Raw genomic sequence first — 56,718 nt, forward strand, 5'->3', positions numbered from 1 at the left:
GTGGCCAGCCGGTGCAGCGACTCCTCGTCCACCTCAGGCCAGAGGTAGCCGAGCTCGTTGAGCAGGGCGGACAGCGGTAAGGGCAGGGTCAGGCCCATGGCGTGGCCGCCCTGATCGCGGCGGCGGTGTCCGCTTCGGCGCTCCGGTACGAGGCCGCCATGGAGGCGAGCCCTTCGCCGTGCCCGCCCAGCGCCGTGACGGCGGAGGCGATCGAGCCGGCCGCGAGCTCGTGGATCGTCTCGTACGCGGCGGCGATCATGGCGCTGATGTCGTCGTTGCGGGGGATCGTCCCCTCGGCGGAGACGGCGGCGAGCAGGTCGTCGAGCGCGCCGCTCACGTCCCCTGCGACGCCGCCCAGGTCCGTGCCCGCGTTGTGCAGCACGGTCGCGCGAATTTCCGATCCGATCATCCGTCGATCCGCCTTTCGAGTTGCCTGAGCAGGTCGGTGATGGTGCCGGCGAACTGGCCGAACCGGTCGGCGGAGAAGTCCTGCAGCTCACGCAGCTCCGCCGAGAGCGCGTCCAGATCGGCGGCCGAGCCGGCCCGCGCCTCGCCGGTCGCGCCCTCGATCGCCTCGTTCACGGTGCGCAGGATCAGTGCGGACAGCTCGGCCGACTCCAGCCGCCTGGCCCGGGGGTTCAGGTCGAGCGAGCGTAGGTGGACGCCGTGCTCGGACACGACCGCGGTCGCGCGGACCAGGCCGTCGCGCTCCTTGGCCTCGTACGCGACCGTGACCGGGTCGGGCGGCACGGCCCTGGCCGCGTCCACGGCGTGCCTGGCCGCCTCGATGAGGCGGTCGAAGTCCTCCGCGCCGAGATCAGCGCTCATCGGCTCGTCTCCGCCAGCACCTGCCCCACCCGCTCGAACAGCGGTTTCGGCTCGCCCCGAGGCCCCGGCGCGGTCAGCAGCAGCCCGGCCGCGGCCAGCACGGCGCGGATGGCGCGCACGCGCTGGTCTTCGGGCAGGGACTCGATGTCGCTGACCGCGGAGAAGCCGATGACGCGCCTGGCCGCCTTGGCCGCGGCGAACGGCACCGCGTCCGCGTACACCTTGGCCAGGTAGGTGCCGAGGTCGATGATGCGCGGGTCGGCCCGGCCCGGCCACAGCCGGGCGAACTCCTCGGCGAAGCCCCGCCAGGTCTCCTCCGCCTGAGCCAGCACCCACGCGGCGTGCGCGTCGTCGCCCAGGACGACGGCGCGGGCGGCGGCCAGCACGTAGTTGCCCCACAGCGCCCCGATGTCGAAGCCGACCGGGCCGTAGAAGGCGAACTCGACGTCGAACGCCCGCGCGGAGCCGTCCCGGACGAGCACGGAGCCGGTGTGCAGGTCGCCGTGGATCAGCGCCTCGGCGTGGGTGAGGAACACGAGCTTGGCCGCGCCGATCGCGGCCCGCACGTCCGGGTCGTTCGCGTACGCCGCCACGTCCGCCTCGTTCGCGGGCAGGATCCGGTTGTGCGGATGGGTGAGGTACGGCTCGGTGAAGACCAGGTCCTCGGTGATCTCGCACAGCTCGGGGTTGGCGGCGCCGGCCAGCGCCGCCTTGTGCTCCTTCGCGCCCAGGCCGAACACCGAGGTGCCGAACGCGACCTGCGCCACGTAGCGCCCGAGGTCGGCGGCCACGCCGTCGTGACGCAGCCCCTCGTTGAGCGCGCCGCGCCAGACCCGGTGGTCCGACAGGTCCTCGATGGCGATGACGTGCCGGTCGGGGTCGTCGTCGTAGATCCGCGGCACCAGGCCGGGCGCGACCCGGTTGTGCACGCGCAGCGCCCGGCCCTCGATGCCGTTGCGTTCAGGGGTGATGGGCCAGGTGGGATCGACGCGGACGTACGGGAGCGCCTGCTTGAGCACCAGCCCGCCACGCTCGGCCACGGCCGCGAACACCCGGTTCATGTTGCCGTCGCCCACCTCGCGCACCCGCGACACCGCGCCGAAACGGGCCAGCGCCGGCCGCGCCGCGACGTAGCCGGCGACGGTGCCGGCCGTGAGGAGCTCGTAGCTCATCTGATCCTCCTGAGCGTGTAACTGGTCACCAGCGCGCCGGCCAGCAGCGCGCCCTGGACGAAGGTCTGGGCGTAGTAGGGGGCGTTCAGCATGGTCAGCCCGTTGATCACGACGCCGATGAACAGCGCGCCCACCACGGTCCCCAGCGCGTTGGGCCGGTTGGCGCCGAGCACCGCGAACCCGATCAGCGCCGCCGCCACGGACTGCAGCAGGTACGGGTCCCCCGCGCCCACGTCGCCGCGGCCGAGCCTGGCCGACAGCAGGATCCCGGCCACGGCCGCGCACACCCCCGACACGGCGTAGGCCAGCGCTCGGTAGCGGGCGACGCGGATCCCCGCCAGGCGCGCGGCCTCGGGGTTGCCACCGATCGCGTACAGGGCCCGGCCCCAGCGGGTGTGGTTGAGCAGCACGTACACGAGGGCCGCGAGCAGCGCGAACACCACGACCGGAACCGGCACCGAGGCGATCGTGCCGCCGCCCAGCCAGGCGAACCCCTCGGTGTAGCGGCCGGGGGCGGGCGCGCCGTCCACGGTCATGCCGGGGGCGACCGACTGTCCGCCCGTGACGATCAGCGCCAGGCCCTGGAAGAGGAAGAGCGTCCCGAGGGTGGCGACCAGGTCGGGCACCTTGGCGACGACGGCGAGCAGCACGTTGACGGCGGCCACGAGCAGGCCTGTGAGCAGGCCGGCCAGCACGGCCGTGGCGCCGGTGAGGTTGAACCTGACCATGGTCAGGGCGGTCACCATGACGACGGCGCCGACGCAGGCGCCGGCCGACAGGTCGAAGCCGCCGGTCGTCATGGAGACGGTGACGCCGAGCGCGACGATCCCGACCACGGCGACGGACTGCAGCACGATCAGGGCGTTGGGGTAGGTGGCGAAGGCGGGGCGGAGCAGGGCGAACACGACGAGCATGACGGCCAGCACGCCGAGCAGCCCGTACCGGTAGGCGACGGCGGCGGCCCTGGATGCGGCCCGCCGGGAGGCCGTGGCGGCGACGGGATTCGCGTCGGTGACGGTCATGCGCTGCCTCCTTGAGGTGAGCGGGACGGTTGCCCGGGCGCGGGGGCCGCGACCGGTTCCTCGCGGGCGCCGGACGCGGAGGGCGTGTCGGTGGACGTCGCGCCGGACATGGGTGGCGTGCCGGACACAGACGGTCGCCCGGGTGCGGGCGGCGTGCCCGACATGAGGGTGGCCAGGCGTTCCGGGGTGGCCTGTTCGATCGGCAGCTCGCCGACGACGGAGCCCTCGAACAGGACGAGGACCCGATCGGCCAGGCCGTACAGCTCCTGCGGGTCTGAGGTGGCGACGACGACGGCCGACTCCCCGGCACGCTCGCGCACGACGCGGCCGATGTCCGCCCTGGCGGCCACGTCCACGCCGCGGTAGGGCTCGTCGAGCAGCAGCAGCCGCGGCTCGCCCGCCAGCCAGCGGCCCACCACCACCTTCTGCTGGTTGCCGCCGGACAACGCCTCGATGGGCGCGTCAGGTCCGGGGCCGCGTACGCCGAACAGGTCGATGACGTGCCGGGCGGCGGCCGTCTCCGACCGCCGGACCAGCAACCAGGACCGGCTGTGCCGACGCAGCCAGGGCAGGGTGACGTGCGCCCGTACGGACCAGCCCGGCACGATGGCCTGCGCCGCCCGCTCCTCGGGCGCGAACGCCACCCCGCTGCCGATGGCCGCACGCGGGTCCTTCGGCCGGTACGGCTCCCCGTCGAGCAGCAACCGCCCCGACACCAGCGGCCGGGCGCCGCCGAGCTGTTCGAGCAGCTCGCTCTTCCCGGCTCCGACCAGCCCGGTCACTCCCAGCACCTCGCCGGCGCGCACCCGCAGCGTGAACGGCCGCCCCCGGGGAACGGCCCGCACCCCCTCGGCGACCAGCACCTCCCGCCCCACGGCCGGGCCCGCTGCGGCCGGGCCGGCTCCGGCGGCCGAGGTGGCTGCGGCGGGCGGGGTGGCTGCGGCGGGCGGGGTGGTCGTCGCCTGGGGCGAGCCGAGCATGGCGGTCACGATCGACTCGCGGGACACGGGTGCAGGGAACAGCGCGGCCAGTTCGCCGTTCCGCAGCACCGCCACCCGATCGCACAGCGCCTCGATCTCCGGCAGCCGGTGCGACACGTACAGCACCGACACCCCCCTCGCCGCCGTCTCCCTCACCCGGACGGCGAGCGCCGCGGCCTCCACCTCCGACAGCGTCGAGGTCGGCTCGTCCAGGATCAGCAGGCGCGCCCGGCGGGCCAGGGCGCGGGCGATGACGATCTGCTGCCTGGCGCTGGCGGGCAGGCTCTCCACCGGGGCGTCCAGCGGCAGCCCCAGACCGGGCGCCAGCGTGGACGCGGCGGCGCGTACTCGCGCGCGGGTCAGGAACCAGCCGCCGCCGGCCCGCGCGTCCAGGGTCAGGTTCTCCGCCACGCTCGCGCCCGGGATCACTCCGTCGTCGATGTTCTGGTGCACGGTCTGCACCCCGGCGGCCTGCGCGTCGAGCGGTCCTGCGAAGGTCAGGGGCCGTCCCTCGTAGGACAGCGTCCCCGACGTCGGGGGTGTGGCCCCGGAAAGGATCTTGATGAGGGTGGACTTCCCGGCACCGTTCGTACCGATGAGTCCGAGGATCTCCCCCGGCCGCAGCTCCAGCGTGATCGACGACAGCGCCTTCGTGGCGCCGTACACCTTGGAGACGGACGTGACCGCGAAGGTCACGACGCCGCCCAGGGCACACGTGCCACGTCGGGGGTCGTGAGCGCGGGGAAGGCCCGCGTGAGCTGCTCCACGCTGGTGATCCCGGCGTCCCGCAGGCCCTGCTGGGTGATGAGGGACGGCGGGACGGAGAGCGCGTGATCGACGTCCTCCCCCGCGACGAGCAGGACGGCGGCGCGGACCGCGACGCGGCCGACGTTGGCCGGGTCGGTGGCCGAGGTGGCCACCCACGGGCTGCCCGGCTCGGTCATGACGCCGATGTCGGCGGTGGAGACGTCCGCGCCGTAGATCTTGATCCGGTCCGCCAGGCCGAGCTCCTTGACGGCCAGCGCGGCGCCCTTGGCGAACTCGTCGTACGGCGCGAAGATCGCCTTGATCCCCGGGTTGGCCTGCAGCGCGGCCTTGGCCTGGTCGGCGACCGCCGAGGCGGTGGAGCTGTTGACCACGCCGATCCTGGCCACCTGCTTGATGCCGGGATTGTCCTTCTTGAACTGCTCCCAGGTCTCGTTGCGCCGGTCCAGCGGGGCGAAGCCGGCGACGTAGACGTAGAGGACCTCGCCGGAGCCGCCGGTGCCGGCCTTCAGCGCGCCCAGCGCCTGCTCGGCGATCTGGTGGTCGTCCTGCGTCAGGGCCACGGCCTGCGGGGATCCGGGGTCGACGTCGAACGCGACGAGCGGGATCTTCGCCGCCACCGCCTTCTTGACGGCGGGCTGCAGGGTCTGGGCGAATCCGTGGTCCACGATGATCGCGTCGGACTTCGCCGTGACCGCCTGCTCCAGGTTCAGCGCCTGCTTGTCGTTGTTGCCGTCGCCGCTGGAGACGTCGAGCCGCACGTTGAGCGCCTTGGCCTCCGCCTGCGCGCCGGCCAGCCACTGCTCGAAGTAGTCGCCCGACGAGAGCTGCCGTACCAGGGCGATCCTGACGTTCCCGCCGGCGAACTTCGCGGGCGGGGAGACGGAGGGAGCGGCAGCGGAGGTAGAGGCGGGCGCGGACACGGACGGGGCGGAGGCGGCGGGTGCGCCCTGCGAGCAGCCGGCCAGGACGAGCAGGGCGACGACGCCCAGGAGACGTGCGGGTTTCACACGCGGACTATATCCCACAATCCCCCCATGTATTGTAGGATTCATGGTCATGACGTACCTGACCGTGTACAGCGACACCGACCAGCCGGAAACCCTGCTGGAGACCGAGGACCCCGCGGAGATCGAGGCGACGCTCAAGGACATCGACGTCGTCTTGCGCCACTGGCAGGTCGTCGAGGATCTGCCGGGCGACGCGGGCCAGGAGGAGATCCTCGCGGCCTACCGGGCGGAGGTCGACCGTGTCATCGCCGAGGAGGGCTACACGTTCGTCGACGTCGCGCAGCTCCACCCCGACGGCGGCGCGGACTGGCCGGAACGGGCCGCGGCGGCCCGGCAGAAGTTCCTGGCCGAGCACACCCACGACGACGACGAGGTCCGCTACTTCGTCTCCGGCTCGGGCATCTTCTACCTGCACGTCAACGGCAGGGTGCACGCGGTCCTGTGCGAGGCGGGCGACCTGCTGAGCGTGCCGAAGAACACCACGCACTGGTTCGACATGGGCACCAGCCCGGCCTTCACCGCCATCCGCTTCTTCCACGACGACGACGGCTGGATCGGCGACTTCACCGGCAGCCCCATCGCCGAGCGCATCCCGGACTTCGACACCATCGCGGCCACCCGCGCGGCCAGAACGGCCTGAGCCCGCCCGGAGGCGCACGTTCGGGTGCGAAGCGGCCCCTATCCGGCGGTAGGCGCTAGGCTCCCCGGCGTTGATCCGGAGGTGATCCGTGCGTGCGACCCGAGGTGCCGTGCTCGTCCTGACCGTCGCCGTACTCGTCGGCTGCAGCAAATCGACACGTCCACCGGCGACAGCCGCCCCGTTCCGGGTCGAGGTCAAGGCGGTTGAGCGCCACTCCGCGCTCACCGCGATGAAGATGGTGATCACGACCACCGGCGACCAGCCGGCCTCCGGAGATTTCGGATATGACGGCCTGCGCGGGCAGAGCGTGAGCTTCGGCAGGTTCCGGCTGCTGGACCCGGTCGCGGGGAAGGTGTACCTCACGCTGCGGGAGAAGGACGCCAACGGGCTCGCGTTCGGCACCCGGCATCCCGTGACGCAGGGAATCCTGCCCGACGAGTTCCGGCCGGGGGTGCGCTACCCGGTCGAGGTGTACTCCCCGCCGCTGCCCGCCGACGTGGGGCGCGTGTCGCTGGTGCCCGACCTGCCGATGGCGCCGATGACGGGCCTTCCGGTCATCCCGGGCGCGAGCGGGCCCGTCGCCAAGGAGCGCGTCTCTGACAAGGCCACCGCGATCCTCGACGACCCGTACGCGAGACCCGCGAGAGGGCCGACCCCGCCAAGCCGCCGATCAGCGTCGTGGGGCACACCGACAGCAAGGGCGACGACGCCTACAACCAGAACGGCGGGTTCGCTCGGCTGGCAGCGCGGGGAGGACCGGCTGCGCGTGGACTTCCATCTCTTCTACCGCGACGGCGCCTACCGGGTCGCCTCCTTCGACGTCGTCTCGGACGGCGCCCAGCGGCTCATCCCCGTGCCCGCCCCCTTCAACGGCTGGGACAGCGCCTTCTCCTCGGGAGCCGATTTCGGCGCGTTCATGCTGGTCGACCCGGCGACGAAGACGCGTTGTCACCCGCTGAAGATGTACACCGAGTTCGTCGAGAACTGGGTGCCCGCGCTCGATCACGGCATGACCGGGCGAGGCTACGTCTATTACCCGGCGCCCGCCGACAACGTCTCCTCCGTCACGCTGGAGGCGGAGAACCTGGGCCAGGTCGGGAACATCCTGATCACCTGACCGTGCTCCGGCATCAACCGATCGGTTGATGCCGGAATCCACCATCCCGCTCTCCGCCCGGACGATCCGCCGCCCCCGTCCCCGGGCGATTCTCGAACCATGCCCGCTCTCCGTACCACCGGACTTCGAAAAGTCTTCGGCGACCACGTCGCCGCCGACGACATCGACCTCACCGTTCCGGCTGGATCCTGCTACGGCCTGGTCGGCCCCAACGGCGCCGGCAAGACCACGACCCTGGCCATGTCCGTCGGCCTGCTCCGCCCCGACGCCGGCCGCGCCGAGATCTTCGGCGTGGACGTCTGGCGCGACCCCGTCCAGGCCAAGGGCCTGATCGGCGTGCTGCCCGACGGCAACGCCATGCCGGAACGGCTCACCGGCCGCGAGGTGCTCACCTACCTCGGCCTGCTGCGCGGCCTGCCCGCCGCCGTCGTCGCCGAGCGCGTGGAAGAACTCCTGTACGTCCTCGAACTCGACTCCGCCGAGCGGACGCTGGTCATCGAGTACTCCACCGGCATGCGCAAGAAGATCGGCCTGGCCGTCGCCCTCCTGCACGCGCCCCGGCTGCTCGTCCTGGACGAGCCCTTCGAGGCAGTCGATCCCGTCTCCGGGGCCACGATCAGGACGATCCTGCGCAGGTTCGTCGCCGAGGGCGGCTCCGTGATCATCTCCAGCCACGTCATGCCGCTCGTCGAGCAGCTCTGCGACCACGTGGGCGTCATCTCCGGCGGGCGCGTGGTGGCCGCCGGGCCGCTGGCCGACGTACGCGGCGTCGCCACCCTGGAGGAGACCTTCGTCGACCTGGTCGGCGCCCGCCCGCGAGCGACGGAGGGGCTGGCATGGCTCACGTCCTGACCCCACCGCTGACCCCGGGCCCCGCCGTCCTGGCCCGGCACCTGATCCGCATGCGGCTCACGCTCATGCGCAACTCCCTGCGCGGCGACAACGCCTCCAACCTCTACATCGGCGGCGCGGTCGGGCTGACCCTGGCCCTGGGGACGATCGCCGTCGCCGTCCTGTGGCCCGCCTACCTGCCGCTCTGCCTGGCCGGATGGCTCTGCGGCTGGGTCTTCGGCCCCATCCTCATGGGAGGTGGCAGTGAGGCGCTGCGCCCCGAGTACTTCGCCATGCTCCCGATCGCGCCGAGCCGGATGGCGGCGGCGCTGCTCGCCGGCGCCTTCGCGGGCCCCGCTCCCGCGATCACCCTCATCGCCCTGCTGTCCCTGCCCGTCCACGGCTGGCGGTACGGCCTCGCCGGAGTGCTCATCGGCCTGGTGGCGGCCGTCACCACGTTCGTCACCATGGTGATGATCTCCCGGGTCATCGTGGCGGCCATCGGCCTGTTCGTCAGGTCCCGGGTCACCGCGGCGGCGGTCGGCGTCGTGACCGGCGCCGCCATCGCTCTGTGCGGCAACGGCTGGGCGCCTCTCGTGGCCCTGGGCGGCGCCGACAGCGCGGCCTGGTCCGAGGTCATCGTCCGTGTGCTGCCCTCCGGATGGGGGTTGGCCGCCATCGAAGCCCCCTGGCTCCTTGCCGTCGCCATCCTCGCCGCGGGCGCCGGGGTGATCGCCCTGCTCCTGGCCGCCTGGGCGTGTCTGCTGTCGCGGCGCGTCGTCTCGGCCGCCCGCGGCGGTGTGCCGCCGCGCCGGGGCACGCCCCGCCCCTTCCCCGCCGCCGGCGGCGCCCGCGCCGTCGCCGCCAGGGAACTGCGCACCTGGTGGCGCGACCTCGTCCGCATCCAGCTGCTCGTCACCGCCTTGACCTACGCCGTCGTCACCCCGCTCCTGCTCGTCACCATCGGCAGCTGGATCGTGGTGCCCTTCACGGGACTCATCGCGATCGTGGTGGCCGCCGCGGCCTCGGCCAACCTCTACGGCGCCGACGGGACCGCGCTCTGGCTCACCCTGATGACCCCTGGGGCGGAACGCGCGGACGTACGGGGCCGCCAGCTCGCCTGGTTGCTCGTCGTCGGCCCGCCCGCCGTCGTGCTCTCCCTGGCCGGGAGCCTGGTCAGCGGCGAGAGCTGGGCCTGGCCCTGGATGCTCGCCCTGCTCCCCGCGCTCCTCGGCGGTGGCGCCGGGGTCATCGTCCTGATCGCCGTCACCTCGCTCGTCCCCGGCACCGACCCGCACAAGCGCGGCGGCAACCCGCTGAGCACCGGCGCCGACGAGAGCGCCGAGACCGGTCTCGCCTGGCTCGTGCTCGTCACCGTCCCCGCCACCGCCCTGCCCGCGGCCGGCGCCGTGCTGCTCGACCCCTGGGCCGGCCTTGCCACCGGGCTGCTGACCGGCGCGCTGAGCGCCTGGGGGCTCGGCGAGATCGCCTGCCGCAGGCTGGAGAAGGACGGAATCGAGCTGCTCAACCTCATGAAGCACGGACCGGCGCCCAAGCCCGGCAAGCCGGTCATCGCCGATCTTCCCCTCCGCCACCGCGTCGGCGTCTCGATCTGCCACGCCATCGCCTGGCTCCCCCTGATCCCGCAGGGACTCGTGCCGATGGTCATGAAGATCTTCGGGTTCGAGAACCCCGTGTGGTTCCTCGCCCTTCACCTCCCGCCGATCTGGCAGTGGCCGATGATCATCTTCATGATCGCCCTTGGACTGCTCATGTACGGATACGCCTTCCTGATCCCCATGCGCCTAAGCTCGACCTCACCGGCCACCACCCGGTGAGACCCGTCCGCGCCCGAGAGGAGGGGGCCCTCGGATGAACGACCTCTTCCCGCCCTCCACCTGGGAACGACGCTTCGTCGTCGCCATCGAGATCGTCCCCTACGTCACCCTCGCTGCCTCGCTGGTCATCAGTCTGGCCACACCCGTCCAGCCCGCGGGCGGGATCCCGCGCACCCTCGCGCTCACCGGCCTGGCCCTCGCCTGGCTGATCGGCTCACGCACCCTGCTCCCCGCCGCGATGCGCGGGCGCAGGGCCGCCGTCGCCGTGCACTTCGCCGGCATGCTGGTCACCGCCGCCCTGCTGACCGCCCACGACCCCATCTTCATCATCTACTGCACGTCGGGCTTCTTCCTCGCCGCCAACTTCGCTCCGTCGAAGTGGACCTTCGCCGCCGTCGCCGCCACCTCCGTCGTGCTGTACCAGTCGACGATCGACTGGGCCCAGGCCACCGTTCAGCTCATCGCCTTCCACCTGGCGATCGTCGCCGTGCAGACCGTCGCCATCGGCGGCGGCCACATCGCCGGCGTCAAGATCGAGGAGCGGCAGCGCAAATACCGCAAGGTGGTCAGCGACCTCCAGGCCGCCCTGGAGGAGAACGCCGACCTGCACGCCCAGCTCCTCACCCAGGCCCACCAGGCCGGCATCCTCGACGAACGCCAGCGCATGGCCCGCGAGATCCACGACACCCTCGCCCAGGGCCTCACCGGCATCATCACCCAGTTACGCGCCGCCCAGCGCGTCGAGGACGCCGGCACCCACGTCGAGCTCGCGCTCGATCTCGCCCAGGACAGCCTCACCGAGGCCCGCCGCTCCGTCGCCGCCCTCCAGCCCCACCAGTTGGAGGACGCCCACCTGCCGGAAGCCATGACCGTGCTGGCCCGCAACTGGGCCCAGACCACCAGTGTCGATCTCCACGTCGAGGTGACCGGCGACCGCGTGCCGCTCAGCCCCGCCATCGAGGTCACCCTCTTCCGCGTCGCGCAGGAGGCCCTCGCCAACGTCGCCAAACACGCGGGCGCCACCCGGGCCGGCCTCACCCTGTCCTACACCGGCTCCGTCGTCCTGCTCGACATCCGCGACAACGGCACCGGCTTCCGCGACCCCGGCGGTAAAGGATTCGGGCTCAGCAGCATGAGACAACGCCTGCGCGGCGTCGGCGGCTCGCTGGAGATCGAGAGCACGCCCGGAGAGGGCACCGCCGTCAGCGCCACCGTCCCCGCGCTCCAAGGAGACCCGCAGTGATCCGTCTCCTCATCGTCGACGATCACCCCATCGTCCGTAACGGTCTGCGTGCCGCGTTCGAGGCCGAGCCTGACATCCACGTCGCCGGCGAGGCCGCCAACGGCCGCGAGGGCGTCGATCGCGCCGCCGCGCTGGAGGTCGACGTCGTCCTCATGGACCTGCGCATGCCCGAGATGGACGGCGTCAGCGCCATCACCGCGCTGCGCCGCTCCCATCCGCACATCAAGATCCTCGTCCTGACCACCTTCGACGGCGACTCCGACGTCCTGCCCGCGATCGAGGCCGGCGCCACCGGCTACCTGCTCAAGGACGCCCCCACCGACGAGCTCCTGCGCGCCGTCCGCGCCGCGGCCGCCGGTGAGCCGGTGCTGTCGCCGTCGGTCGCGGGCCGGCTGATGGGCCAGGTGCGCAAGCCGGTCAGGGCGCCCCTCACCGACCGCGAGCTGCAGGTCCTGGCTCTGGTCGCCGACGGCGCGTCCAACCGCCAGGCGGCCGCCAAGCTCTTCATCAGCGAGGCCAGCATCAAGACTCACCTGCTGCACATCTACGACAAACTCGGCGTCCGCGACCGCGCCGCCGCCGTCGGCGAGGCGTACCGGCGAGGTCTGCTCAGCTAGCCGACCGGCCGGCCACCGCGAAGACCTGCCGGATCGACGACCTGCCGCCATGGAGACCTGCCGTCGTGCGGACCAACGACCGTCCCGCTCGGGACCTTCGCCTCTGAACGCCGCCGCCCGCCCGAGGTGTGATGAGGGCAACCGGCAAGGAGGATGTCATGCGCAGGACCGTCGCGGACGTGATGACGGACAAGGTCGTCGCCGTATCCGCCGCAACCCCGTTCAAGGAGATCGCCGAGACGCTCATCAGCGGCGGCATCAGCGCCGTCCCGGTCACCGACGACGACAACCATGTGCTCGGCGTGGTGTCGGAGGCCGACCTGCTGCGCAAGGAGGAGTTCCGCGAGCAGTACTACCGTGAGGGCTACCGGCCCCCGTTACGCGCCCGGCTGCGCCACCCCAAGGGCCGGCGGAAGGCCGAGGGCGACACCGCCGCCGAGCTGATGACCACCCCGGCCGTCACCGTCTCGCCGCAGGCGTCCGCCGTGGAGGCCGCCCGCCTCATGGACGGCCACGGCGTCAAGCGGCTCGCGGTGGTCGACTACAACGGCCGCCTCGTCGGCATCGTCAGCCGCCGTGACCTGGTCAAACTCTTCCTGCGCGGCGACGAGGCGATCGCCGCCGAGGTGCGCGACGATGTTCTCGACCGCAGCCTGTGGGTCGACACCGGCGACGTCCGCGTGGACGTGCTGCAGGGCGTCGTGACGCTGTCCGGCCGGATGGAGCGCCGCACCGAGGCCGCGATCGCCGTCCGCATGACCGGGCGGGTCAACGGCGTGGTCGACGTCGTCGACCGGCTCACCTGGAAGACCGACGATTCGAAGTGGGAAGGCAGGTAGCCATGTCCGTGCAGAAGGTCGAGAACGTCATGACCACCGACGTCGCCGCCGTCAACGAGAACGCCTCCTTCCACACCGTCGCCGAACTGCTGATCAGCCGGGGCATCAGCGGCGTGCCGGTGCTGGACGACGACAACCGCGTCCTGGGCGTGGTCTCCGAGGCCGACCTGCTGGCCAAGGAGGAGTTCAAGGAGCGCTACTACGGCGACGACTACCGGCCGCCGCTGCGTGCCCGCATCCGCCACAGTGCGGGCAGCGAGGGCAGCGGTTACCGCAAGTCACTCGGCGAGACCGCCGGCGCGCTGATGACCAGTCCCGCGCGCATCACCACTCCCGACGCCGCCGTCGTGACGGCCGCGCGCCTGATGGACCGCTACGGCGTCAAGCGCCTGCCGGTCGTGGACGCCGACGGCCGCCTCGTCGGCATCGTCAGCCGCCGTGACCTCATCAAGGTCTTCCTGCGCCTGGACGAGGACATCGAACGGGACGTCCGCGAGGCTCTGCGCGGCCGGGCCGACGTCAGCGTGACCGACGCCGTCGTCACCCTGACCGGGACCTTCCCCGAGCGCAGCCAGGCCGTCACCGCCGTCCACCTGGCCGAGAACATCGACGGCGTCGTGGCGGTGCACGACGAGCTGAGCTGGAAGCACGACGACATCGCCGACCTGCCCGTCTGGGGTGGCGCGTGACCTCGGGACCTCATGGTCCTGGCGGGTACAGGCCCGCCTGGCGGTAGACGGCCTTCAGGTAGCGCAGCATCCCGGCGGCGTCCGGGGGGTCGGGTTGCAGGACGCGGTAGGTCACCGCGCCGGCCATCATGTCGATGACGACGTCCAGGTCGGCGTCGGCGGCCACCAGGCCGTCCTGCTGGGCGCGGCGGAGCAGGGCGGCGGCCAGCTCCCTGCGGGGCAGGACGTAGTGCTTCCAATAGATCTCCATCAGCTCCGGATGGCTGACGGCCGAGCCCAGGATGCGCGCGACCAGTGCGCGGAAGCCCGGGCTCGCGGCCGTCTCGGCCGCCGCGGGCAGGAGGCGTTCGACGATGTCGCGCGGCGCCAGGGCCTGGACGTCGGCGGCCGACGGGCTGACCTCGGCGCTCACCTCCTGCTCGATGGCCTGGGCGAGCAGCTCCTCCTTGCTGCTCCAGCGGCGATAGAGGGTCAGCTTGCCCACGCCCGCGCGTTTGGCGACCTGCTCCATGCTGGTGCCCTCGACGCCGCGTTCGACGAACAGCTCCAGCGCGGCGGCCAGGATCGCGGTGTCGGTGCCTGGGTCGCGCGGGCGCCCTCGTCCTCGGGTGACCGTCACCCGAGTGCCCCGTCCAGCCACTCGTCCAGCCAGCGGCCGAACTCGGCCGGCCCCCCCTTGCAGGCCAGGTGCCCGTCCGGGCGGACGAGCAGCGCCTGCCCCGCGGAGCCGGAGGCGTGCAGCCGAACGACGCGGTCGCCGAGCCGCCGCCGGGCCGCCTCGAAGGCGGCGTCCCCGCGGTCGCCGAGCACCGCCCAGGTGCCGCGCAGCTCTGCGTACAAGCGGGTGCGGGTGCCGTCGTCGCGTTCGCAGGCCAGGTCGGGCACGCGGTCGCCGGGACGGGGTCTGCCGCCCCGGCCCCCGAGCGGCCCGCCGCGGTAGCTCACCCACAGTTGCGAGGTCGTGTACGTGATCCACCGCTGGATCCAGGCCAGGCTGAAGACGCGCAGCAGGATCTGGTCGCGCAGGAACCGGCCGAGCGGCCCGTCGGCGATGTTGACCTTGGTGGCCGCGGTGCTGCCCCGCAGCACGGCGGTGGCGAGCGGGCGGCGTTCGGCCTGGTAGGTGTCGAGCAGCCGGTCCCCAGCCGATCCATTTACCACGAGGGCGAGCTTCCAGGCGAGGTTCTCGGCGTCGCCGAGGCCGGTCAGCATGCCTTGGCCGCCGAACGGGGCATGGACGTGCGCGGCGTCGCCGGCCAGCAGGACGCGCCCGGCGCGGTAGCCGTCGGCCAGGCGCCGGTGCACGCTGAACAGCGAGGCCCAGGTGACCTCGCCCAGCCGCAGGCCGGGCCGGCCGGTGCGGCCTGGCAGGATGCGCCGCATCCGGTCGGCGATCTGCTCCTCGCTGGGTTTGTCGTCGGTGAAGGCGGGGTCGTAGGCGAGCAGCCGCCAGTGCCCGCCGGGCATCGGCATGGCGCCCAGCATGCCATCCCGATGCACCCAGCCGCTGGTGCCCGATCGGTCCAGCGCGGGCTCGCCGTCGATGTGGCCGTCGACGAGCAGGAAACGTTCGCTGACCTTGACGCCGGGGAAGCCGATGCCGGCCAGCTTGCGGACCGTGCTGCCGGCGCCGTCGCAGCCTGCCAGCCAGCCGGCCCTCACGGTGCCGCCGTCGGCGAGCACCGCGGTGACGCCGGTCGCGTCCTGGGCGATCTCGACCACGCCGTTGCCCCATTCAGGCCGGACTCCGAGCTCGGCCAGCCGCTCACGCAGCACCGCCTCGACCCGCGCCTGCGAGATCACCATGGGCGCGGCGGCGGTGCGGAGCCCGGGGTCGCCGAACCGGATGCGCATCATCGGGCGGTCCCCCGCGTAGGTGGTGATCGTCATGGCCCGCACCGACTCCTGCGGCAGCTCGCCCAGGGCGTCGAGGCGGTCGAGCACCTCCGAGCCGCGGGCGTGCACGAAGTTCGCCCGCGAGGTGGTCGCCGGGCCGGCGGCCTTGTCGATCACCCGTACCGCGACGCCGTGCTCGCGCAGCCCGCAGGCCAGCGCGAGACCGACCGGTCCCGCGCCGACCACCAGTACTTCCGTGTCCATCGCCATCACCTCACTATTTTATTTACGAAACGGTCTCGTAAAATAAATAGTGCTCGCGATGAGCTGTCCTGTCCAGCCGTCAGCGTCGGGGACGGGCCGGATCAACGGGTGATTCTCACCACAGCCAGCGGGCACGGGGCGTGGTGCAGCAGGGCATGACTGACCGACCCCAGCACCATGCCGGCGAACGTGCCGTACCCATGCGAGCCCACCACCAGCAGCTCGGCGTCCCGCGCCGCCCGGCCGGCGGCCTCCAGCCCGGCCCGCGAGCCGTCCACTCCCACGACGATCATGATCTTTCCTCCGTCCTCGCTTCTGCGTCGGCGAAAGCCCGCCCTGCGGGGCAGGGCGGGCGGGTGGCCGAGGGACTCACTTGAGCCACGGGGTGCGGCGGACGACGGGCAGGTTGCCCAGTCCGAACGTGCGGCCGGCGCCGGCCAGGGCCAGACCGACGAGGACGATCGCGTAGACGATGTGGTCGTCCATGAACGGGTTGGTGGTCAGGGGCAGCTCGGCCGCCCACATCAGCAGCAGCATCGCGCCGCCCGCGCCGGCCGCGATCCGGGTGCCGATCCCGAGCACGAGCGCCAGGCCGACGCCGGCCAGACCGGCCATGAACAGCCAGTCCACCCACGCCTGTCCGGCCAGGGCCGAGAAGAAGCCGCCCAGGGCGTTCTCGCCGGTGCCCTTGAGGAAGCCGGTGGTCGGGCTGCCGCCGTTGATCCAGGCCTTGGCCGCCGGGGTGGCGAAGCCCCAGCCGAAGGTCTTGTCCAGGAACGCCCAGAGGAAGATCCAGCCGAGCGAGATCCGGGCGGCGGCCCAGGCGTAGTCGGCGGGGTTCTTGTGCTCCGCCTGGTCCACGCTGGGGTGTGTCACGGGCCGGTTGACGGTGGTGGCCATGGCGGGCCTTCCTTTCCTGATTTTTCACGCTTTCTTGCTCGCACCTCCATCACACCGTTCAGCGCGGCCGGTGCTCAGTGCCGTACGGCCCGAGGCTGGAGGACCTTGGTCCTCCGCCCTCGGCCGGGACCTTTGGCGGGCGGGCGGGGTCTTCGGACACTCACCGCACCCGGACCGGGTGCGGCAGCGTCGGCGGCAGGAGGTGTGTGATGTCCGTTTCACTCGCTACCGAACTCGGCGCCCGGCGGCTGCTCGTGGCGGCCGGGCAGGCGCCGTCGGTGTTCAACACCCAGCCGTGGCGCTTCCGGGTGGTGCGCGGGGAGTTCGTCGAGCTGTTCGCCGACCACGACCGGTGGCTCCGGATCAGTGATCCGCGCGGGCGTAACCAGTACGTGAGCTGCGGCGCGGCGCTGTTCAACCTGCGCCTGGCGGTGCGCACGGCCGGCCGGCGGCCGGTGGTGTGGCTGCTGCCCTCGCCCGAGGAGGAGCCCGAGCTGCTGGCGGCCGTGCGCATGGGCGGGAGCCTCCCCGTCCCCGACGAGTACCGCGTGTTGTACGACCTCATCCCCGTGCGCCGCACCAGCCGCCGCCCGTTCGCCGACCGCGTCCTGCCGCGCGCGGTGCGGGCCGGGCTCCGGCAGGCCGCCCGCCGGGAGGGTGCGGGGCTGGTCTTCCTCGACCGGCACGTGACGGACGACATGCTCGACTACGCCGCCATCGCCGAGGAGCAGCTGGCCCGCGACCACGACTACCGCGCCGAACTGGCCGCGTGGACGATGCCGGGCGCGCGTTACGACGGCCTGCCCGGCTACGTCCACGGGCCGCGCCCGCTGCGGGATCCGGCGCCGGTGCGTGACTTCGGGCGGCAGGAGGGCACGGCCCGGTTCGAGGAGCGGCCGCAGCTCGCGGTGCTGACCACGATCGGCGACCGCCCCGATGACTGGCTGCGAGCGGGTCAGGCACTGCAGCGGGTGCTGCTGGTGGCCGCCGGGCTCGGCGTGGCGGCGTCGTTCCTGAACCAGCCGCTCGACCTGCGCGACATGCGCGGGCGGCGCGACCCGCGCCACCGCAGAGGCCACCCGCAGATGATCATCAGGTTCGGTTACGGGCTTCCCGTGGCGCGCAGCCCGCGCCGGCCCGCCGGCGAGCTGGAAGCCACCTGAGCCGCTCCGTGCGGAAGGACCGGCCCTCGGGGGGCCGGTCCTTCCGCCTTCCGCGCTCAGTCGCCCAGTGACCAGTCACGCACCTCGGGCATGTCCTCCAGGTGCTCGACCACGTACGCCTGGTGCTCGGCGAGTTTCCGCTCGCACCAGGCCATCAGGTCGCTCGCGCCGCGCGGCAGCCGCCCGGCGTTGTTGATGGCGTCCATGACCAGGTGGTAGCGGGAGGCGCGGTTGCGCACGGTCATGTCGAAGGGCGTGGTGGTGGTGCCCTCCTCGATGAAGCCGCGCACCCGGAACCGGTCGGCGTCCGGGCGCCCGTGCACGAGTTGGTGGATCGCGCCGGGATAGCCGTGAAAGGCGAACACGACGTCCACGGTGTCGGTGAACAGCTCGGTGAACAGCGTGCCGCTCATGCCGTGCGGATGGTCCTTGGGCCGCGTCAGCGTCATCAGGTCGACGACGTTGACCACCCGCACTTTCAGGCCGGGCAGCCGCTCCTTGAGGATCTGGGCCGCCGCGACCGTCTCCATGGTCACCACGTCCCCGGCGCAGGCCAGCACGATGTCCGGGTCGCTGGTGCCGTCGTCGGTGCCGGCCCACTCCCAGATCCCGGCCCCGCGGGCGCAGTGCTCGATCGCCTGGTCGATGCTCAGCCACTGCGGCTGCGGCTGCTTGTCGATGACGATGAGGTTGATGTACGACCGCGAGCGCAGGCAGTGGTCGGCCACCGACAGCAGGCAGTTGGCGTCCGGCGGGACGTAGACGCGGGCCACATCGCCGCGCTGGGTCAGCACGACCTGGATCAGGCCGGGGCCCTGGTGGGAGAAGCCGTTGTGGTCGTTGCGCCAGGCGGTCGAGGTCAGCAGCACGTTGAGGCTGGGCACCTTGGCCCGCCAGGGCAGCCGGCCGGCCTCCTGGAGCCACTTGCCGTGCTGCACCGTCTGGGAGGCGCTGACCATCGCGAACGCCTCATACGTGGCGAACATGCCGTGCCGCCCGGTCAGCGTGTAGCCCTCCAGCCAGCCGTGGCAGTTGTGCTCCGACAGCACCTCCATGACCCGCCCGTTCCTGCTGATCGCCACGTCGTCGCCGGTGACGCGTTCGGCGAAGGCACGGTCCGACTCCTCGAACACGGCGCCGAGCCGGTTGCTGCTGGTCTCGTCCGGACAGAACAGCCGGAAGGTGTGCGGATTGTCGCGGTAGACGTCCCGCAGCAGCTCGCCGAGCCGGCGGGTCGACTCGGCCCGCGTCCGCGCCGGACGCGGCACCTCGACGGCGTAGTCGCGGAAGTCGGGCAGGGCGAGGTCGCGCGTCAGCAGCCCGCCGTTGGCGTGCGGGCTCGCGCTCATCCGCAGGTCGCCGTCGGGGGGCAGGCCGCGTACCAGCTCGGCGGGCGCGCCGGTGGCGTCGAACAGCTCCTCCGGCCGGTACGAGCGCAGCCAGCCCTCCAGGATCGCCAGGTGTTCCGGGTTGTCGCGCACCCCGGACAGCGGCACCTGGTGCGAGCGCCACGTGCCCGCCATCTGCACGCCGTCCACCTGCTCCGGGCCGGTCCACCCCTTGGGCGAGCGCAGGACGATCAGCGGCCACCGCGGCCGGCTCCCATCCCACCCGCCGGTGCGAGCCTGGTGCTGGATGGCGCGGATCCTGCTCCAGGCGTCGGCCAGTGCCGCTGCGAAGCGAAGATGCATGCCGGGCAGGTCGGATCCCTCCACCTCCAGCACGTCGTAACCGTGGCCCCCCAGCAGCCGGCGCACCTCGGCCGGGTCCTTGCGGGCCAGCACCGTCGGGCCGGCGATCTTCGCGCCGTTCAGGTGCAGGATCGGCAGGACGGCGCCGTCACGTTCCGGGTTGAGGAACGACACGCCCTTCCACGACCCCTCCAGCGGCCCGGTCTCGGCCTCGCCGTCGCCCACCACCGCCACGGCCAGCAGGTCGGGGTTGTCCATGACGGCGCCGAAGGCGTGCACCAGCACGTACCCCAGCTCGCCGCCCTCGTGGATCGAGCCGGGGGTGGTCACCGAGACGTGGCTGGGGATGCCGCCCGGGCTGGAGAACTGCCGGAACAGCCGCGCCATCCCGGCCTCGTCCTGACTGACGTGCGGGTAGATCTCGCTGTAGGTCCCCTCCAGGTAGCCGGCGGCCACCAGCGCCGGCCCGCCGTGCCCGGGCCCGGCGAGGTAGATCGCCTGCTGCCCGGTGTGCCGGATGAGCCGGGAGACGTGCGCGTAGATCAGCGACAGTCCCGGGCTGGTGCCCCAGTGGCCCAGCAGCCGCGGTTTGATGTGCCGCGGCGCCAGCGGCTCGCGGAGCAGCGGATTGCCTTTGAGGTAGATCTGCCCGATCGTGAGGTAGTTGGCGGCCCGCCACCAGGCGTCCAGCTGTTCGAGCTCCTCGGGTGCCGGGGCGGCCAGTCTCCGCAGCGTGTTCTCGTCGACGGCCTCGCGGACCTGCTCACCAGAAACCGCGGTCATGCGCACGTTCCCTTCTCGGCATGGTTGACGGGAGTGCCCGGCTCTCGGCTTTCCGTCGAGCGGCACGGCATCCCCGCTGTCGTCACCCCATCCGATCTCAGCCGGGGGTCCTGCGGACAGGGCCGGAAGTCCCGACCGCCGCAGGCATTTGGGCCGCCCGCCGGTACGGAGGCGCCGCCGGGTGTGGAGCAGGGCGTCTTCCCCGATGTGTGCTTCCGGCCTGGCGGGAAAGGACTAACGTCCCTGGTCGCCGCGGTCCTCGTTCGCGAACAGTAGGAAGCGACCGGCAACAAGCGGACAGGCATTCAGCGGACAACGGACGCCAGACGGCGGACGATCGGCGACGGACGGCCAACGATGGACGGCCGGCGGCGGACACAGCCGAGCGGCCGTCCGCCGGCCGGACTGCCGCGGCGAGCACGGAGGACATGACGGTGACGACGGTGACGCCTTTGACTGGGCTGACGTCGGCCGAGGCGGCCGCCCGGCTGGCACGCGACGGCGCGAACCTGCTCCCGCAGAAGCCTCCCGTCCCCCTGTGGCGCCGGATCGCCGCGCAGCTGCGGGACCCGCTCATCGCCGTCCTGCTCATCGCGGCGGTGCTGACCGTCACGACGGGCGACTGGGCCGACGCGACCGTGATCATGCTGGTGATCGTGGTCAACACCACCGTCGGGGTGGTCCAGGAGATCCGGGCCGACCGCGCGATCACGGCTCTGGCGCAGCTCGCCAGCCCGGAGGCGCGCGTGGTCCGCGACGGCCGGCAGCAGCAGATCCCGTCGAGCGACGTCGTGGTGGGAGATCTGCTGGTCCTGGCCGAGGGCGACATCGTCCCCGCCGACGCCGAGGTGCGCGAGGCGGCGGCCCTGCTCGTCGACGAGTCGGCGCTGACGGGCGAGTCGGTGCCGGTGGACAAGCCCGCGGGCGAGCCGCTCTCCTCCGGCACCGTCGTGGTACGCGGGCGCGGCCGCGCGGTGGTCACCGCCACCGGGGCGGCCAGCGCGAGCGGCCGCATCGCCTCCCTGATGGTCAAGAGCACCGGGCTCACGCCGTTGCAGCGCCGCCTGGTGGGGGTCGGCCGACTGCTGGCGGGCGTCGCCGTGCTCCTGTCGGCGGTGGTCCTGGCTCTGGGTCTGGTACGCGGCCAGCCGGTGCAGCTGATGGTGATCACCGCCATCAGCCTGGTGGTCGCCGCCGTACCCGAGTCCCTGCCCGCCGTCGTGACCCTGAGCCTGGCCCTGGGCGCCCGCCGAATGGCCGCCCGCAACGCCCTCGTCCGCAAACTGCCCGCGGTGGAGACCCTCGGCTCGGTAACCGCCCTGGCCACCGACAAAACCGGCACCCTGACCGAGGGCACCATGGTGGCCCGGCACCTATGGACCCCATCGGCCCAGGCCACGCTCACCGGCACCGGCTACGCCCCGGAAGGCCGAATCACCAGCGACGCCGCCCCAGACGCCTTCACCGCACTGCTGACGGCAGCCGTGCTCTGCAACGACGCCCGCCTCGCACCCCCGCAAACCCCATCCGGCGAACCGCCGACACCGGACCCCCGCAAATCACCGGCGCTGGGCTCCGGTGAATGGGGGGCGCTGGGCGATCCCACCGAGGCGGCGCTGCTTGCCGCCGCTGCCAAGCTCGGCCTCGACCGCCGGGACGTGCAAACCCGCTTCCCCCGCCTGGCCGAACTGCCCTTCGACAGCGGCCGCAAGCGTATGAGCACCCTGCACCGGCTGCCCGGCGGCGGTGTCCGGCTCATCTGCAAGGGCGCGCCGGAGGCTCTGCTGCACCACCCCGTCCTGATCGACGAACCGGACCTGCTCGCCCACGCCGCCGCCCAGGCCGACCGGTTCGCCCAGGACGGCTACCGGGTCCTGGCCGTGGCGAGCACCGATCTCGACGACGTACCGGCCACGCTTCAAGAGAGCGGCCTGTCGCTGCTCGGCCTGATCGCGATCCTGGACCCGCCACGTCCGGCCGCCGCCACCGCCGTCGCCGACTGCAAGCGGGCCGGCATCAGGCCCATCCTCATCACCGGGGACCACCCGGGCACCGCCCGGGCCATCGCCATCGAACTGGGCATCATCGCCGGCGGCGACCCGGTCGTCGACTGCCGCGAGCCCGGCGCCCTCGACCGGGACCGAGCCCAGGACCAGGACCGGGATGGGGACCAGTACCAGGATCGGGAGCAGGGCCGGGGCGGGGACCGGGACCGGGACCGGGAGCAGGGTCGGGCTGCCGACCAGTACCAGGGCCGGGACCGGGAACAGGGCCGGGTTCAGGCGGCCGTCTATGCGCGTGCCACCCCCGAGCAGAAGCTGGACATCATCCAGCGCCTCCAGGAGCAGGGCGGCATCCTGGCCATGACCGGTGACGGCGTCAACGACGGCCCCGCGCTCCGCCGCGCCGACATCGGCGTGGCCATGGGCAGGCGCGGCACCGAGGTGGCCCGGCAGGCCGCCGACCTGGTCCTCGCCGACGACAACCTCGACACCGTCGTCGCGGCCGTCGAAGAGGGCCGTCGCGTGTACGCCAACATCCGCCGTTTCCTCGTCTACGGCCTGTCCGGCGGCGCCGCCGAGATCGCCGTGATGCTGCTGGGCCCGTTCGTCGGCCTCCCGCTCCCCCTGCTTCCTGCCCAGATCCTCTGGATCAACCTGCTCACCCACGGCCTGCCCGGCGTGGCCCTCGGCGGCGAGCCCACCGTCCCCGGCGCCATGGCCGGCCCGCCCCGGCCGCCCGGCCAGAGCATCCTCGGCGCGGGCCTGTGGCAGCGTGTCCTCAGGATCGCCGTCGTGCTCACCGCCGTCACCCTCGGCGTCGCCGTCTGGGCCGCCGCGACCGGACGGCCGTGGCAGAGCATGGCCTTCTTCGCGCTCGGCGCCACTCAGCTCGGCGTCGCGCTCGGCTCCAGAACCCGGCCGGGATCCCTGGCCAACCCCATGCTGCTGTTCGCCGTCGCCGGCGCGTTCGTCCTGCAACTGGCCGCCCTGTACGTACCGCCGCTGCGCCAGCTCCTCGGCACCCAGCCGCTGGAGGCGGGCGACCTGCTGATCGTCACCGCGCTGTCCGTACTCGGCTACGCCGCCGCCCGCCTCGACCGCATCCTGCACCCCTCGCCCCGCCCTGCCCCGGCCGTACCGCCCGCACCCGGCCCCTGAGATCACGCGACAAGCACGAGACCGGCCCTTCTCCCAAGCCCTCGCTGGACGAGCACGAGACCACTCCTCCCGACCCTCGCTGAAGGCTCTCCAGCAAACCCCAATGGAGGCAAGCAAGCCATGGCGAGGCTTTTGCGCCCTCACGGGGCTTGTCCCCATGGCCCCGGGAAAGCTCAACCGATGCAGGAGCAGACGGTTCCGCTCAGGGAGGCGGCGAGATGAGCGATGGCCTGGCCGGCCGGCCCGTCCTGGTCGGCTACGACGACTCGCCCGAGAGCCGGCACGCGCTGATCTGGGCGGTCGAGGAAGCGCGGCTGCGCGGTCTCCCCGTGCTGGTCTGCCACGCCCTGCACTGGCCTTATGCCCTCAAGCCCCTCTCCGAGGACGTCATGGCGCAGATCGACCAGGCGGCGCAGGAGGTCGTGGACGAAGGCGTCCGGCGGGCCCGTGAGCTCGCCCCGGACGTGGACGTCCGCCGGATCCTCGGACGGGGCTCACCCGCCGCCGTGCTCCTGGAGCTCGGGCGCGCGGCGGAGCTGACGGTGCTGGGACTGCGCGGGCAGGGCGGGTTCGAAGGTCTGGAGGTGGGGTCGGCCTCTGTCCAGGTGGCCGCGCACTGCGTGGGACCGGTCGTCGTCGTACGCCCGGAGCTCCAGCCCCGGACCGGCCCGGACGCCAGGATCGTGGTCGGCCTGGACGGCTCACCCGCCAGTCTCGCCGCGCTCGATCTCGCCCTGGACGAGGCCGCGCTGCGCCTCGGCACCGTGACGGTCCTGTGCTGCTGGGCCGACTGCGGATCGTCGTCCTGGGCGGAGCCGCTGCCGTTCGTGGACTCCCGCGCGCTGCGCCGGGGAGCCGAGGCCCGGTTCCGCGAGGTCGCCGCACACCTGGCCCAGAAACGTCCCGACGTGCCGATGATCACCGAGTTCGTCACCGAACGCCCACAGCGCGCTCTGCTCGACGCGGCCAGGGACGCCACGCTCCTCGTGCTCGGCAACCGGGGCAACGAATCTCCCCCGTGCCTGCTCCTGGGCCCGGTCACCCAGGCCGCACTGCTCGAAGCCTGGTGCCCGGTCGCGGTGACCCCCGCGGCCATCATGAAACCGCGAATCCCACCGGGGTGAACGCCACGCGGCGACCACGTCAGGCCGGCGCCGGCCTGGGAGGAGACGAGTGGCGCGGTGGCAGGCGGACTGTCGACGATCACTTCGACGGTGCCACCAGACCCGCCTCGTAGGCGAGGATGACGAGCTGAACCCGGTCACGCGCGTCGAGCTTGCTCAGCAGCCGGCTCACGTACGCCTTGACGGTGGCGACGCTGATGACCAGGTCGGCGGCTATCTCGGCATTGGTCAGGCCCCGCGCGATCAGGGTGAGAACCTCGCGTTCCCGCTCGGTGACGCCCTCCAGCCCCCGCGATGCGGGATGCGGTAGGGCTGCGGGATACGACGCGGGATCGGGTGCGGAATGCGGCACGGGGTCGGGATGCGGGGTTGGGCGGTCGGCGAACGCCTCGATCAGGCGCCGGGTGACGCCGGGCGCGATCAGGGCGTCGCCGGCGGCCACGACCCGGACCGCGGTGAGGATGTCGTCCAGGGCCATGTCCTTGACCAGGAATCCGGACGCGCCCGCGCGGAGCGCCCCGTAGACGTAGTCGTCCTCGTCGAACGTGGTCAGGACGATGACACGGGCCCCGCTGGAGCCTTGGGCGATCAGCCGGGTGGCCTCGATGCCGTCCATGACGGGCATGCGGATGTCCATCACCACGACGTCGGGATCCTGTTCCTCGGTCAGCCGGACGGCGTCGAGCCCGGTCGCGGCCTCCCCGACGAGTTCGAGGTCGGCGGCGTCGGAGATGACCATCTGCAGGGCGGCGCGGATCAGCGGCTGGTCGTCGGCCAGGACGACGCGGACGGTCATCGCGCCTCCGCGGTCAGGGGCAGCCGGGCCGCGACCCGGAACCCGCCCTCGGCGCGCGGTCCGGCGGAGAAGCTCCCCCGCAGCAGGTTGGCCCGCTCCCGCATCCCGACCAGGCCGTAACCGCCCTCCGCCCTGCGGCGGGGACCGCGTCCGCCGTCGAGGACCTCGACGGCCAGCTCGTCGTCGCGGTATTCGATCGACACCCGGCATCGGCTCGTGCCTGCATGGCGCACCACGTTGGTGATCGCCTCCTGGATGATGCGGTAGGCCGAGACGTCGATCTCCGGCGGCAACGGGCGTCGTTCGCCCAGCCGGCGCACCTCGACGTGGACCCCGGCGTCCGTCGTCGTCGCCACAAGCCGGTCGAGATCCGACAGACCGGGCGCCGAATCGGGCGCCTGACCCTGCCCACCGCGCCCCTGCCCACCGCGCCCCTGCCCGCCCTGACCCTGCTCGACGTGACCCTGCTCGACGTGACGCAGGACGCCGAGCATGTGCCGCAATCCGGACAGCGTCTCCCGGCCGACCTGCTCGATGTCGCCGAGCGCCTGGCCTGCCCGGCCCGGCTGGGTGTCGATGACCCGCCGGGCGGCGCCGGCTTGAAGGGCGATGACGCCGATGCTGTGGGCGACCGTGTCGTGCAGTTCACGCGAGATGCGCAGGCGTTCGTCGGCGACGGCCTGGGCGGTGGTCGTGGCGATCAGCGTGGCGGCGTGCTCGCGGGCTTGCCGCACCGAATGGCCGACCAGCCAGGCGATCACCGCCGTCATGGCCACGGCCAGCTCCGCCGAGGTGCCGGCGGGCCAGCCGAACAGCAGCCGGGTGGTCAGATAGCCGGCCAGCACGGTGAGCGCGCCGAGCAGGGCGACGATCCCGGTACGGCGCGCGCGTTCGGCCGCGATGAAGAAAATCGCGACGTCAGCCGCCAGGAACTGCGCCAAGGGGATTTCGCCCACGCCCAGAGGCACGCACGCGAAGACCGCGGCGACGAGCAACAGGCCCATCGCCGTCAGCGGCCGCCGGCGCAGCAGGGCACCGGCGACGTGCGTCAGCACCGTCGACACCACCAGCCAGGCCAGTCCGTCCCAGCGGTAGAAGAACGGCCCCGCCTGTTTGGCCGGCTCGGACTCGCCGGGAAGCTCGACCCGGATGAGGAACGTGAACGCCAGGCCCGCCCACCAGGCGAGAACCGTCCAGACGCCGGGCGGAACCCGCTTCAGCGGCGGCAGGGTCGGCATCACGTGCATGCCCGAGATCGTAACGGCGCATCGGGAACCACCGCATCGGACCACGGGTGTACGACCACGGGCTATCCGCACCTCCGGGAATGCCGACGGTGGTCCGATGTGGCACCGGCCTGGCCTGCGGCACCGTCGATCGGGTGATGCACGTCAACGTGTCCCGTCTGCGCCGCACCCTGCTGGCCGCCTCCATCGCCGCCGCGGTGGCGGTGCCGCTGAGCGAGGCGGCACGTCCGTCGGCCGTCCCCGCCCCAGTACCCGCCGCCTCGGCCTCGCCACTGAGCGAAGCGGCACGTCCGTCGGCCGTCCCCGCTCCCGTCCCCACCGACACCGACACCGGCACCGGCAGCGCCGTCCCCACCGCCTTGCCCACCGCCCTGCCCACCACCGGGCCCACCACCGGGCTCGCCGATTGGGCATCGCCTCGGCCCGCGACATCGGCGGCTCTGGCCGCACGCTACGCCGCCGTCCGGGGCGACATCGTGGCCGCCGAGCGGATGGCCGCCGGCCACGGCCACCGACGACGGGCCGCGATGCTGCACGCGATGGCCGAACCCGCACGCCGGCTGCTGTCCTTCGACGGCCGTGACGGCGGCCGTGCCGCCGAGGTCTTCGGCGACCTGACGACGGCCGAGCACCTCGCCGTGCTGGTGCCCGGCGGCGACACCCACCTCGACAAGTACGGGCTCCTGCGCGGCGGCGCGCTGAGGCTGAGCCAGGCGCTCGGCGACCGGTCCGCGGTCATCGCCTGGCTCGGCTACCGCACCCCCAACACGGTGAGCCTGGCGGCGCTCACCACCGGCCGCGCCGACGAGGCCGCGCCCGCGTTGCGCGCCTTCGTCCGGGAGCTCACCGAGCTCAGGCCCGTCGCCCGAGTCACCCTGGTGTGCCACTCCTACGGCAGCGTGGTCTGCGGACGGGCGGCTCCCGGCCTGGACGTCGCCGGCATGGTGCTGATCGGCAGCCCCGGCGTCACCGCCGGCGACGCCGCCGCGTTACGCACCCCGGCGACCGTATGGGCCGGCCGGGGAAGCCGCGACTGGATCGCCGGGGTGCCGCACCTCCGGCTCCGCCTGCCGTACGTCACGGTCGGATTCGGCGCCGACCCGGTCGCCCCGGGCTTCGGCGCCCGCGTCTTCGCGGCCGGCGACGGCGGGCACAGCGACTATTTCCGGGCCGGATCCCCGTCGCTGACGAACATCGCCCGCATCGTCTCAGGACAACCCCCCGCCGAGGTGCGCGGTGGTCACTGAGCCCGCTCGCACCGCCTCAGGACAACTCACCGCGAGGTACGTGGTGGTCACTGAGCCCGCCCACACCGTCCCAGGACAACTCCCCGCCGAGGTGCGCAGTGGTCGCTGAGCTCGTCCGGCGCGTCGAGGCGGCGACCCCCGCCGGCCGCGATCGTGCCCTCGACGCGCTGCGTGCCCTGGCCATCGGCGGCGTGGTGCTCGGCCACTGGCTGGTGACCGCACTGGTCGCCGACAGCGGCACCGTACGGGTGGCCAGCCCGCTGCGGCACCTGCCCTGGCTCGTCCCCGCGTCCTGGATCTTCCAGACCATGGCGCTCTTCTTCTTGGTGGGCGGGCAGTCGGCCGTCATGAGCCACGCCCGCGCCCGAGGCGGAGACGTCACCTACCGGCACTGGCTGGGCACGCGGACGGCCCGGCTGTTCCGGCCGGTCGCCGCCGTGCTCGGGCTCTGGACGGTGGTGGCGGTCGTGCTGCTCGCCCTCGGGGCGGACTCCGCGACCGTGTTCGCGCTGGCCAAGCTGGTGTGGTCGCCGCTGTGGTTCCTGCCGGTCTTCGCCGCCTTGACGGCGCTCACCCCACTGGTGGCCCGGCTGCACCCGGGGTGGCCGCTGGCCGTGGTCGCCCTCGCCGACCTGGTCAGGTTCGGCCTGGGCGGGCCGGCCTGGGTCGGCTGGGTCAACCTGGTGGCGGGGTGGCTGGTGCCGTACTGCCTGGGCGCGGCCTGGGCCCGCGGCCGCCTGCGCACCCGTACGACCGGGTGGACGTTACTGCTCGGTGGCGCCGCCGCCACGGCCGCGCTCGTGTTGTGGGCCGGCTACCCGGCCTCCATGGTGGGGGTCCCCGGCGCCCCGATCTCGAACCAGTCCCCACCCACGCTCGCGGCCGTCGCCTTCGGGCTCGCCCAGTGCGGAGCGGCGCTGCTGCTGCTCGGCCCGCTGCGCCGGGCACTGTCGCGGCCCGCCGTCTGGGCGTTCACGGCGCTGGCGAACCTCTCCGCGATGACGATCTTCCTGTGGCACCAGACCGCCATGATCGCGGTCACCGCGCTCGGCCTGCTCACCGGCCGGCTTCTGCCGGGTCTGCACACCGTCCCGGACGGTCCGGCCTGGGTGCTGGCCCGGCTGGCCTGGCTGCCGGCGTTCGTGCTGGTCCTGCTCATGTGCCGGGCCGCCGTCGAGGCCCGTCGCCCTGCGGAACCCGGCGGAGCCTGACAGCTGCGGGCTAACGTCACCCTGCGGAATCCGGAGCCTGACAGCCGCGGGCTAACGTCAACCTGCGGAATCCGGAGCCTGACAGCCGCGGGTTGACGTCAACCTGCGGAATCCGGAGCCCTGACCTGCGTGTAATCTGCCCGTATGGGCGATTTCAGATGGCTGCCCGGCATCCGTCGCGCGAGCGAGACCAGCTAGACGGTGCCGGCCGAGGCTGGTGATCACGGCGCGGCGGACGACTCGTCCCGCCTCGATGGGCTGCTGATCGGCTCCGTCACCGACACCGGCGCCCACATCGGCGCCGTCTACGTTCTGGACACGAGCGGCGAGCTCCTGCGCATGGTGGCCGGGATCGGCATGCCCGCCCCGATCGCCCGATCGTTCTCCCGGGTCAGGACCACCCAGGCGCTGCCGCTCGCCGTCGCGATCCGCGAACGGCGGTTGCTCTGGATCGACAGCCGCGAGCAGCTGGCCCGCGGGTTCCCCACGGTGGCCCTGGCCCTGCCGTACCCGTTCGCGCTTGCCCTGGTCCCGCTCTACGCCGGTGACACCATCGTCGGCGGGTTTCTCCTGCTCTGGCCCGCCAGGCACGGGTCCGAGCTCGACCCCCACCTGCTCGGCGTCATCAACGACACCTGCGCCCGGCTCGGCGAGCTGATCGAGAGAGCGGCCGAGCAGGGCCGCCCCATCACCGCCGGGCACCTGCCCCGGCTCCTCGGGCCGCGCTCCACGCGCACGCCGGCTGACACAGGCACGCTGAACCTGCTCAACCGCCCGCCCGAGGGGTTCTGCGAGCTGGACGTGGACGGCCGCCTGACGCTGATCAGCACGAAGGCCTCCGACCTGCTCGGCCTCCCCGCGGCCGAGGCACTCGGCGAACGCCTGTGGGAGGCACTGCCCTGGCTGGCCGGCCCCTCGTACGAGAACCGCTGCCGCGCCGCGGTCATCTCCGGCCGGACCACCCGCTTCACCGGCCGCAGCCCGGAGGGACGGCAGCTGACGTTCGCGCTGTATCCGGGGCTGTGCGGCCTCACCGTACGTGTGACCCAGGCCGAGACGAAGCCGGACCAGGCGCCGGACCAGACGCCGGACCCCGCGGACGGCGAGAACGTGCCGCCCCTGATGACCGCCATGCACGACATCCTGCGGCTGGCCACCTCCCTCGCCCGGGCGGTGACCGCCCAGGAGGTGATCGACCTCGTCGCCGACCATGTCATGTCCATCCACGACATCACGGCGCTCGCCATTCTCGCCACCGAGGGCGGACGGCTGCGGGTGGTCGCCTCGCGCGGATTCAGCCGGCAGGCCCTCGATCACTTCGACAACCGGCGCGAGATCCCGCCGATCCTGGAGGACGAGAGCAAGCCGGCATTCTTCCGCAACTGGGACGAGCTGCGCCGCGCGTACCCCGGCGCCCTGCGTTCCGAGGAGGTGAACGCCTGGGCGCTGCTGCCGCTGATCACGTCGAGCCGGCCCCTCGGGACCTGCGTCTTCGCCTACGACCGCCCGCACGAGTTCGGCATCGACGAACGGGCCTCGCTCACCGCTCTCATCGGCCTGATCGCCCAGGCGTTCGAGCATGCCCGCCTCTACGACGTCAACCACCAGTTCGCCCAGTTCCTGCAGTCCAGCCTGCTGCCCCGCGCGCTCCCCCACCTGCCCGGCCTGGACGTGGCGGCCAGATATGTGCCGGCCACCCCCGGCATGGACATCGGCGGCGACTTCTACGACCTCATCCGCCTCAGCGACACCAAGGCCGCGGCCGTCATCGGCGACGTGCAGGGGCACGACGTGACCGCCGCCGCCCTGATGGGGCAGGTGCGTACCGCCATCCAGGCGCACGCGACCACCGGCGCCGGCCCGGGCGAGGTGCTCGCGCGCACCAACCGGCTGCTCACCGCGCTGGCCACCGACCGCTTCACCAGCTGCCTGTACGTCGACATCGACCTGGACCGGCACACCGCGTCCCTGTCCAGCGCGGGACACCTGCCGCCCGTGCTGGGCCGTCCCGGCGCCCCCGGCCAGGTCATCGAGACCGCACCCGGGCTGCTGCTCGGCATCGACCCCGACGTCGAATACGTCACCGCGGAGGTGGAACTCCCACCGGACTCCATCATGATCCTCTACACCGACGGCCTCGTCGAGGAACCCGGCCTCGACCTGGGCGACTGCATCGCCGCCCTGGCCGCCGGCTTCACACCGCCGCCGCACCGCCCGCTGCACACGCTGGCCGACTCGCTCATCGGCCAGGCCGGGATCGAACGGCGCACGGACGACATCGCTCTGCTGCTCGTGCGGGACAGCCTCGCGCGGGCATGATGGACGAGGGACCAAGGGGCACGAGGAAGGACACCGTCATGTCCGTGCTGTCCACCCGGCTTACCGCGACCTATGACATCCGGTACCCGTTCGTCTGCGCGGGGATGGCGTTCGTGGCCGAGACGCCCGAGTTCGCGGCGGCGGTCACCAACGCGGGCGGCATCGGCGCGATCGGCGCCGCACTCCTGCCCCCGGACCGGCTCCGGGAGATGATCCGCGAGGTCAAGGCCCGTACGGCGGGCAGGCCGTTCCACGTCAACCTCATCACCTTCTTCCCCACCGGCGAGCTGGTCGAGGTGTGCGTGGAGGAGCGGGTGCCGATCGTCTCCTTCCACTGGGGGCATCCCCCGGCCGACCAGGTGAGGCTGCTGCGCGAGGCCGGGGTGTCGGTGTGGGAGCAGGTCGGCTCCGCCGAGGCGGCCCGGGTCGCGGTGGACGGCGGGGCCGAGCTCGTCATCGCCCAGGGCTGGGAGGCCGGCGGGCACAACTACGGCGGGCTGCCGACCATGGTCAACGTGCCCGCCGTCGTGGACGCCGTGGGCGAGCGGGCGATGGTCCTGGCGGCGGGCGGGATCACCGACGGCCGCCAGGTCGCCGCCTCCCTGTGCCTGGGCGCGGACGGCGTGTGGGTGGGGACGCGCATGGTCGCCTCGCACGAGGCCCGCGTGCATCCCGAGCACCACCGGCGGCTGGTCGCCGCCGCCGGGGACAGCGCCGTGCTCACGTCGATCTTCGGGCCGGAGTTCCCGCGGTTCAACCCCATGCGGCTCCAGCGCAACCGGGTGGTGGCCGAGTGGAACGACCGGGTGGCGGAGATCCCGGCCGATCTCGACTCCCTTGACCCGGTCGGCACCACGATCGTCCAGGGCGAGGAGGCGCCGGTACGCAAGTTCCCCCTGCTGCTGGCGGTCGCAGAGACGGAGGCCGACTGGGAGGAGATGCCCTGGCTGATGGGACAGGGCGTCGGCCTCGTCCACGACATCAAGCCCGCCGCGGACATCGTCACCGACATGATGGAGCAGGCCGAACAGGTGCTGACCGGTTTCGGGGCCGCGACTCGCGACCGGAGCCCATCCTGAAGGCGCGAACGGCGCCGCCGTCCCTTCTTGTCGTGCTTTCTCAGCGCCATTCGATGAAGGCGGCGGTGTCGCCGAGCGTGGCGAACTCTCCGGTTCGCTCGATCTTCTGGGGCGTGGATCCCGGCTTGGTGTCGCTGAGGTAGTAGTCCATCGCGGCCCCCTTCTGGGAGAGGAACGCGAACCTCCGGCCGTCCGGTGAGATCACCAGGGCGCGGTTGCGGTGGTCGTTGCTGGGGAGGATGGGCGGCCCGGGCTTCGCCCCCGGGGCGATGTCGAGCGCGGCGAACCTGCCGTTCTCGCCGCACAGCACCGTGTCGTCGTCGAGCCAGCCGTCATAACAGGCGAGGTATCTGCCCTTCTCCACGAGGTCCAGGCCCACCCCCTGGGTCTGCGCCGGGACGTCGAGGACATAGCCTTCCGCCAGCAGGCGTCCGCCGTCCGGTGAGAGGAAGGCGCTATTGGCCACCACCGCCTGGCTCGGCGTACTCCCCACCATGACGAGGTGCTGGGCCGTCCGCACCTCGAAGCGGTCGACTGCCTTGTGGTCCCCGGCGAGCGCGCGGCTCGCGATCCGGTCCTTGGTCGAGACCCCGGGGTCGTCGGTCACCTCGTACGTGAACCAGACCGCGCTCCCGTCCCGGGAGAAGGCCGCGTTGTGCTCGTGCGGGGTGTTGCCGAAGTCCTCGTTCCCGGTCAGGTCGGTAAATTTCCCCGTACGGTCGACATAGCCGACATGCGTGGCCCGGGTCTCCAGGTCTTCGGTGACCACGGCCATCTTCGTGAAGTCCTGGTCGAAGAGCGATCGGATGGCGGTCACATCCCCGGCATCAGCGGGCAGTTCATCGGGCTCGCACAGTCGTCTCACGGCGGTGTTGGGCTCGGATGCGTCGTACTCGGTAATCGCCGTGTCCGGCAGCCGGAACTCCGCGTGCGCCAGGTGTTTCCAGCTCTGCGGGTTCCAGCCGTCGAGGTTGACGACCCCGCCGCTGCCGTTCCCCCGCGTGCAGACCGCCGTGATGATCATGTTCTGCTGGGTGAAGTCCGCACTGATCGCGGTCTCCGAGGCTCTCCGACCGGTGACCTCGCGCTCCTCGGCGGCCGAGGAACAGCCGGCGAGGCTCGCCGCCAGGACCAGCGCGAGAAGGGACGCCGTCGCTCTCGGCCTGTCAATCACGCGTCTCTCCCCCATCCGACTTCGACCGGCGATCCCTACGGTGCGCCGGCGGGTGTTGAGAACGTGTTGAGCCCGCGTTGAGAGGCCGAGGAGCATCGATGCTCAGGGGCACCTGCCATACGCGCGCCGTGCCCGGTCGACGCTGGTGTGCATTGACTCGAACGGGAGGAAAGGATACGTTCCGGTAGATTTCACGGTTGTCCAAGGGAAATCCGGTGAGAAGCCGGTGCGGACGCGCCACTGTATCCGGGACTTAGATCCCGGGAGCCAGGTCGCTTGGCCGCCGTGACCTCGTTATGGGACGCGTCACCCCGAGGAGGCTCGCATGAGTGGTTTGACCACTCCGTCCACCATTCCCTTCCCCCGCCTGCGCCCTTGGCTGCTGGCGGTTCCCGTGCTGCTGCTCGTCGCTTACCTGGTCCTGATGGACAACGGCGCGGTCTCCCAGACCGGCGCCTTCCTGCACGAGCTCATGCACGACGGGCGGCATCTGCTCGGCGTGCCCTGCCACTAGGGGCCGGAATGGTACGCACGTACCTGGTCAGAGGTCTGCTCGTGGGCCTGCTGGCCGGACTGATCGCGGGCACGTTCGCCTTCGCCTTCGGGGAACCGCACGTCGATGCGGCCATCGCCCTGGAGGAGGCCGCGGCCCAGGCCGAGGCGCCGGAGCCCGCCGCCGAGGAGGCCGGGCACGGCCACGGCGAGGAGGCCGAGGTCAGCAGGCCGGTGCAGAAGGCCGGGCTCTTCCTCGCCACCGGACTGTACGGGCTGGCCGTCGGCGGCGTGTTCGCGCTCGTGTTCGCGGGCCTGCGCGGACGGGTGGGACCGCGCTCCGACGGGCCGCTGGCGCTCGCCACGGCCGGAACGGCCTTCGTCGCGGTCATCCTCGTTCCATTCGTGAAATATCCGGCCAACCCGCCTGCGGTGGGTGACCCCGACACGATCAACAGCCGCACGGTGCTCTACGTCGTGATGATCCTCGTCGGGCTGGCGGCGACGGCGATCGCGGTGGCCACCGCCCGCCGGGTCACCGCCGATCCGTGGGCCCGGTGGGTGGCGGCGGTCATCGGCTTTCTCGTCCCCGTGGGCGCGGCCTGGGCGCTGTTGCCGGCCGTCGACGAGGTGGCCGACGGCTTCCCCGCCACGCTGCTGTGGGAGTTCCGGCTCACCTCGATCGGCACCCAGCTCGTCTTCTGGGCGGCCTTCGGCGTGCTGTTCGGCTGGGCGAGCGAGCGAGCGGCACGCCGTACGAGCGGCATGCCGCTGAGCGCAGTCCCGTCGAGCTCGGGTCCGAGCTGAGCGGAGTGCTGTTCGTCCGGCACGCCACGGCGCCGGGCATGCGCGCCGCCCGCTTCCCGGCCGAAGAGGACGCCGACGCGGCGGATCTGGCCAGAGCCGCCGCGCTCGGCCCTGCGCTCGCCGCAACGGTGGCGTGGGCGTGGGCGTGGGCCGCTCCTGCCCGCGCGGCACGGCAGACCGCCGCCGCGCTCGGACTGGACGCGCGAATCGTCCCGGCGCTCGCGGAGGCGGACTGCGGCCGGTGGCGCGGCCTGCCGTACGAGCGGGTCGCGCGGGAGGAGCCGGACGCCCTGGCGAGCTGGCTGTCCGACCCGCACGCGGCTCCGCACGGCGGCGAGAGCCGGGCCGCGCTCGCGATCAGGGTGGCGGCCTGGCTCGACTCCGTACGGGAGGAGCCCGGCGGGGTCGTCGTCTGCGACGCCGGCGCCATCCGGGCGGCGCTCGGGCATGCCCTGGGGCTGGATCCGCCGGCCGCCGGCCGCATCGATCTGGCTCCTCTGTCCACCACCGAGCTGGCCGTCACGCGGGAGGGCTGGCGGGTGGCCCACGTCAACCGGAAGGTTCTGTCTTGATCGTCACCTACCCGTTCAGCGCCGTCGTCGGGCTCGCCGACCTGAAGCTGGCGCTGGTGCTCAACGCGGTCTCGCCCCGGGTGGGCGGGGTGCTCGTACGCGGCGAGAAGGGCACGGCGAAGTCCACGATCGTGCGTGCGCTGGCGGCCCAGTTGCCCGCCGTGGACGTGGTGCCGGGCTGCCGGTTCGCCTGCGATCCCGGTGCGCTTGATCCCGAATGCCCTGACGGACCCCACGAGCACGGCGCCGGGGGCGTGAGTCGCCCGGCCGCGCTGGTGGAGCTGCCGGTGGGTGCGTCGGAGGACCGTCTGGCCGGCTCGCTCGACGTGGAACGGGCGCTGACCGAGGGGGTGAAGGCGTTCGAGCCCGGCCTGCTGGCGTCCGCGCATCGCGGTGTGCTCTACGTCGACGAGGTGAACCTGCTGCACGACCACCTGGTCGACCTCCTCCTCGACGCGGCCGCCCTGGGCAGGTGCTACGTGGAGCGCGAATCGGTCTCGGTCCGGCACGCCGCCCGGTTCCTGCTGGTCGGCACCATGAACCCGGAGGAGGGCGAGCTGCGCCCGCAGCTCCTGGACAGGTTCGGGCTGACGGTCGAGGTGCGGGCGTCCCGCGACCCGGAGGAACGCGCCGAGGTCGTCCGCCGGCGGCTGGCCTTCGACGCCGACGCGGAGGCGTTCGCGGCGCGGTGGGCGGAGGAGGAGTCGGCGCTGGCGGACCGGATCGCGGCCGCGCGGGACCGGGTGCCGGGCGTGCGGCTGCCGGACGCCCGGCTGCGGCAGATCGCGACGGTGTGCGCGGCGTTCGAGGTCGACGGGCTGCGGGCCGACCTGGTCACCGCCAACGCCGCCGTCGCCCACGCCGCCTGGCAGGGGCGGGACATGGTGATCACCGAGGACGTGCGGGCGGCGGCCCGCCTGTCGCTGCCGCACCGGCGCCGGCGCGACCCGTTCGACGCGCCGGGGTTGGACGAGGCCCTGCTCGACGAGCTGCTTGAACGTACGTCGCCGGATGACGGGCCCGGCGACGACGGCCCAGACGGCGGCCCGGATGCCGGCCCGGGCAGCGGCCCGGACAGGGCTCCCGGCAGCGATTCCAGCGGAGATCCCGGCGGCGGAGGTCCGGCGGGGCCGCCGCCGGGCGGAGACGAGGGCTCGCCGCCGGACACGACCGGCGGGCCGGCCGATGGCATCCAGGGAAGCCCCGGGGACGGCCGGCCGAACGACGGCTCGTCTGATCCGCGGGACGATGACGCAGGACCGGCGACACCCGGCATCGGCGGACAGGTGGCCGGCGCAGGGGCTCCGCACCGGGTGCCGCTGCTGGAGGTGCCGGGGATCGGCGAGGGGGCGGCGGGCCGGCGGTCACGCGCACGGACCAGGCACGGCCGGAGCACCGGCGCCCGCCGCCCCTCCGGCCAGGTACGCGACCTGCACCTGACGGCGACGATGCTGGCCGCGGCGCCGTACCAGCGCGGGCGCGGGCGCACCGGACCCGGGCTGCTGCTGCGTACGGATGATCTGCGTGAAGTGGTGCGCGAAGGCAGGGAGGGCAACCTCGTGCTGTTCGTGGTGGACGCGAGCGGCTCGATGGCGGCCCGCAAACGGATGAGCGCGGTCAAGACGGCTGTGCTTAGCCTGCTGCTGGACGCCTACCAGCGTCGCGACAAGGTCGGCCTGATCACGTTCAGGGGAGCCGGCGCCGAGGTGGCACTGCCTCCGACCTCGTCGGTGGAGGCGGGCGCGGCGCGGCTTCGTTCGCTGCCGACCGGCGGGCGCACCCCGCTGGCGGCGGGGTTGATGCGGGCGGCGGAGGTGTTGCGCGTGGAGCGGCTGCGTGACCCGGCCAGGCGTCCGCTGCTGGTGCTGGTGACCGACGGGCGTGTCACGGCGGGCGGGGACGTGGACCGGGCGGCCGCCCTGCTGGAGGGCACGGCCTGCGTGGTCGTCGACTGCGAGAGCGGTCCGGTGCGGCTCGGTCTGGCGGTCAGGCTGGCGTCCCGGTTGCGGGCTCGGCTCGTCCCTCTCGACGCCCTGGCCGACCTCGGCTGCCTCGTCCGTGACCACAGGAAGGCGGTCTGATCATGCCGCGGGGAAAGCCCTCCGTCGTGCCCGACGACGGTCTGACCACCAGGCAGCGGCGTACGAGGCCGCTGCTGATCGTCCACACCGGCCCCGGCAAGGGCAAGTCGACGGCCGCTTTCGGAATGGCGTTGCGGGCCTGGAACCAGGGCTGGCCGGTGGGGGTGTTCCAGTTCGTGAAGTCGGCCAAGTGGCGCATCGGCGAGGAGCGCGCGCTCAAGGTGCTCGGCGGCAGCGGCGAGGGCGGCACGGTGACCTGGCACAAGATGGGCGAGGGCTGGTCGTGGATCCAGCGGCCCGGTACCGAGGAGGACCACGCGGCCGACGCCCGCGAGGGGTGGGCGCAGATCAAGCGCGACCTCGCGGCCGAGACCTACCGCTTCTACGTGCTGGACGAGTTCACGTACCCGCTGAAGTGGGGCTGGCTGGACCTGGACGACGTGCTGGAGACGCTCACCGGCAGGCCGGGCGGCCAGCACGTGGTGGTCACCGGCAGGGACGCCCCCGGCCGGCTGATCGAGGTCGCCGATCTGGTGACGGAGATGGGCAAGGTACGCCACCCCATGGACGCAGGGCAGAAGGGCCAGAAGGGCATCGAGTGGTAGTCCCCCGGCTGGTCATCGCCGCGCCGTCGTCAGGGAGCGGCAAGACCACGGTGGCCACGGGGCTGATGGCGGCGCTGCGGGCCCGCGGGCTCAGGGTCTCGCCGCACAAGGTGGGGCCCGACTACATCGATCCCGGCTATCACTCGCTGGCCACAGGGCGTCCTGGCCGCAACCTGGATCCGTGGCTGGTGGGCGAGGAGCGGATCGCGCCGCTGTTCCTGCACGGGGCGGCGGGATGCGACGTGGCGGTGGTCGAGGGGGTGATGGGGCTGTTCGACGGCCGGGGTGACACGGACTTCGCCTCGACCGCGCACGTCGCCAGGCTGCTGGACGCTCCGGTGGTCCTGGTCGTGGACGCGGCCAGGCAGAGCCGGTCGGTGGCGGCCGTGGCGCACGGGTTCGCCACGTTCGATCCCCGGGTGCGCGTCGCCGGCGTGGTGCTGAACCGGGTGGGCTCCGACCGGCACGAAGAACTCTGCCGCGCCGCGCTGGCGGCGGCGGGGGTGCCGGTGCTGGGCGCCGTCCGCCGTGACGACGCCGTCTCGACGCCGTCCAGGCATCTGGGACTGGTGCCCGCCGCCGAGCGCGAGGCGGCGGCGGTGGCCGCGGTGGACCGGCTGGGCGCGCTGGTGGCCCGCTCGTGCGATCTCGACGCGCTCGTACGGCTGGCGGCCTCGTCCCCGCCGCTGGACGTGGCACCATGGGCGCCCGGGCCGGATGACGCGCCGGATGACGCCGGAACCGGCCCGGTGGTGGCCGTGGCGGGCGGAGCCGCGTTCACCTTCGGCTACGCCGAGCACGTGGAACTGCTGCGCGCGGCCGGCGCCGACATCGCGGTGTTCGACCCGCTGCGGGACGAGAAGCTGCCGGACGGGACCGCGGCACTGGTCGTCGGCGGCGGCTTCCCCGAAATGTACGCCGCCGAGCTGGCCGCCAACGCCCCGTTGCGCGAGCAGGTGGCGGCCTTCGGCGGGCCGATCGCGGCCGAGTGCGCCGGGCTGCTCTACCTGTGCGAGCAGCTCGACGGGCAGCGCATGTGCGGGCGGGTGCCGGGGCGGGCGCGGATGACGTCCCGGCTGACACTCGGCTACCGGGAGGCGGTGGCGGTCAGGCGGTCGCCACTGACGAGGGCGGGCGAGCGCTTCCGCGGCCACGAGTTCCACCGCACGGTCGCCGACCTCACCACCGAGCCGTTGTTCCGATGGGAGGGCGGCGCCGACGGGTTCGGCGACGCCCTCGTGACCGCGTCCTACCTGCACCTGCACTGGGCCGGAGCGCCCGGCCTGGCTCAGCGGCTGGTGTCGTCCTCCAAGTCGCCCTCGGTCTTGAGGTAGACCTCTTGCAGGCCGCGCAGCAGATCCGGGTCGGGGTGCTCCCACATGCCGCGCTCGGCGGCCTCGAGCAGCCGCTCGGCGATGCCGTGCAGCGCCCAGGGGTTCGACTCGGCCATGAACGCCTGGTTCTCCGGGTCCAGCACGTACGTCTCGGTGAGCTTGTCGTACATCCAGTCGGCCATCACGCCGGCGGTGGCATCGTAGCCGAACAGGTAGTCGACGGTCGCGGCCAGCTCGAAGGCACCCTTGTAGCCGTGCCGCCGCATCGCGGCCAGCCATCGGGGGTTGACGACCCTGGCGCGGAAGACGCGCGAGGTCTCCTCCGACAGGGTGCGGGTGCGTACCGCGTCGGGGCGCGTGCTGTCGCCCACGTACGCGGCGGGCGCCCGGCCGGTGAGCGCCCGGACGGTGGCGATCATGCCGCCGTGGTACTGGAAGTAGTCGTCGGAGTCGGCGATGTCGTGCTCGCGGGTGTCGACGTTCTTGGCCGCCACGGCGATCCGGCGGTAGGCGTCCTCCATCTGCGGGCGGGCGGCGACGCCGTCGAGGTCGCGGCCGTAGGCGAAGCCGCCCCACGCCGCGTACACCTCGGCCAGGTCGGCGTCGTCGCGCCAGTTGCGGCTGTCGATGAGCGGCAGCAGCCCGGCCCCGTACGCGCCGGGCGCCGAGCCGAAGATGCGCATCGTCGCCTGACGCTCGTCGCCGCCGCTCCGGCGGGTGTGGGCGCGCACGTAGTTGTCCTCCTCCGGCTCCTCCAGCCGGGCGGCCAGGCGTACGGCGTCGTCGAGCATGGTCACCACGTGCGGGAAGGCGTCGCGGAAGAAGCCGCTGATGCGGACCGTCACGTCGATCCTGGGGCGGCCCAGCTCGGGCAGCGGGATGGGCTCCAGACTCGTGACCCGGCGCGACGCCTCGTCCCATTCGGGGCGGATGCCGAGCAGCGCGAGCACCTCGGCCACGTCGTCGCCCGCCGTCCGCATGGCGCTGGTGCCCCAGACGGACAGGCCGACCGAGCGCGGCCACTCCCCCGTGTCGGCGTGATAGCGCTCCAGCAGCGATTCCGCCATGGCCTGACCGGTCTCCCAGGCCAGCCGGCTGGGGACCGCGCGGGGGTCGACGGAGTAGAAGTTGCGGCCGGTCGGCAGGACGTTGATCAGGCCGCGCATCGGCGAGCCGCTGGGGCCCGCCGGGACGTAGCCGCCGTCCAGGGCGTGCAGGAGGTGGTCCAGCTCGTCGGTGGTACGGGCCAGGCGGGGCACCACCTCGGTGGCGGCGAACGTCAGGATGCGGGTGACGAGGTCCGCCCGGCCGGCGGGCCAGGTCGGGAGCACCACACCCGCCTGGCCGGCGGGCCCGATCCCGAGCACCGCGCGGGCGACCTCAGGCGCGGCGTCCGGCGCCCAGCCGCGCTCCTCCATCCCCTCGATCAGGGCCCGGGCCACGGCCTCCGCCCGGTCCACCTCGCCCAGCCCGGCCGTGCCGTCCTCGGCCAGCCCGAGTGCCTCGCGCAGGCCGGGCAGCGTCTCCCTGCCCGACCACATCTGCCGGGCCCGCAACATGGCCAGCACCAGGTCCACCCGCACCTGGCCGGTCGGAGCCTGTCCCAGCACGTGCAGGCCGTCGCGGATCTGGGCGTCCTTCACCTCGCACAGCCAGCCGTCCACGTGCAGGATGAAGTCGTCGAACTCGCTGTCGTGCGGCCGGTCGGCCAGCCCGAGGTCGTGGTCGAGCCGGGCGGCCTGGATCAGCGTCCAGATCTGCGCCCGGACGGCGGGCAGCTTGGCCGGGTCCATGGCGGCGATGGTGGCGTGCTCGTCCAGCAGTTGTTCCAGCCGGGCGATGTCGCCGTAGGTGTCGGCGCGGGCCATCGGCGGCACCATGTGGTCGACCAGCACGGCGTGCGCCCTGCGCTTGGCCTGGGTGCCCTCGCCCGGGTCGTTGACCAGGAACGGGTAGATCAGCGGCAGGTCGCCGATGGCGGCGTCGGTGCCGCAGGCGGCGGACATGCCGGCCGACTTGCCCGGCAGCCATTCCAGGTTGCCGTGCTTGCCCACGTGCACCATCGCGTGCGCGCCGAACTCGGCCGACAGCCAGCGGTAGGCGGCCAGGTAGTGGTGGCTCGGCGGCAGGTCGGGGTCGTGGTAGATGGCGATCGGGTTCTCGCCGAAGCCGCGCGGCGGCTGCACCATCACCACCAGGTTCCCGGCGCGCAGCGCGGCCAGCACGATGTCTCCGTCGTGCACGAACAGCTCGCCCGGTGGCGGCCCCCAGTGCCGTTCCATCCCGGCCCGCAGCCGCTCGGGGAGCGTCCGGTACCAGCTCTCGTACGATGCGGCGGAGATGCGTACCGGGTTGCCCGCGAGGTGCTCCTCGGTCAGCCAGTCCTGGTCCTGGCCGCCGGCGGCGATGAGCGCGTGGATGAGCGCGTCGCCGTCCTGCTCGGCCACCCCGGGGAAGCCGTCGCCCAGGTCGTAGCCCGCCTCGGCGAGCCGGGCCAGCAGCCGCACGGTGCTGGCCGGGGTGTCCAGCCCGACGGCGTTGCCCACCCGGGAGTGCTTGGTCGGGTACGCCGACAGCATCACGACCAGGCGACGCTCGGCGGGCGGGGTGTGCCGCAGCAGGCCGTGCCGTACGGCGATGCCCGCGACCCTGGCGGCCCTCTCGGCGTCGGCGGCGTAGACGGTGAGCCCGTCCTGGTCGATCTCCTTGAACGAGAACGGCACCGTGATGATCCGCCCGTCGAACTCGGGGATCGCCACCTGCGAGGCCGCGTCGAGCGGCGAGAGCCCGTCGTCGTTCTCCTCCCACGCCTGCTTCGAGGTGGTCAGGCAGAGTCCCTGGAGGATCGGCACGTCCAGCGCGGCGAGCGCGCCGACGTCCCAGGCCTCGTCGTCACCGCCGGCTCCCGCGGTGGCCGGCCGGGAGCCGCCCGCCGCGAGCACGGTCACCACGAGCGCGTCGGCCGCCCTCAGCGTGTCGAGCAGTTCGGGCTCGGCCGTACGCAGCGAGGAGCAGAAGACCGGCAGCGCCTGCCCGCCCGCCTCCTCGATGGCGGCGCAGAGCGTCTCGACGAACGCGGTGTTGCCGGCCATGTGATGCGCGCGGTAGTACAGCACTCCCACCACCGGCCCGCTCCTGGAGCCGGTCACGCGCTCCAGCCATCCCCAGGACGGTGCGGGTGCGGGCGGCGCGAAGCCGTGCCCCGTGAGCAGGACGGTGTCGGTCAGGAACGCGTGCAGCTCGGCCAGGTTCGCCGGTCCGCCATGGGCGAGGTAGGCGTGTGCCTCGGCGCAGACGCCGCCGGTGACCGTGGACAGCTCCATCAGCTCGGCGTCCGGGGCCTGCTCCCCGCCGAGGACCACGACCTGGCGCGGCTGCGCCAGCAGCGCGTCCAGGCCCTCTTCCCAGGCCCTGCGTCCGCCCAGCAGGCGGACGACGACCAGATCGACGCCTTCGAGCAGGTCCGGCAGGTCTTCTGCGGCCAGCCTGGCGGGGTTGCCCCATCGGTAGGCCGCGCCACTGGCGCGGGCACTCAACAGGTCTGTGTCGGAGGTCGAGAGCAGCAGAACGGTAGGGCTGTCGCCAGGCACGACGCATCCTCCCTCGGGGTCCTCGCCCCGGTCGCGGGTGTCGCGACGGCAGGAGTCTCCTGGCTCCCGGATCAGCGCTCACCCCGGCCTTCCCACCCGTTGCCGGGTCGTGGCCTGCGGTGGGGTTCGCTCCCCGGTCACAGTGGCGGGACCGCGCCGGTTTCGCACCGGCTTCCTCCCTTTGCCATCGCCTACCGGGAGCCTACGGCAGGAGCTGCCCCCGCCAGAAGTGGCGTTACCATCCTCATCGTGTCCATAGCCGACTTTTCCGGACGAGTGCGCCCTGATGCCTGTCCGGGAGCGCTACAGGTGCACGAGGCCGCGGACGGTCCGCTGGCACGGGTTCGCCTGCCCGGCGGCGCCGTCACCGCTCCTCAGCTCCGCGAGATCGCGGCCTGCGCGGACGAGCTCGGCTCGGGGGTGATCGAGCTCACCTCACGGGCGAACGTGCAGGTGCGCGGCCTGCGCTCGGCGTCCGCCTTCGCCGCGCGGATCGCGTCCGCGGGCCTGCTCCCGTCCGCCGCGCACGAACGGGTCCGCAACATCGTCGGCTCGCCGTTGAGCGGGCGGGGCGCCACGGGGTCGCTCGACACGCAACCGATGGTGGACGCCCTCGACCGGGCGCTGTGCTCACGTGCCCGCCTCGCCGGGCTGCCGGGACGGTTCCTGTTCGCGCTGGACGACGGCACGGGAGACGTGACCGGGCTCGGCGCGGACGTCACCTTCGTGGCGGCGGGCGCAGGACCAGGGCGGCTGCTGCTGGCCGGCGCGGACCTAGGGCTCGACGCCCGCCCGGACTCGGCGATCACCCTCATGATCGCCGCGGCTGAGGCGTTCCTCGACGAACGAGCTGCGCACGCGGCGTGGCGCATCCACGAGCTGGCGGACGGCCCCCGGCGCATCGCCGCCCGCCTGAACGGCCCCACCGCCGGACCACCCGGCGACTCGGACGACCCGGACGGCTCAGGACACTCCGGCGGCTCCGGCGGCTCCGGGGAGGCGAGCCGGCACGCCGCCGCTCCAGCCGAATCGCCCGAATCACCCGATCCGCCCGCCATCAGGCGCGCCGGACGCATCGCCCAGCGGGACGGCCGCGTCGCGCTGGAAGCTCTGGTGCCACTGGGCCGGTTGACGCCCGCCCAGGCCGTGGCGCTCGCGAACGCAGGACCCACGGTGCGGCTCACTCCCTGGCGCACCGCCGTCCTGCTCGACCTGTCCCCCGGAGCGGCGGATCGCGCGGCGGACACCCTCGCAGAGGCCGGGCTCGTCCTCGACCCGGCATCGCCGTGGGCCGGCGTCACCGCCTGCACCGGCCGTCCGGGCTGCGCCAAGTCGCTCGCGGACGTCCAGGCCGACGCGCGGCGCTGGGTGAGCGGCCTGGACGCCGCCCCGCCCGCGCCCGTGCACTGGTCCGGCTGCGAGCGCCGCTGCGGGCTTCCCCGCGGCCGGGTCGTCCAGCTGATCGCCACCGAAGACGGTTACCAGGAAAGGCAGCAGTGAACGACTACCTCCGCGACGGCGCCGAGATCTACCGGCGCTCGTTCGCGACCATCCGCGCCGAGACCGACCTCAGCGGCATGCCGCCGGAGGTCGCGCAGGTGGCGGTGCGGATGATCCACGCCTGCGGGATGACCGATCTGGTCGCCGACCTGGACTGGTCGCCCGCCGTGGTGGTCAGGGCCAGGGAGGCGCTGCGCCGTGGCGCGCCCGTGCTGTGCGACGCCATGATGGTCGCCTCCGGCGTGACCAGGCGCAGGCTGCCCGCCGCCAACGAGGTGCTGTGCACGCTCGGTGAGCCCGGCGTGCCCGAGCTGGCCGAACGGCTCGGCACCACCCGCAGCGCCGCCGCTCTCGAACTCTGGCGCGGCCGCCTCGACGGCGCTGTGGTGGCGATCGGCAACGCGCCCACCGCCCTGTTCCGCCTGCTCGAACTGGTCGCGGAGGGCGCGGGCAGGCCCGCGGCGGTGCTCGGCATCCCCGTGGGGTTCATCGGCGCGGCCGAGTCCAAGCGGGCGCTGGCGGACAGCGACCTGGACCACCTGGTGGTGCACGGCCGTCGCGGCGGCAGTGCGATGACGGCGGCGGCGGTCAACGCCCTCGCGAGCGAGACGGAGTGAGCGCCATGACGGGACGGCTGTACGGGGTCGGTCTCGGCCCCGGTGATCCGGAACTGGTCACGGTCAAGACCGCCAGGCTGATCGGCGAGGCGGACGTGATCGCCTACCACGCCGCCCGGCACGGGCGGAGCATCGCCCGCTCGATCGCGCTGCCGTACATGAAGGCGGGGCAGATCGAAGAGCTCCTGCTCTACCCGCTGACCACGGAGACGACCGACCACCCCGGCGGCTACCAGGGCGCGCTCGACGACTTCTACGCCGACTGCGCCGAACGGCTGGCCGCGCACCTGGAGGCCGGGCGCACCGTGGTCGTGCTGGCGGAGGGCGACCCGCTGTTCTACGGCTCCTACATGCACCTGCACAAGCGGCTCGCGCACCGCTACCCGACGGAGGTGGTGCCAGGGGTCACCTCCGTCAGCGCCGCCTCCGCCGTGCTCGGCCGTCCCCTGGTGGAGCGGGACGAGGTGCTCACCGTGCTGCCCGGCACGCTGCCCGCCGGCGAACTGGCCGAGCGGCTGCGCGGCACCGACTCCGCCGCCGTGCTCAAGCTGGGCCGGACCTTCACGAAGGTGCGCGACGCCCTGGCCGAGGCCGGACGGCTCGACGACGCCTGGTACGTCGAGCGTGCCACCATGGGCGCCGAGCGGGTGGCACCGCTCAAGGACGTCAATGCGGACGGTGTGCCGTACTTCTCGCTGGCCCTGCTGGCCAGCCCGGCCGAGCGGACCTTCGTGCCCGAGCGTCCTGCGGCCGAGGCGCGGGGAGAGGTGACCGTGGTCGGCCTCGGCCCCGCCGGGCGGTCGTGGCTCACCCCGGAGGCGCAGGAGGCGCTGGCGGCGGCGACGGACCTGGTCGGCTACGGTCCGTACGTGGATCGGGTGGCGCCGAACCCGCGCCAGCGCCGCCACCGTACCGACAACCGGGTGGAGGCGGAGCGGGCCAGGCACGCGTTCGAGCTGGCCCGCGAAGGGGCCCGGGTGGCCGTGGTGTCCTCCGGCGACCCCGGCGTGTTCGCCATGGCCAGCGCGATCATGGAAGCGGCGGCCGACTTCCCCGGTGTGCCGGTGCGGGTCGTCCCCGGTCTGACCGCCGCGCAGGCGGTGGCCAGCCGGGTCGGCGCCCCCCTGGGCCATGACTACTGTGTGCTGTCGCTGTCGGACCTGCTCAAGCCGTGGGAGGTGGTGGCCGAGCGGCTGTCGGCCGCGGCTCGGGCGGACCTGGTGCTGGCGATCTACAACCCGGCCTCGCGCAGCCGTACCTGGCAGCTCGGCGCGGCCCGTGACGTGCTGCTGGAGCACCGCGACGGCGCCACCCCCGTGGTGATCGGCCGCGACGTCGGCGGCGAGCGGGAGAGCGTCACCGTCACCACGCTCGGCGCGTTGGATCCCGCCCAGGTCGACATGCGCTGTCTGCTGATCATCGGCTCCTCGACGACCCGGGTCACGGACGAGGGCGCCGTCTACACGCCCCGTCGCTATCCCTGAGCCCAGGCGGCCGCCACGGCCACGGTGTCCACCACCCGGACGCCCGGCGGCGGTGGCGGCCGATCGACCATGATCACCGGAAGTCCCAGCTCGCGCGCCGCCACGAGCTTGGCGGCCGCCATCTCCCCGCCGCTGTCCTTGGTGACCAGCACGTCCAGCCGGTGCTCCAGGATGAGGGACCGCTCCCCCTCGACCGTGTACGGGCCGCGGTCGAGCAGCACGTGCACGTGAGCCGGGACGGGCGCGTCGGGCGGGTCGACCGACCTGGCCAGCAGCCACACTCCGGACAATCCGCTGAAGACCGGCAGGCTCCGGCGGCCGGTCGTGAGGAACACCCGCTCCACCGGCATGCCGGTCAGCCGGGCGGCCGCCTCCTCCAGGGAGGGAACGCGCCGCCAGGCGTCATCCGGGCTCTCCCGCCAGCCCGGTCTGCGCAAGACGAGCAGCGGCACACCGGTCCGTGCCGAGGCCTCGGCCGCGGAGGCCGACATTCGCGCCGCGAACGGATGCGTGGCGTCCACCACGGCGTCGATCCGCTCGGCGGTCAGCCAGGCGGCCAGCCCGTCCGGCCCGCCGAACCCGCCCTCCCGCACCTCGCCCACCGGCAGGCGGGGATTGGTCACCCGTCCGGCCAGTGACGACACCACATGCGTGCCCCCACCGGCCAAGTCTGCGGCCAGGGCCCGCGCCTCGGCGGTGCCGCCCAGGATCAGGATCCGGCGCACGGCCGGGCCCGTTCGGCGCTGTAGAGGTGGCTGTCGGGGAACTGCGTCGCCGAGAGCACCCGCCCGACGACGATCACCGCCGTACGCCGGACGCCGGCCTCGTGGACCTGCCCGGCGATGTCGGCCAGCGTGCCGCGCAGGATCACCTCGTCGGCCCTGCTGGCCCGCGCGACCACCGCCACCGGGCAGTCGGGGCCGTAGGAGGGCAGCAGCTCGGCCACCACCGCGTCGATCCGCTGCACGGCGAGGTGCAGCACCATCGTCGCGCCACTGGCGCCGAGCGTGGCCAGGTCCTCGCCCTCGGGCATCGGCGTGGCCCGCGCCGAGGTGCGGGTCAGGATGATCGTCTGGCCGACCCCCGGCACGGTCAGCTCCCTGCCGAGCGAGGCCGCCGCCGCCGCGAACGCCGGCACTCCGGGAACCACCTCGTACGGCACCCCGAGCGCGTCCAGCCGGCGCATCTGCTCGGCCACCGCGCTGAACACCGACGGGTCGCCCGAGTGCAGCCGCGCCACGTCCAGGCCCTGATCGTGGGCGGCGGTCAGCTCCGCGACGATCTCGTCGAGGGTCAGATTCGCCGTGTCCACCAGCCTGGCTCCCTCGGGGCACGAGGCGAGGAGCTCACGGGGCACCAGCGAGCCCGCGTACAGGCACACCGGCGCGGACTCCAGCCGCCGCAGCCCGCGCAGCGTGATCAGGTCTGCCGCGCCGGGGCCCGCTCCGATGAAATAGACGGTCACGGCTGGTCCTTCCTGGTGACCGACCAGACGGTCACCGGCATCGCGGCCCGCCATCCCGTGAACGAGCCGACGGGCGAGGCACGCTGCACGGCCAGGCGCACCAGATCACCGCCGAGCCTGGCGTACCATCCGGCCACGACGGCCTCGGACTCCAGGGTGACGGCGTTGACCACGAGCCTGCCGCCGGGCCGCAGCGCCGCCCAGCATTTCTCCAGCAGTCCGGGGGCCGTCGCACCGCCGCCGACGAACACGGCGTCCGGCGCGGGCAGCCCGTCGAGGGCGGCGGGCGCCCTGCCTTCGACGACCCGCAGCGACGGCACGCCGAGGGCATCGGCGTTGCGCCGGATCGCGGCGGCCCGATCGGCCCGGCTCTCGATGGCGACGGCCGCGCACGCCGGATGGGCGCGCATCCACTCGACGGCGATGCTGCCCGCCCCCGCGCCGACGTCCCACAGCAGTTCGCCGGGCACCGGTGCCAGCCGCGACAGGCTGACGGCGCGGACTTCGCGCTTGGTGAGCTGACCGTCGTGCTCGAACGCCGTGTCGGGCAGGCCGGGGACGCGGGCCAGCGGCTCGGTGCCCGGCTCGGCGACGCACTCGATCGCGATCACGTTCAGCGACGAGGGCAGCGACGAGGGCAGGGACGAGGACGCTGTGGCCGTCCACCCGTCCGCGGTGCCTCGCAGCTCCGACTCCGACGCCGCGCCCAGGTCCGACAGCACCGTCATCGGGCTGGGGCCGTACCCTCGATCGACGAGCAGCCCCGCCACCACAGACGGCGAGCCGGCTCCCGCGCCGAGCACGACGATCCGCCGTCCCGGCAGCAGGGCGGCGTTCAGAGCGGCCGGCGGGCGGCCCACGAGGCTCACCACCTCCGTCTGCTCGACCGGCCAGCCGAGCCGGGCGCACGCGAGCGACAGCGACGACAGGTGCGGCAGCACCCTGACCCGCGTGGCGCCCAGCAGCCGCACCAGGGTGGAGCCGATGCCGTGGAACATCGGGTCGCCGCTGGCCAGCACGCACACGTCGTGACCGGCGTACTTCTCCAGCAGCGCGGGCAGCGCCGGGAGCAGCGGTGACGGCCAGGCGACCCGTTCGGCGGCGGAGTCCGGCACGAGGCGGAGCTGCCGGGTGCCGCCCATGAGGACCTCCGCCGTCTCCACCGCACGGCGCGACCCGGCGGGCAGCCCGTCCCAGCCGTCCGCCCCGATGCCGACGACGGTGATCACACGTTGCCCAGCACGTTCGTCACCCGGATCTCCACCACCACTCTGGCCGGGTTCGGCCGTGGCGGCTTGTACCGGGCGGCGTAGCGGCGCTCGGCGTCGGCCACCTGTTCCGGCTCGGTCCGCAGCACCGCGACGCCTTCCAGCGTCGACCACCGGCGGCCGTCCACCTGGGTCAGCGCCACCAGCGCACCGGACGGACCCGACCGGGCGATGAGCCTGGCCTTGTACGAGGTCCCGGAGGTGATGACGCGGGCGACCCCCGTCTCCGGGTCCAGCGTGGCCCCGACCGGGACGGCGTGCGGCGGCCCGCCGGGGCGAACGGTGGCGAGCGTGCACAGGTGCCGCTCGTGCCAGAACGCGGCGAAGTCGTCGCCCTGCTCGGCCAGATCCACGGTCCTCCTCGGGTGGTTTGCGAGCGATATCGTATATCTCCCGCTCTGGCACACTCTTATGGGTGAAGCGGCTACTCGTCATCGGCATCGGCGCGGGCGATCCCGACCATCTCACTCTCCAGGCGGCCAAGGCCATCGCCCGTACGGACGTGTTCTTCCTCGTGGACAAGGGCGAGGTGAAGGACGAGCTGGTACGGCTGCGGCAGGACCTGATCGCCGAGCACGGCCGCCCGCCGTACCGGATCGCCGAGGCCCGCGACCCGGAACGCGACCGCGGCGCCTCCGCCTACACCGCCGCTGTCGCGGACTGGCGCTCGCGCAGAGCGCTGGCCTGCGAAGCGCTCATCGGCGAGGAGCTGGCCGACGGCGAGACGGGGGCGTTCCTGGTCTGGGGAGATCCGGGCGTGTACGACAGCACGCTGGCCATCGTCGAGGAGATCCTCCAGCGCGGCAACGTCACGTTCGACTACGAAGTGATTCCCGGCATCAGCAGCGTGGCCGCACTGACCGCCCGCCACCGCACCAGCCTCACGTGGGTCGGGCGGCCCGTTCACCTCACCACCGGGCGCCGGCTGGCCGAGGAGGGCGCCACCGCCGACGACGTGGCCGTCATGCTGGACGCCCACTGCTCCTTCGACGGCCTGGACGACGGTGACATCTCCGGTGACATCTCCGGTGACAGCTCCTGGGACATCTATTGGGGCGCCTATCTGGGCACGCCCGACGAGATCCTGGTCTCCGGGAAGGTCTCCGAGGTCGGCGAGCGCATCCGCGAGCTGCGCGCCGAGGCGCGCGCCCGCAAGGGGTGGATCATGGACACCTACCTGCTGCGCCGGGCTCCTCGCGCCGACCGTTGAGACGCCCGGGGGCGGGACGGTGCCGCCGGCGCGCGGTGCCGCTCCGGGGGCGCGAAGAAGACCCTGAACAATCTCGAACGGCCCGACCGCCGGCGATGGAACGGGGAGCAGCGTGGTCACGGGGTGGCCCTGAGGCCGAGGACAACGCGGATCTGCGGGACGCCGGTGCTGGGATGGCGGGCCACCTCGGCGTCCACGTGGTAGACCTCGGCGAGCAGGGCGGGGGTGAGCACCTGGGCGGGTCGCCCGTCGGCGAGGACCCGGCCGTTCGCCATGACGTGGATCCGGTCGCAGAACGTGGCGGCAGGCGGCCAAGGCCATCGCCCGTACGGACGTGTTCTTCCTCGTCGACAAGGGCGAGGTGAAAGACGAGCTGGTACGACTCCGGCAGGACCTGATCGCCGAGCACGGCCGCCCGCCGTACCGGATCGCCGAGGCCTGCCGCGGCCATCGTCGGCGCCGGCCAGGGGTGCCTGCCGGCCGGCCTTCCACGATTGATTTGACACACATCTAATCAGCAAGGCATGCCACCTACTACTTCGACAAGCATCTAAACAGGAGGCGATCATGGGTGACGGATGCTGCGGCACCACCACGCCCTTGGCAGCGGAGCAGTTCACCACCGACTTGGAGACCGACACGCTCCCGGTGTTGATCATCGGTGCGGGTCCGACCGGCCTGGCCGCCGCCGCCCACCTGGCTGAGCGGGGCCTCGACTTCCTTGTCCTCGGAAGCGGGCGGGCAGGTGGGCGCGTCCATCGCCAAGTGGGGGCACGTACGGGTGTTCAGCCCTTGGCGCTACAACATCGACGCCGCGGCCCGCCGCCTGCTGAACGGCGCAGGCTGGCAGGCCCCGGACGACGACTGGCTGCCGACCGGGGCCGAGATCATCGAGGACTACCTCGCTCCGCTGGCCAAGGTCCTGGGAGATCGCGTACGCGTCAACGCCCGCGTCTCGGCCATCACCTGCCTGGGCTTCGACCGGGTACGGACCAACGGCCGCCAGGACGTTCCGTTCCTGATCCGCCTGGAGAACGGCGAGGAGCTGTACGCCCGGGCGATCATCGACGCCTCCGGCACCTACACCACTCCCAACGTGCTCGGCGCGAGCGGCCTGCCGGCGCACGGCGAGGCCGATGTGGCGGCCCTGATCGACCACGCGCTGCCCGACGTGCCCGGACGGATCGCCCTGTTCTCGGTTGCCGACAAGGCCGCCGCACCGCTCGCCGCCGTCGCCCTGGCCCAGGCAGTCGGCTACGGCTGGGTCATAGGTGCGGTGGCCTCGGCCTGTGCGATCGCGGCGTTCGGCCTGCTCGCCTATCACCGCCTATAATTTCGACAGAGTTCGAATCAGAGGGGGAGCCGGATGGCCGCCACAACGACCCCGTGCTGCGCACCGATCGCCCGGGAGCCGCTGTCGGAGACCGACGCGGCCGACCTCGCGGTCATGCTCAAGGCGGTCGCCGACCCGGTCCGGCTGCGCCTGCTGTCGATGATCGGCTCACACGCGGGCGGCGAGGCATGCGTGTGCGACCTCACCGACGCCTTCGACCTGACCGCCCCTATGCAATGTAATCCGAGCAGGCAGCGCTACACGGGTCACGGTCAGGCGGCAGCCGACACGTCGAATCAGCCCAGCAGGATGCGCCAGCCGGCGTTCGGCCTCATCTCGGATGGGCCGCATCAGGACCGGACATCTGCGACACACGTCGCACCGGCCTTCGCCGATCACGGCGGGCTTGACCGCGCCCGCGACGCCCGCGCATGGTGCTCTGGTGGTGCAAGACAATCCCCTGCGCTCCGATCCTGCCTTACGAGAGCTCTACTCGGCTGCGCTGACTCGCGCGCTGCACGATCCGGAGATCCGTGACGCGTTCGACTACGTGACGGTGAGGCCGCTGCACATCCGGCTGGAGATGATGGAGCAGGCGGCCGAAGTCTTCGCGGCCGTGCTGACCCCGGCCCGAGAGCCCTCCACTGGAGATGCCCCGGCGCGCGAGGTCTCGGTCCCGTCAACTGCACTGATCCTGCTGGTGTTCGGGCTGCTCGTGCTGGGCGGGGCGACGGCGGACTGGCGGGCACCCCTGCTCATCGCCGTCGTCAGCGGCATGGTGGTGCGCTCGTACGTGGCTCTGGCTCGTGCGCGGGCCTGGCCCAAACTGCTCGATCGACTGCGGTCGTTCCCCTACTCCCCGGCTCGGGCGAAGCTGGTGCAGGGCCTGGAGAACGGCGAACTCATGGCTCAGATCCGTCAGCGGATCAACGTCCGCCGGGCCCGGTTCGATCCCACCTTCAGCGTGATGGCCAGTCCAGGGCTCAGCGAGGCGCTCGACAACGCCTACCATGTGCCGACGCGGACCGTGGACGCCCTGGACGAACTACTCGGCCGCTTGTCCGGCGCGAGCGTAGGCATCGCCGGCCCACGCGGGTCCGGCAAATCCACCCTCGTACGGCGCTACTGCGAGGAGTCCCATCCCCGTTCGGGGAGCGGGGATCTGCGGTTGCTGGTCTCGGCTCCGGTGGAGTACGCACCACGCGACTTCGTGCTCCACCTGTTCGCCGCGTTCTGCCGGGCCATCTTGCGGCACCTTGGTCCCGGCCGCAGCCGCCGCGTCCGGCTCCGCCAGATCTTCACCCTGCTGGGATCCTGGCTGGCGGCCAAGACACTCGCCACCTGGCCCGCACTCCTCGCGGCGGTCGGCGGGGACGTGTTCCTGCAGGTCATGTACGCGCTAGGCCCGGCACCGCAGTGGCTGATCGGCGTGGCCGACCGCTACGGCGACAACCTGGCGCCCGAGGTGATCGCCCAGGTAGCGTCCCAGCTCGTCCTGCTCCTCGGCCTGGCCCTATTCGTCCTGTCCGTCCGCCGCGCAGGGCGCAGGTTCGATCCCACGGACAGCCTCAAGGCCCGCGCACACCGCCACCTGGCGCAGATCCGCTATCTGCAGACCCACACTGCGGCCTGGTCGGGCACGGTCAAGTTCCCGGTCTGGGTGGACGCGCAACTGAGCGGTGGCCGCACCCGGGCCGAGCAGCCTCTCAGCTATCCGGAGGTCGTCACCGCCTTCCGTTCCTATGCCCAGGACGTGGCCGGCCAACTCCAGCCCGGCCGCAGCGTGTACATCGGCATCGACGAACTGGACAAGATCGGCTCAGGAGAGCGGGCGGAACGTTTTCTCAACGAGATCAAGGGCATCTTCGGGCTCCCCCGTACGTACTTCATGATCTCGGTCTCCGACGATGCGATGAGCGCCTTCGAACGTCGTGGCCTGCCCTTCCGTGACGCCTTCGACAGCTCCTTCGACGAGGTCATCCGGGTGGGCCCGCTCTCCTACAGCGAGTCCGTCCGGTTCCTCTACCGCCGCGTCGTCGGACTCACCGAGCCGTACATCGCGTTCTGCCACTGCTTGTCGGGCGGACTGTCTCGCGACCTTCTCCGTGCCGCGCGCGCCGTCATCCGCACCGCGCACGCGCTGCCCTCCGAATCGCTGTCCCCGATCTGCCTGGCCGTACTCAAGGACGAGGTACGGAACAAGGCACACGCCCTCATGGAAGCGGCGAACGACCTGGCCCCCGACGTCCTCGACCTCCTCCATGACCTGGCCTACCGCCGGGCGGATCAGACGCCTGGCGAGACCTTGCAGCACCTCATGAGCCGTCGTGTCGAAGGTCCCGCCCAAGAATTCGCCGCGTACACCTACTTCTGCGCGACCCTGGAGGAGATTTTCACCGGTGAGCTGACCCGCTCCCCAGGTGCCATCGCCTTCGACGACCTCTCCGCAGCGCGGCACGCCTTCACTTTCGACACCGGCCTCGCCTGGCGGACCATCTCCACAGCCAGACGAGCGTGGGCGCTCACGCCGCATGACCTTCCCGCCTGATCTGGCGACCTACGGCCCGGCTCCAGCAGTTGAGCGATTGGCGCCCGGTCATAGACATATGTCAATATGGATGAAGACTTCGACAACCATCTATATCAGGGGGTTATCGCGTGGAGCCGCTGCAGATCCTGGATTGCAGCCCACCGCTCGTACGCGAGCAGCTGGATGCCGACAAGGCCGCCGACCTCGCTCGCGTGTTCAAAGCTCTGGGGGACCCGGTACGGCTGCGCATCCTGTCGATCGTGGCGAGCCACGCGGGCGGCGAAGCCTGCGTCTGTGACATCACCGACGCCTTCGACCTGACCCAGCCGACGATCAGCCATCATCTCAAGGTGCTCAGGGACGTCGGGCTGCTCACCCATGAGCGCCGCGGTTCCTGGGTCTACTACCAACTCGTCCCGGAGAACCTGGCCCAACTGTCGGCCTTGCTGGACATCCCCGCCACGGTCTGACGCCCACCACTTCCAGGGAAGAACGAGATGTCTTCGAATGCTGCCCGCACTCAGGCGCCCGCGCAGGGCATGACGACGGCCGTGGTCGGCCGCCTATCGGTTCTGGACCGGTTCCTGCCGGTGTGGATCGGCGCCGCGATGGCCGCCGGGCTGCTGCTGGGCCGGTTCGTCCCAGGCCTGAACACCGCGTTGGAGGCGGTGAAGATCGGCGAAATCTCGCTGCCCATCGCGCTCGGCCTGCTGCTGATGATGTACCCGGTGCTGGCCAAGGTCCGCTACGACCGGCTCGACACCGTCACCGGCGACCGCCGGATGCTGATCTCATCGCTCCTGCTGAACTGGATCGCCGGCCCCGCCCTGATGTTCGCGCTGGCCTGGATCTTCCTTCCCGACCTCCCCGAGTACCGCACCGGCCTGATCATCGTGGGGCTCGCCCGCTGCATCGCCATGGTGCTCATCTGGAACGACCTGGCCTGTGGCGACCGCGAATCGGCGGCCGTGCTCGTAGCGATCAACTCTGTCTTCCAGGTGGTCGCGTTCGGCGCGCTGGGCTGGTTCTACCTGAAGGTTCTGCCCGGCTGGCTCGGCCTTTCGCAGGCGGCTCTCGACGTGTCGATGTGGGACATCGCCCGGTACGTGCTCATCTTCCTGGGCATCCCGCTGCTGGCGGGCTACATCTCGCGTACCTGGGGCGAGCGCGCCAAGGGAAGAGTCTGGTACGAGCAGCGCTTCCTGCCGCGCATCGGCCCGATCGCCCTGTACGGTCTGCTGTTCACCATCGTCATCCTCTTCGCGCTCCAGGGCCACACGATCAGCGAGCGGCCCCTGGACGTGGCCCGCATCGCGATCCCTTTGCTGGCCTACTTCTTCGTGATGTGGGGCGGCTCTTTCCTGGCCGGACGCGCGATCGGTATGTCCTATGAGCGGACCACCACGCTGGCCTTCACCGCCGCCGGCAACAACTTCGAGCTCGCCATAGCCGTGGCCGTCGGCGTCTTCGGCGTCACCTCCGGCCAGGCCCTGGCCGGAGTCGTCGGCCCGCTCATCGAGGTTCCCGTCCTGGTCGCCCTGGTCTACGTCAGCCTGGCCGGCCGCCGCCTGTTCACCACCACTTCCAAGGAGCAGATCTCGTGACTGACAAGCCCAGCGTGCTGTTCGTGTGCGTACACAACGCCGGACGCTCCCAGATGGCCGCCGGATGGCTCACCCACCTGGCCGGTGACCGCGTCGAGGTGCGCTCCGCCGGATCGGCTCCCGCCGACCAGGTCAACCCGGTCGCCGTCGAGGCGATGCGCGAGGTGGGCATCGACCTCACCGCCGAGCAGCCCAAGATCCTCACCGTCGATGCCGTCGAGGCCTCCGACGTGGTGATCACGATGGGGTGCGGGGACGCCTGCCCGATCTTCCCCGGCAAGCGGTACGAGGACTGGAAGCTCGACGACCCCGCCGGGCAGGGCATCGAGTCGGTCCGCGTGATCCGCGACCAGATCCGTACCCGCATCGACAAGCTCATCGGCGAGCTGACTGGCTGACGAAGCCAGGACGAGCAGCGCCATGCGGAGCTCATGGGACGTTCTGCCGCATGCGGCCCGCCATTGGTTGACGCAGGCATAACCCGGATCTCATCGGGCTACTGATGATGAGGATCAGGTCGGCGGTCAAAGCCGCTTCAGGTACGCGGATATGGCGGGCAGGGGGGCGTGGTCAGTTCGGCAGACGTTCGAGGTGATAGCGCCACAACTCGAACCGGGCGTCGGAACGTCGCACCTTGATA

52 protein-coding genes, 2 pseudogenes and 2 riboswitches (1 of these 56 running past the window's edge) are annotated in these 56,718 nt (G+C 72.5%); of the genes and pseudogenes, 33 read left to right on the top strand and 21 right to left on the bottom strand.

Annotated elements, in window-relative coordinates:
- The 7 genes in view from AB0C27_RS47855 to AB0C27_RS47885 are tightly spaced (each overlapping or abutting the next) and all read right to left on the bottom strand, a layout consistent with a single transcriptional unit that may run on beyond the window.
- A protein-coding gene (locus AB0C27_RS47855; protein ID WP_357860064.1) for a hypothetical protein crosses the window boundary here: on the bottom strand, nucleotides 1-98 show its beginning. The gene continues 394 nt to the left of window position 1, outside the view; the window shows 98 of its 492 coding nt (coding positions 1-98); it begins with the start codon at nucleotides 96-98; the stop codon falls past the left edge of the window.
- Nucleotides 89-409 carry a hypothetical protein gene (locus AB0C27_RS47860; RefSeq protein WP_357860066.1) on the bottom strand — a complete coding sequence of 107 codons (321 nt, stop codon included), beginning with the start codon at nucleotides 407-409 and terminating at the stop codon, nucleotides 89-91. Before AB0C27_RS47860 ends, AB0C27_RS47855 begins: the two co-directional genes overlap by 10 nt.
- On the bottom strand, nucleotides 406-828 hold the full coding sequence (locus AB0C27_RS47865) for a hypothetical protein (RefSeq protein WP_357860068.1): 423 nt from the start codon (nucleotides 826-828) through the stop codon (nucleotides 406-408). The genes AB0C27_RS47860 and AB0C27_RS47865 overlap by 4 nt, the downstream gene beginning before the upstream one ends.
- Entirely contained in the window at nucleotides 825-2,000 is a 1,176-nt protein-coding gene (gene mtnK / locus AB0C27_RS47870) for an S-methyl-5-thioribose kinase (RefSeq protein ID WP_357860071.1), read from the bottom strand. Before mtnK ends, AB0C27_RS47865 begins: the two co-directional genes overlap by 4 nt.
- A complete protein-coding gene (locus AB0C27_RS47875; protein WP_357860074.1) occupies nucleotides 1,997-3,022 on the bottom strand; it encodes an ABC transporter permease in 1,026 nt (341 codons plus the stop codon). The genes mtnK and AB0C27_RS47875 overlap by 4 nt, the downstream gene beginning before the upstream one ends.
- On the bottom strand, nucleotides 3,019-4,698 hold the full coding sequence (locus tag AB0C27_RS47880; RefSeq protein WP_357860077.1) for a sugar ABC transporter ATP-binding protein: 1,680 nt from the start codon (nucleotides 4,696-4,698) through the stop codon (nucleotides 3,019-3,021). The genes AB0C27_RS47875 and AB0C27_RS47880 overlap by 4 nt, the downstream gene beginning before the upstream one ends.
- On the bottom strand, nucleotides 4,695-5,777 hold the full coding sequence (locus tag AB0C27_RS47885) for a sugar ABC transporter substrate-binding protein (RefSeq protein ID WP_357860080.1): 1,083 nt from the start codon (nucleotides 5,775-5,777) through the stop codon (nucleotides 4,695-4,697). Before AB0C27_RS47885 ends, AB0C27_RS47880 begins: the two co-directional genes overlap by 4 nt.
- 49 nt (nucleotides 5,778-5,826) lie before the next feature.
- Here AB0C27_RS47885 and AB0C27_RS47890 point away from each other — a divergent pair, with 49 nt between their 5' ends.
- From AB0C27_RS47890 to AB0C27_RS47925, 8 genes are all read left to right on the top strand, one after another.
- Complete coding sequence (locus AB0C27_RS47890) at nucleotides 5,827-6,417, top strand: cupin domain-containing protein (RefSeq protein WP_357860083.1); 591 nt, start codon at nucleotides 5,827-5,829, stop codon at nucleotides 6,415-6,417.
- 88 nt (nucleotides 6,418-6,505) lie between these two features.
- Entirely contained in the window at nucleotides 6,506-7,534 is a 1,029-nt protein-coding gene (locus AB0C27_RS47895) for a hypothetical protein (RefSeq protein WP_357860086.1), read from the top strand.
- A 99-nt stretch (nucleotides 7,535-7,633) separates the two neighbouring features.
- Nucleotides 7,634-8,386, top strand: a complete 753-nt coding sequence (locus AB0C27_RS47900) for an ABC transporter ATP-binding protein (RefSeq protein WP_357860089.1) — start codon at nucleotides 7,634-7,636, stop codon at nucleotides 8,384-8,386.
- Nucleotides 8,371-10,203: a hypothetical protein gene (locus AB0C27_RS47905; RefSeq protein WP_357860092.1), complete on the top strand. Its 1,833-nt coding sequence runs from the start codon at nucleotides 8,371-8,373 to the stop codon at nucleotides 10,201-10,203. Before AB0C27_RS47900 ends, AB0C27_RS47905 begins: the two co-directional genes overlap by 16 nt.
- Nucleotides 10,204-10,237: 34 nt before the next feature.
- Nucleotides 10,238-11,446: a sensor histidine kinase gene (locus AB0C27_RS47910; RefSeq protein ID WP_357860094.1), complete on the top strand. Its 1,209-nt coding sequence runs from the start codon at nucleotides 10,238-10,240 to the stop codon at nucleotides 11,444-11,446.
- On the top strand, nucleotides 11,443-12,063 hold the full coding sequence (locus tag AB0C27_RS47915) for a response regulator transcription factor (protein WP_357860097.1): 621 nt from the start codon (nucleotides 11,443-11,445) through the stop codon (nucleotides 12,061-12,063). The genes AB0C27_RS47910 and AB0C27_RS47915 overlap by 4 nt, the downstream gene beginning before the upstream one ends.
- Before the next feature lie 158 nt (nucleotides 12,064-12,221).
- Entirely contained in the window at nucleotides 12,222-12,902 is a 681-nt protein-coding gene (locus AB0C27_RS47920; protein WP_357860100.1) for a CBS domain-containing protein, read from the top strand.
- A 2-nt stretch (nucleotides 12,903-12,904) separates the two neighbouring features.
- A complete protein-coding gene (locus AB0C27_RS47925; RefSeq protein ID WP_357860103.1) occupies nucleotides 12,905-13,591 on the top strand; it encodes a CBS domain-containing protein in 687 nt (228 codons plus the stop codon).
- Between the two features lie 10 nt (nucleotides 13,592-13,601).
- Here the strand turns inward: AB0C27_RS47925 and AB0C27_RS47930 are convergent, their stop codons facing one another.
- From AB0C27_RS47930 to AB0C27_RS47945, 4 genes are all read right to left on the bottom strand, one after another.
- A complete protein-coding gene (locus tag AB0C27_RS47930; protein ID WP_357860106.1) occupies nucleotides 13,602-14,210 on the bottom strand; it encodes a TetR/AcrR family transcriptional regulator in 609 nt (202 codons plus the stop codon).
- Complete coding sequence (locus AB0C27_RS47935) at nucleotides 14,207-15,691, bottom strand: FAD-dependent monooxygenase (RefSeq protein WP_357860109.1); 1,485 nt, start codon at nucleotides 15,689-15,691, stop codon at nucleotides 14,207-14,209. Before AB0C27_RS47935 ends, AB0C27_RS47930 begins: the two co-directional genes overlap by 4 nt.
- Nucleotides 15,692-15,792: 101 nt before the next feature.
- The gene (locus tag AB0C27_RS47940; protein ID WP_357860112.1) at nucleotides 15,793-15,984 is read right to left on the bottom strand and encodes a universal stress protein; all 192 of its coding nucleotides are present in this window, start codon (nucleotides 15,982-15,984) and stop codon (nucleotides 15,793-15,795) included.
- Between the two features lie 76 nt (nucleotides 15,985-16,060).
- Nucleotides 16,061-16,591, bottom strand: a complete 531-nt coding sequence (locus tag AB0C27_RS47945; RefSeq protein ID WP_357860115.1) for a DoxX family protein — start codon at nucleotides 16,589-16,591, stop codon at nucleotides 16,061-16,063.
- 209 nt (nucleotides 16,592-16,800) lie between these two features.
- On the opposite strand from AB0C27_RS47945, the gene AB0C27_RS47950 reads away from it, so the two are divergent.
- Nucleotides 16,801-17,754 (top strand): hypothetical protein, encoded by a 954-nt coding sequence (locus AB0C27_RS47950; protein WP_357860118.1) that lies wholly within the window; start codon nucleotides 16,801-16,803, stop codon nucleotides 17,752-17,754.
- A 56-nt stretch (nucleotides 17,755-17,810) separates the two neighbouring features.
- Here AB0C27_RS47950 and AB0C27_RS47955 read toward each other — a convergent pair whose 3' ends face one another.
- Complete coding sequence (locus tag AB0C27_RS47955; RefSeq protein ID WP_357860121.1) at nucleotides 17,811-20,228, bottom strand: phosphoketolase family protein; 2,418 nt, start codon at nucleotides 20,226-20,228, stop codon at nucleotides 17,811-17,813.
- A 443-nt stretch (nucleotides 20,229-20,671) separates the two neighbouring features.
- Here AB0C27_RS47955 and AB0C27_RS47960 point away from each other — a divergent pair, with 443 nt between their 5' ends.
- Nucleotides 20,672-23,389 (top strand): cation-transporting P-type ATPase, encoded by a 2,718-nt coding sequence (locus AB0C27_RS47960; protein WP_357860124.1) that lies wholly within the window; start codon nucleotides 20,672-20,674, stop codon nucleotides 23,387-23,389.
- A gap of 218 nt (nucleotides 23,390-23,607) precedes the next feature.
- Nucleotides 23,608-24,513: a universal stress protein gene (locus tag AB0C27_RS47965; RefSeq protein WP_357860127.1), complete on the top strand. Its 906-nt coding sequence runs from the start codon at nucleotides 23,608-23,610 to the stop codon at nucleotides 24,511-24,513.
- A 79-nt stretch (nucleotides 24,514-24,592) separates the two neighbouring features.
- On the opposite strand, the gene AB0C27_RS47970 is transcribed toward AB0C27_RS47965, so the two are convergent.
- Nucleotides 24,593-25,309, bottom strand: a complete 717-nt coding sequence (locus AB0C27_RS47970; protein WP_357860130.1) for a response regulator transcription factor — start codon at nucleotides 25,307-25,309, stop codon at nucleotides 24,593-24,595.
- A complete protein-coding gene (locus tag AB0C27_RS47975; protein ID WP_357860133.1) occupies nucleotides 25,306-26,556 on the bottom strand; it encodes a sensor histidine kinase in 1,251 nt (416 codons plus the stop codon). Before AB0C27_RS47975 ends, AB0C27_RS47970 begins: the two co-directional genes overlap by 4 nt.
- An 80-nt stretch (nucleotides 26,557-26,636) precedes the next feature.
- On the opposite strand from AB0C27_RS47975, the gene AB0C27_RS47980 reads away from it, so the two are divergent.
- From AB0C27_RS47980 to AB0C27_RS47995, 4 genes are all read left to right on the top strand, one after another.
- On the top strand, nucleotides 26,637-27,803 hold the full coding sequence (locus AB0C27_RS47980) for an alpha/beta hydrolase (RefSeq protein ID WP_357860135.1): 1,167 nt from the start codon (nucleotides 26,637-26,639) through the stop codon (nucleotides 27,801-27,803).
- 98 nt (nucleotides 27,804-27,901) lie between these two features.
- On the top strand, nucleotides 27,902-29,014 hold the full coding sequence (locus AB0C27_RS47985; RefSeq protein ID WP_357860138.1) for an acyltransferase: 1,113 nt from the start codon (nucleotides 27,902-27,904) through the stop codon (nucleotides 29,012-29,014).
- A 201-nt stretch (nucleotides 29,015-29,215) separates the two neighbouring features.
- Nucleotides 29,216-31,333: a SpoIIE family protein phosphatase gene (locus tag AB0C27_RS47990; protein ID WP_357860141.1), complete on the top strand. Its 2,118-nt coding sequence runs from the start codon at nucleotides 29,216-29,218 to the stop codon at nucleotides 31,331-31,333.
- Between the two features lie 38 nt (nucleotides 31,334-31,371).
- Nucleotides 31,372-32,412 carry a nitronate monooxygenase gene (locus AB0C27_RS47995; RefSeq protein WP_357860144.1) on the top strand — a complete coding sequence of 347 codons (1,041 nt, stop codon included), beginning with the start codon at nucleotides 31,372-31,374 and terminating at the stop codon, nucleotides 32,410-32,412.
- A gap of 40 nt (nucleotides 32,413-32,452) precedes the next feature.
- On the opposite strand, the gene AB0C27_RS48000 is transcribed toward AB0C27_RS47995, so the two are convergent.
- A complete protein-coding gene (locus AB0C27_RS48000) occupies nucleotides 32,453-33,586 on the bottom strand; it encodes a hypothetical protein (RefSeq protein ID WP_357860146.1) in 1,134 nt (377 codons plus the stop codon).
- A gap of 165 nt (nucleotides 33,587-33,751) precedes the next feature.
- A riboswitch (cobalamin riboswitch) is annotated at nucleotides 33,752-33,881 on the top strand.
- 30 nt (nucleotides 33,882-33,911) lie between these two features.
- Between AB0C27_RS48000 and AB0C27_RS48005 the strand changes: the two genes are divergently transcribed.
- The 6 genes from AB0C27_RS48005 to AB0C27_RS48030 are packed head-to-tail and all read left to right on the top strand — an operon-like array spanning nucleotide 33,912 to nucleotide 39,477.
- Nucleotides 33,912-34,100, top strand: a complete 189-nt coding sequence (locus AB0C27_RS48005) for a CbtB-domain containing protein (protein ID WP_138208152.1) — start codon at nucleotides 33,912-33,914, stop codon at nucleotides 34,098-34,100.
- A gap of 8 nt (nucleotides 34,101-34,108) precedes the next feature.
- Nucleotides 34,109-34,885 (top strand): CbtA family protein, encoded by a 777-nt coding sequence (locus tag AB0C27_RS48010; RefSeq protein WP_357860150.1) that lies wholly within the window; start codon nucleotides 34,109-34,111, stop codon nucleotides 34,883-34,885.
- Between the two features lie 5 nt (nucleotides 34,886-34,890).
- On the top strand, nucleotides 34,891-35,457 hold the full coding sequence (locus AB0C27_RS48015; protein WP_357860153.1) for a histidine phosphatase family protein: 567 nt from the start codon (nucleotides 34,891-34,893) through the stop codon (nucleotides 35,455-35,457).
- Nucleotides 35,454-37,538: a VWA domain-containing protein gene (locus AB0C27_RS48020; RefSeq protein ID WP_357860156.1), complete on the top strand. Its 2,085-nt coding sequence runs from the start codon at nucleotides 35,454-35,456 to the stop codon at nucleotides 37,536-37,538. The genes AB0C27_RS48015 and AB0C27_RS48020 overlap by 4 nt, the downstream gene beginning before the upstream one ends.
- Before the next feature lie 2 nt (nucleotides 37,539-37,540).
- The gene (gene cobO, locus AB0C27_RS48025; RefSeq protein WP_357860159.1) at nucleotides 37,541-38,143 is read left to right on the top strand and encodes a cob(I)yrinic acid a,c-diamide adenosyltransferase; all 603 of its coding nucleotides are present in this window, start codon (nucleotides 37,541-37,543) and stop codon (nucleotides 38,141-38,143) included.
- An 8-nt stretch (nucleotides 38,144-38,151) separates the two neighbouring features.
- Nucleotides 38,152-39,477, top strand: coding sequence for a cobyrinate a,c-diamide synthase (locus AB0C27_RS48030; RefSeq protein ID WP_357860342.1), 1,326 nt, complete (start codon nucleotides 38,152-38,154; stop codon nucleotides 39,475-39,477).
- Here the strand turns inward: AB0C27_RS48030 and cobN are convergent.
- Nucleotides 39,432-43,067: a cobaltochelatase subunit CobN gene (gene cobN / locus AB0C27_RS48035; protein ID WP_357860162.1), complete on the bottom strand. Its 3,636-nt coding sequence runs from the start codon at nucleotides 43,065-43,067 to the stop codon at nucleotides 39,432-39,434. The two genes, AB0C27_RS48030 and cobN, sit on opposite strands and share 46 nt — an antisense overlap.
- A gap of 52 nt (nucleotides 43,068-43,119) precedes the next feature.
- Nucleotides 43,120-43,245: riboswitch (cobalamin riboswitch) on the bottom strand.
- Between the two features lie 98 nt (nucleotides 43,246-43,343).
- Between cobN and cobG the strand changes: the two genes are divergently transcribed.
- From cobG to AB0C27_RS48050, 3 genes are read left to right on the top strand one after another with little or no spacing between them, the layout of a single operon-like run.
- Nucleotides 43,344-44,567 (top strand): precorrin-3B synthase, encoded by a 1,224-nt coding sequence (cobG, locus tag AB0C27_RS48040; protein ID WP_357860346.1) that lies wholly within the window; start codon nucleotides 43,344-43,346, stop codon nucleotides 44,565-44,567.
- Nucleotides 44,564-45,184 (top strand): precorrin-8X methylmutase, encoded by a 621-nt coding sequence (locus AB0C27_RS48045; RefSeq protein WP_357860165.1) that lies wholly within the window; start codon nucleotides 44,564-44,566, stop codon nucleotides 45,182-45,184. Before cobG ends, AB0C27_RS48045 begins: the two co-directional genes overlap by 4 nt.
- 5 nt (nucleotides 45,185-45,189) lie before the next feature.
- Nucleotides 45,190-46,668: a precorrin-2 C(20)-methyltransferase gene (locus AB0C27_RS48050; protein WP_357860168.1), complete on the top strand. Its 1,479-nt coding sequence runs from the start codon at nucleotides 45,190-45,192 to the stop codon at nucleotides 46,666-46,668.
- Here the strand turns inward: AB0C27_RS48050 and AB0C27_RS48055 are convergent.
- Genes AB0C27_RS48055 through AB0C27_RS48070 form a run of 4 tightly spaced genes read right to left on the bottom strand, consistent with a single transcriptional unit; the run spans nucleotide 46,659 to nucleotide 49,754 of the window.
- Nucleotides 46,659-47,393 carry a cobalt-precorrin-6A reductase gene (locus AB0C27_RS48055; RefSeq protein ID WP_357860171.1) on the bottom strand — a complete coding sequence of 245 codons (735 nt, stop codon included), beginning with the start codon at nucleotides 47,391-47,393 and terminating at the stop codon, nucleotides 46,659-46,661. The two genes, AB0C27_RS48050 and AB0C27_RS48055, sit on opposite strands and share 10 nt — an antisense overlap.
- Nucleotides 47,378-48,133, bottom strand: coding sequence for a precorrin-4 C(11)-methyltransferase (gene cobM, locus AB0C27_RS48060; RefSeq protein WP_357860174.1), 756 nt, complete (start codon nucleotides 48,131-48,133; stop codon nucleotides 47,378-47,380). The genes AB0C27_RS48055 and cobM overlap by 16 nt, the downstream gene beginning before the upstream one ends.
- Nucleotides 48,130-49,362, bottom strand: coding sequence for a precorrin-6y C5,15-methyltransferase (decarboxylating) subunit CbiE (cbiE, locus tag AB0C27_RS48065; protein WP_357860177.1), 1,233 nt, complete (start codon nucleotides 49,360-49,362; stop codon nucleotides 48,130-48,132). The genes cobM and cbiE overlap by 4 nt, the downstream gene beginning before the upstream one ends.
- Nucleotides 49,359-49,754 (bottom strand): pyridoxamine 5'-phosphate oxidase family protein, encoded by a 396-nt coding sequence (locus AB0C27_RS48070; RefSeq protein ID WP_357860180.1) that lies wholly within the window; start codon nucleotides 49,752-49,754, stop codon nucleotides 49,359-49,361. Before AB0C27_RS48070 ends, cbiE begins: the two co-directional genes overlap by 4 nt.
- A gap of 62 nt (nucleotides 49,755-49,816) precedes the next feature.
- On the opposite strand from AB0C27_RS48070, the gene cobF reads away from it, so the two are divergent.
- Entirely contained in the window at nucleotides 49,817-50,611 is a 795-nt protein-coding gene (gene cobF / locus AB0C27_RS48075; RefSeq protein WP_357860183.1) for a precorrin-6A synthase (deacetylating), read from the top strand.
- A 116-nt stretch (nucleotides 50,612-50,727) separates the two neighbouring features.
- Here cobF and AB0C27_RS48080 read toward each other — a convergent pair whose 3' ends face one another.
- Nucleotides 50,728-50,886 (bottom strand): hypothetical protein, encoded by a 159-nt coding sequence (locus AB0C27_RS48080; protein WP_357860186.1) that lies wholly within the window; start codon nucleotides 50,884-50,886, stop codon nucleotides 50,728-50,730.
- Between the two features lie 59 nt (nucleotides 50,887-50,945).
- On the opposite strand from AB0C27_RS48080, the gene AB0C27_RS48085 reads away from it, so the two are divergent.
- From AB0C27_RS48085 to AB0C27_RS48120, 8 genes and pseudogenes are all read left to right on the top strand, one after another.
- Nucleotides 50,946-51,125 carry a hypothetical protein gene (locus AB0C27_RS48085; protein WP_357860189.1) on the top strand — a complete coding sequence of 60 codons (180 nt, stop codon included), beginning with the start codon at nucleotides 50,946-50,948 and terminating at the stop codon, nucleotides 51,123-51,125.
- A gap of 53 nt (nucleotides 51,126-51,178) precedes the next feature.
- Nucleotides 51,179-51,325: pseudogene (locus AB0C27_RS48090) on the top strand (FAD-dependent monooxygenase); the annotation flags it as partial.
- A 7-nt stretch (nucleotides 51,326-51,332) separates the two neighbouring features.
- On the top strand, nucleotides 51,333-51,944 hold the full coding sequence (locus AB0C27_RS48095; RefSeq protein ID WP_357860192.1) for a hypothetical protein: 612 nt from the start codon (nucleotides 51,333-51,335) through the stop codon (nucleotides 51,942-51,944).
- A gap of 33 nt (nucleotides 51,945-51,977) precedes the next feature.
- Nucleotides 51,978-52,175 (top strand): annotated as a pseudogene (locus AB0C27_RS48100) (transcriptional regulator); the annotation flags it as partial.
- A 214-nt stretch (nucleotides 52,176-52,389) separates the two neighbouring features.
- On the top strand, nucleotides 52,390-54,492 hold the full coding sequence (locus AB0C27_RS48105) for a hypothetical protein (protein ID WP_357860195.1): 2,103 nt from the start codon (nucleotides 52,390-52,392) through the stop codon (nucleotides 54,490-54,492).
- A 110-nt stretch (nucleotides 54,493-54,602) separates the two neighbouring features.
- Nucleotides 54,603-54,944 carry a metalloregulator ArsR/SmtB family transcription factor gene (locus AB0C27_RS48110; protein WP_357860199.1) on the top strand — a complete coding sequence of 114 codons (342 nt, stop codon included), beginning with the start codon at nucleotides 54,603-54,605 and terminating at the stop codon, nucleotides 54,942-54,944.
- A gap of 69 nt (nucleotides 54,945-55,013) precedes the next feature.
- On the top strand, nucleotides 55,014-56,078 hold the full coding sequence (arsB, locus tag AB0C27_RS48115) for an ACR3 family arsenite efflux transporter (protein WP_357860349.1): 1,065 nt from the start codon (nucleotides 55,014-55,016) through the stop codon (nucleotides 56,076-56,078).
- A complete protein-coding gene (locus AB0C27_RS48120; protein WP_357860202.1) occupies nucleotides 56,075-56,476 on the top strand; it encodes an arsenate reductase ArsC in 402 nt (133 codons plus the stop codon). The genes arsB and AB0C27_RS48120 overlap by 4 nt, the downstream gene beginning before the upstream one ends.
- Nucleotides 56,477-56,718 lie beyond the last annotated feature (242 nt).

It is taken from the genome of Nonomuraea sp. NPDC048882 (assembly GCF_040649755.1).
GTDB lineage: Bacteria > Actinomycetota > Actinomycetes > Streptosporangiales > Streptosporangiaceae > Nonomuraea > Nonomuraea maheshkhaliensis.

Bases quoted from the DNA above. Each gene is read 5' to 3' on its own strand.
- AB0C27_RS47860 (WP_357860066.1), bottom strand. From the start codon at position 409: ATGATCGGATCGGAAATTCGCGCGACCGTGCTGCACAACGCGGGCACG.
- AB0C27_RS47865 (WP_357860068.1), bottom strand. From the start codon at position 828: ATGAGCGCTGATCTCGGCGCGGAGGACTTCGACCGCCTCATCGAGGCG.
- mtnK (WP_357860071.1), bottom strand. From the start codon at position 2,000: ATGAGCTACGAGCTCCTCACGGCCGGCACCGTCGCCGGCTACGTCGCG.
- AB0C27_RS47875 (WP_357860074.1), bottom strand. From the start codon at position 3,022: ATGACCGTCACCGACGCGAATCCCGTCGCCGCCACGGCCTCCCGGCGG.
- AB0C27_RS47890 (WP_357860083.1), top strand. From the start codon at position 5,827: ATGACGTACCTGACCGTGTACAGCGACACCGACCAGCCGGAAACCCTG.
- AB0C27_RS47900 (WP_357860089.1), top strand. From the start codon at position 7,634: ATGCCCGCTCTCCGTACCACCGGACTTCGAAAAGTCTTCGGCGACCAC.
- AB0C27_RS47905 (WP_357860092.1), top strand. From the start codon at position 8,371: ATGGCTCACGTCCTGACCCCACCGCTGACCCCGGGCCCCGCCGTCCTG.
- AB0C27_RS47910 (WP_357860094.1), top strand. From the start codon at position 10,238: ATGAACGACCTCTTCCCGCCCTCCACCTGGGAACGACGCTTCGTCGTC.
- AB0C27_RS47920 (WP_357860100.1), top strand. From the start codon at position 12,222: ATGCGCAGGACCGTCGCGGACGTGATGACGGACAAGGTCGTCGCCGTA.
- AB0C27_RS47925 (WP_357860103.1), top strand. From the start codon at position 12,905: ATGTCCGTGCAGAAGGTCGAGAACGTCATGACCACCGACGTCGCCGCC.
- AB0C27_RS47935 (WP_357860109.1), bottom strand. From the start codon at position 15,691: ATGGACACGGAAGTACTGGTGGTCGGCGCGGGACCGGTCGGTCTCGCG.
- AB0C27_RS47940 (WP_357860112.1), bottom strand. From the start codon at position 15,984: ATGATCGTCGTGGGAGTGGACGGCTCGCGGGCCGGGCTGGAGGCCGCC.
- AB0C27_RS47945 (WP_357860115.1), bottom strand. From the start codon at position 16,591: ATGGCCACCACCGTCAACCGGCCCGTGACACACCCCAGCGTGGACCAG.
- AB0C27_RS47950 (WP_357860118.1), top strand. From the start codon at position 16,801: ATGTCCGTTTCACTCGCTACCGAACTCGGCGCCCGGCGGCTGCTCGTG.
- AB0C27_RS47955 (WP_357860121.1), bottom strand. From the start codon at position 20,228: ATGACCGCGGTTTCTGGTGAGCAGGTCCGCGAGGCCGTCGACGAGAAC.
- AB0C27_RS47965 (WP_357860127.1), top strand. From the start codon at position 23,608: ATGAGCGATGGCCTGGCCGGCCGGCCCGTCCTGGTCGGCTACGACGAC.
- AB0C27_RS47970 (WP_357860130.1), bottom strand. From the start codon at position 25,309: ATGACCGTCCGCGTCGTCCTGGCCGACGACCAGCCGCTGATCCGCGCC.
- AB0C27_RS47975 (WP_357860133.1), bottom strand. From the start codon at position 26,556: ATGCACGTGATGCCGACCCTGCCGCCGCTGAAGCGGGTTCCGCCCGGC.
- AB0C27_RS47980 (WP_357860135.1), top strand. From the start codon at position 26,637: ATGCCGACGGTGGTCCGATGTGGCACCGGCCTGGCCTGCGGCACCGTC.
- AB0C27_RS47995 (WP_357860144.1), top strand. From the start codon at position 31,372: ATGTCCGTGCTGTCCACCCGGCTTACCGCGACCTATGACATCCGGTAC.
- AB0C27_RS48005 (WP_138208152.1), top strand. From the start codon at position 33,912: ATGAGTGGTTTGACCACTCCGTCCACCATTCCCTTCCCCCGCCTGCGC.
- AB0C27_RS48010 (WP_357860150.1), top strand. From the start codon at position 34,109: ATGGTACGCACGTACCTGGTCAGAGGTCTGCTCGTGGGCCTGCTGGCC.
- cobO (WP_357860159.1), top strand. From the start codon at position 37,541: ATGCCGCGGGGAAAGCCCTCCGTCGTGCCCGACGACGGTCTGACCACC.
- AB0C27_RS48050 (WP_357860168.1), top strand. From the start codon at position 45,190: ATGACGGGACGGCTGTACGGGGTCGGTCTCGGCCCCGGTGATCCGGAA.
- AB0C27_RS48080 (WP_357860186.1), bottom strand. From the start codon at position 50,886: ATGGCGAACGGCCGGGTCCTCGCCGACGGGCGACCCGCCCAGGTGCTC.
- arsB (WP_357860349.1), top strand. From the start codon at position 55,014: ATGACGACGGCCGTGGTCGGCCGCCTATCGGTTCTGGACCGGTTCCTG.